Annotated in this window: 40 protein-coding genes and 1 tRNA gene; 29 read left to right on the plus strand and 12 right to left on the minus strand. The window is 66.9% G+C overall.

Going from position 1 to position 41,638, the window contains the following annotated elements; genetic code table 11:
• The 3 genes from accD to ACFE77_RS09560 all read left to right on the plus strand — a co-directional run.
• The coding region (gene accD / locus ACFE77_RS09550) for an acetyl-CoA carboxylase, carboxyltransferase subunit beta (protein ID WP_375421407.1) at positions 1-782 on the plus strand (782 nt) is incomplete at its 5' end.
• Between the two features lie 16 nt (positions 783-798).
• A complete protein-coding gene (locus ACFE77_RS09555) occupies positions 799-2,106 on the plus strand; it encodes a bifunctional folylpolyglutamate synthase/dihydrofolate synthase (RefSeq protein ID WP_375421408.1) in 1,308 nt (435 codons plus the stop codon).
• Positions 2,107-2,176: 70 nt separating this feature from the next.
• Positions 2,177-2,611, plus strand: a complete 435-nt coding sequence (locus tag ACFE77_RS09560) for a DUF6628 family protein (RefSeq protein WP_375421409.1) — start codon at positions 2,177-2,179, stop codon at positions 2,609-2,611.
• Here the strand turns inward: ACFE77_RS09560 and ACFE77_RS09565 are convergent.
• Positions 2,608-3,933, minus strand: a complete 1,326-nt coding sequence (locus ACFE77_RS09565; protein ID WP_375421410.1) for an MFS transporter — start codon at positions 3,931-3,933, stop codon at positions 2,608-2,610. The genes ACFE77_RS09560 and ACFE77_RS09565 overlap by 4 nt on opposite strands.
• 247 nt (positions 3,934-4,180) lie before the next feature.
• Positions 4,181-4,615: a response regulator gene (locus ACFE77_RS09570; protein WP_375421411.1), complete on the minus strand. Its 435-nt coding sequence runs from the start codon at positions 4,613-4,615 to the stop codon at positions 4,181-4,183.
• A 104-nt stretch (positions 4,616-4,719) separates the two neighbouring features.
• Between ACFE77_RS09570 and ACFE77_RS09575 the strand changes: the two genes are divergently transcribed.
• Both ACFE77_RS09575 and rsmD read left to right on the plus strand, forming a co-directional pair.
• Positions 4,720-6,141: a pseudouridine synthase gene (locus ACFE77_RS09575; RefSeq protein WP_375421412.1), complete on the plus strand. Its 1,422-nt coding sequence runs from the start codon at positions 4,720-4,722 to the stop codon at positions 6,139-6,141.
• A gap of 1 nt (position 6,142) precedes the next feature.
• On the plus strand, positions 6,143-6,694 hold the full coding sequence (rsmD, locus tag ACFE77_RS09580) for a 16S rRNA (guanine(966)-N(2))-methyltransferase RsmD (protein WP_375421413.1): 552 nt from the start codon (positions 6,143-6,145) through the stop codon (positions 6,692-6,694).
• Here rsmD and ACFE77_RS09585 read toward each other — a convergent pair.
• From ACFE77_RS09585 to ACFE77_RS09605, 5 genes are all read right to left on the minus strand, one after another.
• Positions 6,691-7,938, minus strand: a complete 1,248-nt coding sequence (locus tag ACFE77_RS09585) for an MFS transporter (RefSeq protein ID WP_375421414.1) — start codon at positions 7,936-7,938, stop codon at positions 6,691-6,693. The genes rsmD and ACFE77_RS09585 overlap by 4 nt on opposite strands.
• A 426-nt stretch (positions 7,939-8,364) precedes the next feature.
• Positions 8,365-9,009 carry an RcnB family protein gene (locus ACFE77_RS09590; protein ID WP_375421415.1) on the minus strand — a complete coding sequence of 215 codons (645 nt, stop codon included), beginning with the start codon at positions 9,007-9,009 and terminating at the stop codon, positions 8,365-8,367.
• A gap of 102 nt (positions 9,010-9,111) precedes the next feature.
• Complete coding sequence (locus ACFE77_RS09595) at positions 9,112-9,594, minus strand: GAF domain-containing protein (RefSeq protein ID WP_375421416.1); 483 nt, start codon at positions 9,592-9,594, stop codon at positions 9,112-9,114.
• Between the two features lie 4 nt (positions 9,595-9,598).
• Complete coding sequence (gene arfB, locus ACFE77_RS09600; protein ID WP_375421417.1) at positions 9,599-9,997, minus strand: alternative ribosome rescue aminoacyl-tRNA hydrolase ArfB; 399 nt, start codon at positions 9,995-9,997, stop codon at positions 9,599-9,601.
• Positions 9,994-10,635 carry an RluA family pseudouridine synthase gene (locus ACFE77_RS09605; protein WP_375421418.1) on the minus strand — a complete coding sequence of 214 codons (642 nt, stop codon included), beginning with the start codon at positions 10,633-10,635 and terminating at the stop codon, positions 9,994-9,996. Before ACFE77_RS09605 ends, arfB begins: the two co-directional genes overlap by 4 nt.
• A gap of 47 nt (positions 10,636-10,682) precedes the next feature.
• On the opposite strand from ACFE77_RS09605, the gene ACFE77_RS09610 reads away from it, so the two are divergent.
• Positions 10,683-11,441 carry a M15 family metallopeptidase gene (locus ACFE77_RS09610; RefSeq protein ID WP_375421419.1) on the plus strand — a complete coding sequence of 253 codons (759 nt, stop codon included), beginning with the start codon at positions 10,683-10,685 and terminating at the stop codon, positions 11,439-11,441.
• A gap of 177 nt (positions 11,442-11,618) precedes the next feature.
• On the opposite strand, the gene wrbA is transcribed toward ACFE77_RS09610, so the two are convergent.
• Both wrbA and ACFE77_RS09620 read right to left on the minus strand, forming a co-directional pair.
• Positions 11,619-12,215, minus strand: coding sequence for an NAD(P)H:quinone oxidoreductase (wrbA, locus tag ACFE77_RS09615; RefSeq protein ID WP_375421420.1), 597 nt, complete (start codon positions 12,213-12,215; stop codon positions 11,619-11,621).
• Positions 12,216-12,289: 74 nt separating this feature from the next.
• Complete coding sequence (locus tag ACFE77_RS09620; RefSeq protein ID WP_375421421.1) at positions 12,290-13,006, minus strand: pirin family protein; 717 nt, start codon at positions 13,004-13,006, stop codon at positions 12,290-12,292.
• Positions 13,007-13,124: 118 nt separating this feature from the next.
• Between ACFE77_RS09620 and ACFE77_RS09625 the strand changes: the two genes are divergently transcribed.
• Positions 13,125-14,039, plus strand: coding sequence for a LysR family transcriptional regulator (locus ACFE77_RS09625; RefSeq protein WP_375421422.1), 915 nt, complete (start codon positions 13,125-13,127; stop codon positions 14,037-14,039).
• Between the two features lie 3 nt (positions 14,040-14,042).
• On the opposite strand, the gene ACFE77_RS09630 is transcribed toward ACFE77_RS09625, so the two are convergent.
• Positions 14,043-14,633 carry a helix-turn-helix transcriptional regulator gene (locus ACFE77_RS09630; protein WP_375421423.1) on the minus strand — a complete coding sequence of 197 codons (591 nt, stop codon included), beginning with the start codon at positions 14,631-14,633 and terminating at the stop codon, positions 14,043-14,045.
• A 115-nt stretch (positions 14,634-14,748) separates the two neighbouring features.
• On the opposite strand from ACFE77_RS09630, the gene ACFE77_RS09635 reads away from it, so the two are divergent.
• The 14 genes from ACFE77_RS09635 (at position 14,749) to ACFE77_RS09700 (ending at position 29,814) form a co-directional block, all read left to right on the plus strand.
• Positions 14,749-14,925 carry a hypothetical protein gene (locus ACFE77_RS09635; RefSeq protein ID WP_375421424.1) on the plus strand — a complete coding sequence of 59 codons (177 nt, stop codon included), beginning with the start codon at positions 14,749-14,751 and terminating at the stop codon, positions 14,923-14,925.
• The gene (locus tag ACFE77_RS09640) at positions 14,922-15,233 is read left to right on the plus strand and encodes a hypothetical protein (protein WP_375421425.1); all 312 of its coding nucleotides are present in this window, start codon (positions 14,922-14,924) and stop codon (positions 15,231-15,233) included. Before ACFE77_RS09635 ends, ACFE77_RS09640 begins: the two co-directional genes overlap by 4 nt.
• Positions 15,234-15,294: 61 nt before the next feature.
• Positions 15,295-16,080 carry a tryptophan 2,3-dioxygenase gene (locus ACFE77_RS09645; RefSeq protein WP_375421426.1) on the plus strand — a complete coding sequence of 262 codons (786 nt, stop codon included), beginning with the start codon at positions 15,295-15,297 and terminating at the stop codon, positions 16,078-16,080.
• 150 nt (positions 16,081-16,230) lie between these two features.
• Positions 16,231-18,360: a TonB-dependent receptor gene (locus tag ACFE77_RS09650; RefSeq protein WP_375421427.1), complete on the plus strand. Its 2,130-nt coding sequence runs from the start codon at positions 16,231-16,233 to the stop codon at positions 18,358-18,360.
• A gap of 198 nt (positions 18,361-18,558) precedes the next feature.
• Positions 18,559-19,743 carry an acyl-CoA dehydrogenase gene (locus tag ACFE77_RS09655; RefSeq protein WP_375421428.1) on the plus strand — a complete coding sequence of 395 codons (1,185 nt, stop codon included), beginning with the start codon at positions 18,559-18,561 and terminating at the stop codon, positions 19,741-19,743.
• Between the two features lie 148 nt (positions 19,744-19,891).
• A complete protein-coding gene (locus ACFE77_RS09660; protein WP_375421429.1) occupies positions 19,892-21,022 on the plus strand; it encodes a CaiB/BaiF CoA transferase family protein in 1,131 nt (376 codons plus the stop codon).
• Between the two features lie 208 nt (positions 21,023-21,230).
• On the plus strand, positions 21,231-22,349 hold the full coding sequence (locus tag ACFE77_RS09665) for a CaiB/BaiF CoA transferase family protein (protein WP_375421430.1): 1,119 nt from the start codon (positions 21,231-21,233) through the stop codon (positions 22,347-22,349).
• Positions 22,350-22,389: 40 nt separating this feature from the next.
• On the plus strand, positions 22,390-22,929 hold the full coding sequence (locus ACFE77_RS09670) for a (2Fe-2S)-binding protein (RefSeq protein WP_375421431.1): 540 nt from the start codon (positions 22,390-22,392) through the stop codon (positions 22,927-22,929).
• A gap of 388 nt (positions 22,930-23,317) precedes the next feature.
• A complete protein-coding gene (locus ACFE77_RS09675) occupies positions 23,318-23,932 on the plus strand; it encodes a hypothetical protein (protein ID WP_375421432.1) in 615 nt (204 codons plus the stop codon).
• A gap of 112 nt (positions 23,933-24,044) precedes the next feature.
• A complete protein-coding gene (locus ACFE77_RS09680) occupies positions 24,045-24,998 on the plus strand; it encodes an RcnB family protein (protein WP_375421433.1) in 954 nt (317 codons plus the stop codon).
• A 74-nt stretch (positions 24,999-25,072) separates the two neighbouring features.
• Positions 25,073-25,756 (plus strand): prolyl hydroxylase family protein, encoded by a 684-nt coding sequence (locus tag ACFE77_RS09685; protein ID WP_375421434.1) that lies wholly within the window; start codon positions 25,073-25,075, stop codon positions 25,754-25,756.
• A 541-nt stretch (positions 25,757-26,297) separates the two neighbouring features.
• Entirely contained in the window at positions 26,298-28,052 is a 1,755-nt protein-coding gene (recJ, locus tag ACFE77_RS09690; protein WP_375421435.1) for a single-stranded-DNA-specific exonuclease RecJ, read from the plus strand.
• A gap of 49 nt (positions 28,053-28,101) precedes the next feature.
• Positions 28,102-28,176, plus strand: a tRNA-Glu gene (locus tag ACFE77_RS09695).
• A 288-nt stretch (positions 28,177-28,464) separates the two neighbouring features.
• Positions 28,465-29,814, plus strand: coding sequence for a hypothetical protein (locus tag ACFE77_RS09700; protein WP_375421436.1), 1,350 nt, complete (start codon positions 28,465-28,467; stop codon positions 29,812-29,814).
• Between the two features lie 163 nt (positions 29,815-29,977).
• Here the strand turns inward: ACFE77_RS09700 and ACFE77_RS09705 are convergent, their stop codons facing one another.
• Positions 29,978-31,081 carry an L-dopachrome tautomerase-related protein gene (locus ACFE77_RS09705; RefSeq protein WP_375421437.1) on the minus strand — a complete coding sequence of 368 codons (1,104 nt, stop codon included), beginning with the start codon at positions 31,079-31,081 and terminating at the stop codon, positions 29,978-29,980.
• Positions 31,082-31,543: 462 nt separating this feature from the next.
• Between ACFE77_RS09705 and ACFE77_RS09710 the strand changes: the two genes are divergently transcribed.
• From ACFE77_RS09710 to ACFE77_RS09740, 7 genes are all read left to right on the plus strand, one after another.
• Positions 31,544-32,533, plus strand: coding sequence for an SDR family oxidoreductase (locus tag ACFE77_RS09710; protein WP_375421438.1), 990 nt, complete (start codon positions 31,544-31,546; stop codon positions 32,531-32,533).
• A gap of 418 nt (positions 32,534-32,951) precedes the next feature.
• Entirely contained in the window at positions 32,952-33,926 is a 975-nt protein-coding gene (locus ACFE77_RS09715) for a c-type cytochrome (RefSeq protein ID WP_375421439.1), read from the plus strand.
• A 23-nt stretch (positions 33,927-33,949) separates the two neighbouring features.
• Positions 33,950-36,445, plus strand: a complete 2,496-nt coding sequence (locus tag ACFE77_RS09720) for a cbb3-type cytochrome c oxidase subunit I (protein ID WP_375421446.1) — start codon at positions 33,950-33,952, stop codon at positions 36,443-36,445.
• On the plus strand, positions 36,442-36,822 hold the full coding sequence (locus ACFE77_RS09725; protein ID WP_375421440.1) for a hypothetical protein: 381 nt from the start codon (positions 36,442-36,444) through the stop codon (positions 36,820-36,822). The genes ACFE77_RS09720 and ACFE77_RS09725 overlap by 4 nt, the downstream gene beginning before the upstream one ends.
• On the plus strand, positions 36,819-37,409 hold the full coding sequence (locus tag ACFE77_RS09730) for a cytochrome c oxidase assembly protein (RefSeq protein WP_375421441.1): 591 nt from the start codon (positions 36,819-36,821) through the stop codon (positions 37,407-37,409). The genes ACFE77_RS09725 and ACFE77_RS09730 overlap by 4 nt, the downstream gene beginning before the upstream one ends.
• Positions 37,406-38,506 (plus strand): c-type cytochrome, encoded by a 1,101-nt coding sequence (locus tag ACFE77_RS09735; protein WP_375421442.1) that lies wholly within the window; start codon positions 37,406-37,408, stop codon positions 38,504-38,506. The genes ACFE77_RS09730 and ACFE77_RS09735 overlap by 4 nt, the downstream gene beginning before the upstream one ends.
• Positions 38,503-39,111 carry a DedA family protein gene (locus tag ACFE77_RS09740; RefSeq protein WP_375421443.1) on the plus strand — a complete coding sequence of 203 codons (609 nt, stop codon included), beginning with the start codon at positions 38,503-38,505 and terminating at the stop codon, positions 39,109-39,111. The genes ACFE77_RS09735 and ACFE77_RS09740 overlap by 4 nt, the downstream gene beginning before the upstream one ends.
• A 141-nt stretch (positions 39,112-39,252) precedes the next feature.
• Here ACFE77_RS09740 and ACFE77_RS09745 read toward each other — a convergent pair whose 3' ends face one another.
• Positions 39,253-40,200 carry a serine hydrolase gene (locus ACFE77_RS09745; protein WP_375421444.1) on the minus strand — a complete coding sequence of 316 codons (948 nt, stop codon included), beginning with the start codon at positions 40,198-40,200 and terminating at the stop codon, positions 39,253-39,255.
• Positions 40,201-41,241: 1,041 nt separating this feature from the next.
• On the opposite strand from ACFE77_RS09745, the gene ACFE77_RS09750 reads away from it, so the two are divergent.
• A partial coding sequence (locus ACFE77_RS09750) for a manganese catalase family protein (protein ID WP_375421445.1) occupies positions 41,242-41,638 on the plus strand: 397 nt, incomplete at its 3' end.

Here is a 41,638-nt window from a genome sequence, read left to right on the forward strand (position 1 = left end):
ACAAGTGCAAGGGCTGCGGGCAGATGGTCTTCACCAAGGAACTGGAGGAGAACCTTCATGTCTGCCCGCGATGCGACCATCACGAGCGGATCGGCCCCAAGGAACGCTTCGCCCAGTTGTTCGACGACGGCCGCTACATTCAGCTCGCCGCGCCGCGCGTGCCCGAGGACCCGCTGAAGTTCCGCGACTCGAAGCGTTACGTCGACCGCATCCGGGCGGCTCGCATTGCCACCGACGAGAGCGACGCGCTGATCAACGCGCGCGGCACGCTCGCCGGCAATAAGGTCGTGATCGGGGTTCAGGACTTCGCCTTCATGGGCGGATCGATGGGGCTCGCCGTGGGTGAGGCGTTTGTCGCCGGGGTCCGCGCCGCGATCGAGGATCACGCGCCCTACATCATCTTCACCGCGGCCGGCGGCGCGCGCATGCAGGAGGGCATCCTCAGCCTGATGCAGATGCCGCGTGCGACGGTGGCGATCCAGATGCTCCACGATGCCGGCCTGCCCTATATCGTCGTGCTGACCGATCCGACGACGGGCGGCGTCACCGCGAGCTACGCCATGCTCGGCGACGTGCAGATCGCGGAGCCTAATGCCCTGATCGGGTTCGCCGGCCAGCGAGTGATCGAGAACACCATTCGGGAAAAGCTGCCCGATGGCTTCCAGCGCGCCGAATATCTGCTGGATCACGGCATGCTCGACATGGTCGTGCACCGCAAGAACCTGCGCGATACGCTGGCGTCGGTGTCGGCGTATCTGTGCGGCGAGCGCAAGGCAGCCTGATCGCAGGGCGCGGACCATGCCCGATCACGCCGTCTCCACCTCGCCTGCGGTACAGGCGCAGCTCGACCGGCTGACCACCACCTCGCCCGGCGCCGACATTCTCGGGCTCGACCGCATCACTCGCCTGCTGGCGCGGCTCGGCGACCCGCATCTGTCGTTGCCGCCGGTCTTCCATGTCGCCGGCACCAACGGCAAGGGGTCGACCTGCGCGTTTCTTCGTGCGGCGATCGAAGCGGCGGGACACAGCGTCCACGTCTATTCGAGCCCGCATCTCGTCCGTTTCAACGAACGCATCCGCGTTGCGGGTAGGCTGATCGACGACGACGCGCTGGCCACGCTGCTCGCCGAGGTGCTCGACGTCGCTGACGGGATCGGCGCGAGCTTCTTCGAGATCACCACCGCCGCCGCCTTCCTCGCCTTCGCGCGCACCCCGGCGGCTGCCTGTATCGTCGAGGTCGGACTGGGCGGACGGCTCGACGCCACCAACGTCCTGCCCGCTCCTGCGGTGTGCGGGATTGCGGCGCTAGGCATGGATCACGAGGCGTTCCTCGGCACCGAACTGCCGACCATCGCCGCGGAGAAGGCCGGCATCGCCAAGGCCGGCGTGCCGCTGGTCACGATGGATTACCCGCGCGCGTTGCACGACCGGATCGCCGCGGTAGCCGCTGCCGCGGGTGCGCCGGTTCTCGCGCGCGGATCGGCGTGGCACAGCGAGACCGCGCGGGCGACGCTGCGCTACCGTGACGCGGGGTTCGCGGTCGTCACTAACCGACCGAGGCTCGTCGGCGCGCACCAGTCGCGCAACCTCGGGCTCGCACTGGCAATGTTGCGCCACCAGGGCGCGCTGACGGTCCCGGAGGCGGCGATGCGCGCGGCGGCCGATTGGGCGACCTGGCCCGCGCGCATGCAGCGGCTCGGGACCGGCCCGCTCACCGATCGACTCCCGCCTGCGAGCGAGCTGTGGCTCGACGGCGCTCACAACCCGTCCGCCGCCAAACCCGTCGCGAAGGCTCTGCGTAGCCTGGCGAAGGGCCGTCCCGTCGCGCTCGTCACCGGCATGCTTGCGAACAAGGACGCTGCGGGCGTTCTGGCCGCGCTTTCGCCGTCCATCTCACGGGTCGTCGCGGTCCCGGTGCCTGGCCACGATCACCACGCCCCGGAGACGCTTTCGGCAATCGCACGTGACCTTGGGCTAGCCGCCGATATCGCGACCGACATCCCCCATGCGCTGGACCGCGCGAGTGCCTCCCCCTTGGTGCTGATCGCGGGCTCGCTCTACCTCGCAGGCGAAGCGCTCGCGCTCAACGACGAGCCGCCCACCTGATCTGTTATTGCTATTGACTTGCAATAACCAAGCAGCGATCCTCGCGACAGCTTCTGGAGATGTCGCGATCATGACCCTTGCTGCCCCCGCAATGACGATCCTGCCGCACGCGCTGCCGACCTGCACCAACGCGCGCATCGTCCTGTTCGCGATCCGCCGTATGGGCGCCCACGGCCTCCACGACGCGGGCGCCGCGAACCTGCTGATCAACGCCTTCGGCCAGGATTTCAGGCGACCGCTGCTGCTGATGCGCAACCTGATGGCCGATCTCGCCACGCACGCCAGCGGCACGATCGCGATCGCGCCCTGCTGCTGCGCGCGGATGACTCCGGCGGAAGGCGCGCTCCCCACCGTGCTTGCGCGGGTCGAAACCGCACCGGATACCGCGCGCTACCTGCTTTCGGACCTGCTCGGCGCTCGCCGCGTCGACGGCGTGCTGGCGAGCGCGGCGATCGTCGCCGCCGCGTTCGCCGACGCCGGTCGCCCGATCGGCGAGCGCGGTTAGACTGGCAGTCCTTCGCGCGCGTCGCCTTCGCCGGCGACGCCCGCGCTGCCGATCGACCGGTCGACCAGCCCGCTGCGGCTCATCCACCAGAACAGCAGCACGCCGGGCACCGCCGCAATCGTCGTCCCCCAATAGAAGTCGACGAACCCGAAGCGCTCGACCAGCCCGCCCGCGGTGGTCGCGGTCAGCAGCCGCCCGACCACGCTCGCCGCCGCCGAGATCAGCGCATATTGCGCGGCGGTGAAGCGCAGGTCGCACAAGGCCGAGAAATAGGCGGTCACCGCGACGCTGCCGATGCCGCTGGTGAAGTTCTCGAACCCGATCGTGCCCGCGAGCCCCAAATTGCTGTGCCCCGCCGCGGCAAGCAGTGCGAAGCTGGCGTTCGACACCGCCATCAGCACCAGGCTGATCATCACCGACCGCTTCAACCCAAGCCGCGCATAGATCGCGCCGCCGACGAACACGCCGATCAGGAATGCCCAGAAGCCGACCCCGACATCGTAGATCGCGATCTCGTCGTTGGTGAAGCCGAGGTCGTTGAGCATCAGCCGCAGCACGATGTTCGCCAGCGTATCGCCGATCTTGTGGATCAGGATGAAGACCAGGATGATCACCGCGCCCGCGCGCTGGAAGAATTCGACGAACGGCCCGACGATCGACGCGACGACCTCGGCAGCGCCGCGCCGCGCGGCCGGCTCGCGATGCCGCGGCGGCTCGCCGAGAAACAATCCGGTCAGGATCGCAGGCAGCACGAACAGCGCACAGGCAAGGTAGCCCGCCGCCCAGCCGACGCGCGCCGCCAACACCAACGCCAGCGACGCCGCCGCGACGTTGCCGATCCGATAGCCATATTGCGCCATCCCCGATCCGACGCCGAGCTGATAAGGCTTGAGCGTCTCGATCCGGTAGGCGTCGATGACGATGTCGAAGGTCGCGCCGGCGATGCCGACCAGCACCGCGGCGACGATCGTCGCGCCGAGATCGGCACGTGGATCGACGAACGCCAGATTGGCGACCGCGCCGACCACGAGCAGCCCTGCGAAGATCAGCCACGACACCCGCTGCCCGAGCCGCCCGAGCACCGGCAGGCGGACGCCATCGATCAGCCAAGCCCAAAGCGGCTTCAGATTGTAGACGAGAAACCCGAGCGTGAACGCGGTGATGGTCTTCTTGTCGAGCCCGTCCTGTGCCAGCCGACTGGTCAGCGTCGCGCCGATCATCGCGATCGGAAAACCCGACGAGATGCCGAGCGTGAAGGCCGCGATCGGCTCCTTCTCGACATAGGGTTTCAGCCCCGCCTTCCAGTCACCCGTCGCACTCATCCACGCGTCCCCACCCGATTTCGCGGGACCCTAGCGAGAGAAGCGCACGACTTGAAGGAGAACCACGCTACGCGCTTCTTCATTGCCCCTTCCCAACCGTCATCCCCGCGCAGGCGGGGATCCATTCCGGCTGGCTTCAGTGCTTCACCGGCAACGCTTGCCAGTCTGGATCCCCACCTGCGCGGGGATGACGAAGAGGATCGATGAATGGCGAAGCAGTTCCACGCGAACCAACCTTCGTCCGCCGTCACCCCGCCGAAGGTTCGAACAACCGCAACCCGCCTGGCAGTCGCTTGGTCGGCTTGCCCTCCAGCCGCGCCTCGATGGCACCGATCGCCGCAAGCAGATCGCGTTGCGCATAGGGCTTGTCCAGACAGCCCGCCGCGATCCCCGCGGCCTCGGGCGGGCAGTTGCCCGTAACGAACAGCACCGGAATGTCACGCGTCCGTGCGGCGCGCGCGACGTCCATGCCGCTGCCGCCCGCCAAATTGATGTCCGCCAGCACCAGGTCGATCGCCGCCGCGCTGCCGACCAGCGCGATCGCATGCGCGGCGCTGTCGACCGTGCCGACGATTTGAAAACCGGATTCTATCAGGAAATACTCGGTGTCGAACGCGACCAGCGGCTCGTCCTCGACGACGAGGAGCCGCACGATCTTTCGCTTCTTCCGGCCGAAGATCATCGAAACTCCCAGAGCGTTCGTTACGCTCGCGGACATAACGCGCACTGCCGGCAACGGTCGCAAATATTTTCACCTTGGCGGCAATCGCATGTATCAGCCGCGGCATGCCGACCGACAAACCAGACCAGCCGACTGCCGGCACCCCCGAACCACGCGGCGGCGACCGCATCGCCAAGCTGCTCGCGCGCGCCGGGATCGCTTCACGCCGCGAGATCGAGCGGATGATCGCGGAGGGGCGGATCGCGCTGGACGGCGTCGTGCTGGACACGCCCGCGACGATCATCCGCACGCTCGCCGGGGTGACCGTCGACGGCGAGCCGGTCGAGGCGCCGCAGGGCGCGCGGCTGTTCCTCCACCACAAGCCGACGGGGCTGCTCGTCACCGAACGCGATCCCGCGGGGCGGCCGACGATCTACGATCGCCTGCCCGACGATCTGCCGCGGCTGGTGCCGGTCGGGCGGCTCGATCTCAATACCGAGGGGCTGTTGCTCCTCACCACCGATGGCGGGCTGAAGCGCCAGCTCGAGCTTCCCGCCACCGGGGTCGAACGCGCCTATCGCGCCCGCACCTATGGCCCGATCACCCAAGCTCAACTCGAGGAACTGATCGAGGGCATCGAGATCGAGGGCATCCGCTACGGCCCTATCGACGCCAATCTCGAACGCCGCACCGGCGCCAACGCCTGGATCGAGCTGGTGCTGACCGAGGGCAAGAACCGCGAGGTCCGCCGCGTCCTCGAACATCTCGGGCTTCAGGTCAGTCGCCTGATCCGGACCCGCTACGGCCCGTTCCTGCTCGGCGATCTGGCGCCCGGCGAGATCGGCGAGGTCAAGCAGAACGACCTCGTCGCCTTCCGCAAGCTGCTCGACGGACCCAAGCGCGGCAAGGTCGCGGGCGAACAGGTCACCGTCGAGGTCGAGGCGCAGAAGCCCGCCCGCGCGACGCCGCCGCCCGCCGTGGCGCCCCGCGCGCGACTGCCGCGCGAGGGCAGCGATCGCCCCGCACCCCGTCCGGTACGACGCGACGATCGCGCGCCGGAACGCGCGCCACGCCGCGACGAGCGCGCCGCCGCGCCTGCGCCCGAACGGCCGGCGAAGCCGCGCACCGGCCCGCAGGGCTTCGGCGTCGGCCAGCGCCGCCGCCAGCAACAGGCTGCCGACGCCCAGGTCGCGCCACGCGCGCGCCGGCCTGACGACGATCGATCAGAAGCGCGCACGCTCACTTCCCGCGCACGCCCCGACAAGCCCGCTGACCGCGCCGCGCCGCGCGGCCCGGATCGCTCCGGCGAGTCGCCATGGGCGCGACCGGACGGCGGCAACCGCCCCGCGCCGGTGCGCGGCGCGACCGCGCGCACCCGCAGCAACGAGGGACAGGCGCGCGCTGCCCGCGCGACGACCAAGCCCCATGACCGCAGCGCCCCGCGCGGCGACGGTCCCTCACGCCCGGCGCGCCCGACCAAGGGACCGCCGAAGGGCCCCTCCGGCGGTCGCGGGCATCCGCCCCGCGCGCCCAAGGGCAAGCGCTGAGATGCGCGTGATCGCCGGCACCTGGCGCGGTCGCCCGCTCGTCGCGCCCAAGGGCGACGCCACCCGTCCCACCGCGGACCGCACCCGCGAGGCGCTGTTCTCGATGCTCGCGAGCCGCCTCGGCAGTTTCGAAGGACTGGCGGTCGCCGATCTGTTCGCCGGATCGGGCGCGCTCGGGATCGAGGCGCTGTCGCGCGGCGCGGCGTCGTGCCTGTTCGTCGAGCAGGATCGCGCCGCGGTCGACGCGCTGAAGGCGAACCTCGCCAAGCTCGAGGCGCGCGCACCGGACTATCGCATCGATGTCCGCGCCACCTCGGTGATGGCGCTCGGCCCCGCGCCTGCGCCGCTCGACCTGATCCTGATGGATCCGCCCTATGGATCGGGTGCGGGCAACGTGGCGCTCGACAAGCTCGCCCGGCTTGGCTGGACCGGTCCGGCGACGTGGATCAGCATCGAGACCGCGAAGGCGGAGGAGATCGACATCGCCGGCTTCACGATCGACGCGACCAGGGTCCACGGCAAGGCTAGGCTGACGCTGCTGCGCGCGGCCTAGCGCCGCAACAGCGCCAGGCCGGCGAGGCTCAACACCCCCGCAGCGACCAGATAGCCGCCGACCCACGCCAGCCCGCCGCGCTCGACCAGCGCCTGGGCGGCGATCGGCGCGACCGCACCGCCGATGATCCCGCCGAGGTTGAAGGTCATCGACACGCCGGTGTAGCGCACCCCCGCGGGGAACAGGCTCGGCAGCCATCCGCCGAGCGGGCCATAGGCGAAGCCCATCACGAACAACGCCAGCGCCAGCCACGCGAACACCCCGGCGAGCGACCCCGCACCCAGCATCGGTCCCATCAGCAGTCCCGCGGCGATGCAGCCGACGAACCCTATGACCAGCATACGTTCGGCGCTGCTCCGGTCCGCGACCATGCTCGCGATGATCACCCCGGCGGCAAGGAACAGGATCGCGCCCAATTCGATCGCGAGGAACGCCTCGCGGGTATAGCCGAGCGTCGTGGTGCCGTAGCCGAGCGCGAAGGCGGTCGCGAGGTAGAACAGCGCGAAGCACGCCACCACGCCGCACGTCCCCGCCAGCACCGCCCGGCCATGATCCGCCACCAGCGCCGCGATCGGCACGCGCGGCAACGCCTCGGCCTGTGCGGCTTCAAGGAAGGCGGGCGTCTCGGTCAGTTTCAGCCGCACCCACAGCCCGAGCCCGACCAGCACCGCGCTGACCAGGAACGGCAGCCGCCAGCCCCACGCACGGAACTGCGCGTCGTCGAGCCAGAGGCCGAGGATCAGGAACAGCCCGTTCGCCGCGATGAAACCGACCGGTGCACCGAGCGGCGGGAACATGCCCCAGGTGTTGCGCCGGTTCGGCGGCGCATTCTCCACCGCCAGCAACGCCGCCCCGCCCCATTCCCCGCCGAGGCCGAAACCCTGCCCGAACCGCAACACGCACAGCAGCGCCGGCGCCGCCCACCCGACCTGAGCATAGGTGGGCAGGAACGCGATTGCGACGGTCGACCCGCCCATCAGCAACAGGCTCGCGACCAGCGTAGACTTGCGCCCGACTCGATCACCGAAATGCCCGAAGGCGATCGCGCCGACGGGTCGAGCGACGAACGCCAGTCCAAAGCTCGCATAAGCCAGCAACAATTGCGCCGACGCGCTCTCCGCCGGGAAGAACAACGGCCCGAACACTAGCGCCGCCGCGGTGGCGTAGATGTAGAAATCGTAGAATTCGACCGCGGTGCCGACCAGGCTGGCGGTGAGGATCCGGCGGGTGGAGGCGGCGGTCATACTCGCGCCTTAGCGCAGGACGCGAGCGGGTGAACCCTCGGGTTGCATGCTGCCATCGCCCTTACCCCGGTCTCAACAAGGCCTGAGCATTAGGATGCCTCGCCCCTTGTGTCCCCGCGAAGGCGGGGACCCAGTACTGGGCTCCCGCCTTCGCGGGAGCACGAATGATCGAGAGAGAGCCCGCCACGAAGCGAAACGGCTGCACGCACCAAATGCGAACCGGAAACGATGCATTGCTACAAACGTGACATGCATCTGCAACAAACCTCCCCCATATCCGGGTCATCGCTGCTCTGCCCTCCCCCTTGCGAGCAGCGACTGGTCGGTCGTCTCCCCTGTCGACCGATCCTCCCCCGAACTACGGGGCGGCTCCTTTCAGGTGCCGCCCCATTTTTTTGCCCGGCGACGAATGCGAACGACCGGCTCCTAGTAGCTCTCGGTAGTCGTCGTCGTCGTCGTGGTGGCCGCGTTGCCGATCGTAATCGTCGTCACGCTGCCGCCCCAGGGCCGATCATCGCGACGACTGGTCACGACCGTTCGCCCATCGGGTGAGACCCACTCGTCGTCCGCATAGTCGACCGGCAGCGGCGGCATCCGCTCGGGCGCGACCGGCGGCTCGCCGTCCGCATCGTACATCGGTTCGGATTGTGGCACCATTCGGGGCCGCGCGTATGGCGCACCAAGAACCCGACGCTCGCCCGGACCGGCATAGACGCGATCGTCATTGGCGTAGAACGGATCGCCACCCGTCCCCGCGGCACCCGTCGCGACATCGAAGATCGAATAATTGCGATCCACCAGCACCGCGTCATCGTGATACCGCATCCAGCGATAGCCCGGCAGCGGCTCGCGCAAGCCGAGCGCACGCCAGTCCGCCACCGCGAAGCGCTGCGCCTGCCAATAGACCGGCAACGCCCACCCGCGTGTCGGCCGGCGATAGGTGTCGGGCAAAGCGGCGGTTCGACCGGCAGCGGCATGCGCGACGCGTTGCTGCTTGGCGCTGCGCTGCGCCACCGCGCCATCCGCCGTGACAAGCGCCAGCACGGCCGTCGCGATCATCACCGTGCGCATCGTCTTCTCCCTCGCCGGACAGTCGCCGGCAGTCGTCATGGTTGACGAAGGGTTATCAGCCGCGCCTGTCGCTCGCCAGCATGCGAACGGTCCCGTTTCGGATCAGCCCACACGGCTCGCGATCAGCGCCACAAGCGCTTCGCAGCCTGCGGCATCCTCGGCATCGAAGCGCGCCGGGATCGGACTGTCGAGATCGAGCACCCCGACCAGCGCATCCCCGCTGACGATCGGCACCACCAGTTCGGACCGGCTCGCCGCGTCGCAGGCGATATGCCCGGGGAAGGCGTGGACGTCTTCGATCAGCTGCGTTGCGCGCGACGCCGCCGCCGCCCCGCATACCCCCGCACCGACCGCGATGCGGATGCACGCCGCCTTGCCCTGGAACGGTCCGAGCACCAGTTCGCCGCCGATCATCCGGTAGAAGCCGGTCCAGTTCACGTCGGGCAGATATTCCCACAGCAACGCCGCGACGTTCGCCATGTTGGCGATCTGGTCAGGCTCGTCGGCGGTGAGCGCGTCCGCCGCCGCGATCAAGTCGCGGTACAGATCGGCCTTCGATCCCCGGCTGATGTCGAACTCGTACATATCTCTACTCCGCGCTGACTCGGCCGCGCCCGGCCTTCACCGCGCTGCGCCCCTTCTTCTCGTCGACCCGTCGCGCCTTCGCCGCGCGCGACGGCTTGGTCTTGACCCGACGCGCCTCGCGCTCCTCGGCGGTGGCGAGCAATGCCGCCAGCCGCTCGCGCGCGTCGGCGCGGTTCGCCTCCTGCGTCCGATAACGCCGCGCGGTGATCACCAACGCGCCCCCCGCGGTCATCCGGCTGCCCGCGGCGAGTTTCAGCCGGCGATACGTTTCCGGGTGCAGCCCCAGCTTCCACACGTCGCAGCGCAATTGACACGCGGTCGCGACCTTGTTGACGTTCTGCCCGCCCGGTCCCGAGGCGGCGAGGAAGCGTTCCTCGATCGCGTCCTCGGGCACCGCGATCACATCAGCCCCGCGAACCGTTCGGGCATCGGCGCTTCGGCGATCACCGGGTCCTTGCCCTCGCGCGGCACCACCAGCTTGTGCGCGTGGAGCATCATCCCCCGCGGATCGGCGCGGCCATAGACCGGATCCCCGATCACCGCGATGCCGAGACCGCTCGCGGCGTGCACCCGGATCTGGTGAGTCCGCCCGGTCTCCGGCTTGAACTCGACACAGGCGCGGCCGTCGGTCACGGACACCAACCGCCACGCCGTGCGCGCCGCCTTGCCCGTGGGATCGCCGACCATTCGCCAGCCATCCTCGCGCGTGCTGACCTTGGCGAGTGCCAGGTCGATGACGCCGCCCTCGCCCTCGGGTACACCATCGAGCACCGCCAGATAGGTCTTTCCTACCGCGCCACGTTCGAACGCCTGTTGCAGCCGGGCATGCGCCTTCGGATTACGCGACAGCAGCAAACACCCGCTGGTGTCGCGATCGAGCCGGTGCACCGGATGCGGCCAGCGCTTGAAGCCGAACTTAAGCGAATCGAGATGATTTTCGAGGCTAAGCGAGCCGTCGCGCGGCGGATCGACCGGCAGGCCAGCAGGCTTGTCGATCACTAGCGCTTCGCCGTCGAGGAATAGGACGTGGTCACCATGCATGCGCCGCCCTTGCCACTTGCGCGCCCGCCATGCCAGAGCCGCGTCGCATGAAGCGCCCCGTCTTCTCCCCCGCGGCCCTTCTCGTCGTCGCGCTGGTCGGGGTGCCCGCCGGCGCGCAGGCGCAGCTCTGCGAAGCGGCGCAGGCAAGCATGTCGAGCGCCGACCGCGTCTACGGTCATCTTTCCTATGGCGACGCGCCGCCGACCGATCTGGTCCCGGCGCCGGCCGGCTTCGCGCTCGGTGCGTGCCTAATCCGGCGCGACATCATGCCCGATCTCGAACGCCTGCTCGCCGCCGCGCCGGCAGGGAGCTTGCGCGGCCTGTCATGCCATCGGTCGATCATTCGCCAAGCCGACGTGTTCTGCCGCGAGCGCCCCGCGGGCGGCGCCGCTGACCGCTCGATCTCGGTTGCGCCGCCGGGGCATAGCGAACATTCGACAGGCTATGTGATCGACTTCGCGGTGCGGCCGCGGACCGACTGCCCCGATGCCGAAGCCTGCATGGCCGCGACCGCTACCGCTCGGTGGCTGGTCGCCAATGCGCCACGCTACGGATTCGAGATGTCCTTCCCGGGGGGCAACCGGCAGAACGTCAAATGGGAGCCCTGGCATTGGCGCTGGGTCGGCGCCACCGCCGCAACGCCCGGCGCTGCCCGGGCCCGCTTCGTGTTCGCCAAGGCGAGGCGCGACTTCCCCGCCAACCCGGCGGTCGTCGACACGTACGTGCTGAACGACGTGCCGGCGCCCCCGACCTTCGTCGCGGCGCCGACCTGGACAGGCAAGAAACAGCGCAAGCGCCGGCGTTAGGTCTGGCGCGATCTGCAGGTCACCCTCGGCAGCGCAACTAACATTATCCGCCCCGGCGAAGGCCGGGGCCCAGGTACGAGAGTCGCCGGTCAGGCACGCGCCCGGTTACGTCCATCTTCGTGAGTGGGCCTCGGCCTTCGCCGGGGTGGTTGCCTTCCCTGCCACCCCCGCCCCGGGTTACGCCAGCTTCGCCGCGACCTCGGCGATCCGCTTGCCCTGATACCGCGCGCCCGCAAGCTCGACCTCGCTCGGCTGGCGCGATCCGTCGCCTGCGATCGTCGACGCGCCATAAGGGGTGCCACCCTTCACTTCGTCGACGCCCTGCTGACCCTGAAAGCCGTAATCGAGCCCGACGATCGTCATCCCGTGGTGAAGCAGGTTAGTGATGATCGAGAACAAGGTCGTCTCCTGGCCGCCATGCTGGCTCGCGGTCGACGTGAACGCGCCACCGACCTTGCCGATCAGCTTGCCCTGGAACCACAGCCCGCCAGTGGTGTCCCAGAAGCTCGCCATCTGGCTCGGCATCCGCCCATAGCGGGTCGGCGCGCCCACGATGATCGCGTCGTAATCGACCAGCGCATCGGGGCTTTCGATCACCGGGTGCTTGGTGTCGGTCTTGAAGTGCGCGGCCTCGACAACAGCGGCAGGCGCGGTCTCGGCGACGCGGCGGATGTCCACCTCGGCACCGGCCTCGCGTGCGCCCTCGGCCACCGCGTCAGCCATCTGCTCGATATGCCCGTAGGACGAGTAGTAGAGTACGAGAACCTTGGTCATGTCGTTTTCCTCTGAAACTATGAGTAATTAGCAGACCGTGTTCCTGCGTTCGCAGGAGCATGGCGGTGATCGCGTCAGAGCGAGTCGACGAGGACGATCTCGGCGTCGTCGATCGCGGTGATGGTCACGGTCTGCGGCCCGGTCAGTGCGACGCCGTCGCGGGCGTCGATCCGCTCGCCGTCGATCTCGATCGCACCGGTCGCCGGCACCAGATAAACGTGGCGCCCGTCGCCGATCGAATGCTCTGCGGTCTCGCCCGCTCGGACGGTCGCCGCCATCACCCTCGCCTCGGCACGGATCGGCAGCGCATCGCCATCGTCCGCGAACCCGCTGGCGAGCGTCACGAACCGACCGCTGCGATCGTTCTTCGGGAATGGCTTGGCGCCCCAGCTCGGGCTGCCGCCGGTGCGGGTCGGCTCGATCCAAATCTGGAACAGCGTCGTCGTCTCGTTCTCGAGATTGTACTCGGCGTGGCGAACCCCGGACCCGGCGCTCATCACCTGGACGTCCCCCGCCTCGGTACGGCCGGTGTTGCCGAGCGAATCCTGGTGCGTGATCGCGCCGCTGCGGACATAGGTGATGATCTCCATGTCCTTGTGCGGGTGGGGCGGAAAGCCCGAGTTCGGCCCGATCGCATCGTCGTTCCAGACGCGGATCGCGCCCCAGCCCATCCGGGTCGGCTCGTAATAGTTGGCGAACGAGAAATGATGCCGCGCGTCGAGCCAGCCGTGATTGGCATGGCCGAGCGTCGAAAACGGGCGGCGGTCGATCTTGGTGTCGGTAGCGATCATGGACTGTCTCCAATCTGTTGCAGCCAAGATAGGCGAAAAGATCACGACTTAAATGGAAACGGTAGAAACCTATCGTTTCAGCTGATAGCAGCGAAGCGCCACCTTTGGAGACCCGCCGATGCGCCTACCCGATCTCGAAGCCTGGGCGATCTTCGCGGCGATCGTGGAGCACCGCTCGTTCAGCGGCGCCGCCGACGCGATCGGGCTGAGCAAGGCGACGGTGTCGAAGGCGATCACCCGTCTCGAGGCGCATCTCGGCCAATCGCTGTTCCATCGAACCTCCCGTCGTCTCGCGCTCACTGAGGCGGGCAAGCCGCTCGCCGAACACGCTGCACGGATACTTGCCGAGGCGCTCGCCGCGGAGGAAGCGGCGCGCGATGGCGCTTCCGGGCATAGCGGGCGCATCCGCCTCGCGGCGCCGATGAGCTTCGGCATCACTAACGTCGCGCCGCTGGTCGCGGACTTCCTCGTCGCGCATCCGGGGATCGAGATCGACCTGCATTGCTCTGATGCTCGGGTCGACATCGTCGCCGAGGGCTTCGACATCGCCCTACGCATCGCCGACCTGCCCGACAGCTCGCTGCGCGCGCGGCGGCTGTGCGGCATCTCGACGCACCTGATCGCGTCGCCCGCCTATCTCGAAAAGCACGGCACCCCGACCCACGCAGCGCAGCTCGGCGAACACAAGCTGCTCGGCTACGCCAACGTCACCGGCCCATGGCGCTTCCGCGGCCCCGGCGATGCGGAGGTGGCGGTGCGCGCCGAAGGACCGCTGGTCGCCAACAGCGGCGAGGCGCTAATCCCCGCGATCCTCGCCGGGCTGGGCATCGCGCGCCTTCCCGGCTTCATCATCGGCCCCCACATCGCCGACGGCAGCGTCGTGCAGATCCTTGCCGATTGGGCGCCGGGCCCGATCGGGCTCCACCTGCTCACCCCGCCGAGCCCGTTGCGACCGGCGCGAGTCGAGGCGCTGATCACGTTTCTCGCGGCGAACCTGCGCGATCCGTGCGCGGAGGCGATCAGGGCCGCCTGACCGTCATCGCGGCGCCCGCATCAGCCACACGACCCGCCCGATCACTTCGACGGGCGCAGCAGGCATCGGCGGTGCGTCGGGATTGTCGCTGGTCGCGACCAGCCCTGCCGACCCCCGCGCGACTCGCTTGACCATCGTCGTGCCGTCGATGCGAATCACGAACACCTCGCCCCGCGCGCCCGGTAGACGTCGGGCCAGATCGACCACGATCAGGTCGCCATCGACCAGCCCCGGCTCCATCGACGAACCGCGCACCCGGATGATGCCCGCGCGCCCCTCGCTCAGCCCGAGCCGCGACGCGAGCGCAGGGTCGATCGCATCGGCGCCCACCACGATCTCGCCATCGACGAACGCCCCCGCGCCCGCCGACGCGGCGACGTCGAGCCGCGGCACGATGAAGCCACGCCGCGCCGGCTCGCCGCCCAGCACCCCCTCGTCCACCCCGAAGAAGTCCGCCAGCCGTCGCCGATCCTCGCGGTCGAGTGCACGCGGCGACCCGCGCGTCACGAACTGCTGCAGATACGCCGCGTTCCGCCCGAGCATCGCAGACAACGCCGCCAGGCTGGTGCCGCGCCCGATTGCCAGCGTCTTCAACGACGACCTAGGATCCTGCGTTTCCACGGGCGAATACCTAGCGTAGGAAATTTTCCTAGACAAGTTGGAGAATGGAACAGAACTAGAACATCGTCCGAGACTCGGGAGAAAGACGATGACGCCCTTGGTCAAGATCGACCGCTATCTACGCCGTACCCAGATGCCCCCGACCAAGTTCGGACGGCTCGCCGTCAACGATCCACGACTCGTCGGCGACCTCAAGCGGGGCCGCATCCCAGGGCCGAAGATGCTGGCGCGGATCGATGCCTTCATCGGGAACGACGGCGCATGATGCCCGCCCCCGTCACCGATGCCGCGGTGCTGCTAGTCCGCGCGCTCAGGATCTCCGCACGGGCGGCGGGCGCGGCGGTGGTCGTGTGCGCCACCGACGAGCGATCCTGGGCGAGCGCGATCTTTGCCGGCGTCCGTCACCGCATCGATCTGCAGGTTGACCAGAACACGGCTACAGACGACTGGCTGGCGGCGCTGCTCGAGGCCGATTTGCCATTGCGCGGCCATCTGGTCGCCGATTTGACCCTCGATCGGCATCCCGGTCAGGTCCGTCTGGAGGTGCTGACGATCGAGAACGACGACGCCTGACCTGGGCGGACCGTATGCCGGCAGCTTTGTAAATCGGCGCATGCGCCGCTACCCCCCGGTTATGACCAAAGTCACCTATCGCAGCTACCTCCGCCTGCCCGAACTTCTAGCGGTCCAGACCCCGCGTAGCGGCGTGCACGACGAACTGCTCTTCGTCACGATCCACCAGGCGTCGGAACTGTGGATGAAGCTCTGCCTCCACGAACTCGGCGAGGCGCGCCGCCGGATCGCTGCGGACGACCTCCAGCCAGCGCTCAAGATGATGGCGCGCGTCAGCCGCATCCAGGCGCAGCTGATCCAGTCATGGGAGGTCCTCGCGACGATGACCCCGGCCGACTACGCGACGATGCGCGGCTCGCTCGGCACCAGCTCGGGCTTCCAGTCCGACCAGTATCGCCAGCTTGAATTCGTCATGGGCAATCGCAACGCCGCGATGATCGCGATCTTCGACGAGGCCGATGTCCGCGAGCGGCTCGAAGACGAGCTCCGCCGCCCCAGCCTCTACGACGAGGCACTTCGCCTCCTCGCCCGCCGCGGCCTGCCGATCCCCGCCGACCGACTCGACCGCGATGTCGCTATCAGCGCCGGATCGTCACCCGAGGTCGAGGCGTGCTGGGCCACCGTCTACGGTGATCCCCACCGTTATTGGGACCTGTACGAGCTTGCCGAAAAGCTCGTGGACCTGGAATACCACCTCCAGCTTTGGCGGTTCAGCCACCTGAAGACGGTCGAGCGCGTGATCGGCTTCAAGACCGGCACCGGCGGCACCCCCGGCGTGCCCTACCTCGCCAAGGTCGTGGAGCAACGCTTCTTCCCCGAACTGCTCGATGTTCGTACGAGACTTTAGCTGATGACGCTGGTGTCGAAACCGACCTCGTCCAGCTGAACGGCCGCGGCCTGCCGAATTAACTGTGCACTCGCAGCAAAATCATTTTGATATATCGTAACACGGCGGCTAGGGAGCCCGGCGACAGGTTGCCTTCCCCGGAGTTCCCTCATGATCAAGCTCGTCCTCGCCAGCGGTGCTGCCCTTCTTGCCGTGCCCGCCTTCGCGCAATCGACCGCGCCCGGGACTGCAGAGCCCGACTCCAGGCGCGACATCATCATCACCGGGGTGGTCGAGACCAGCGAGCGCGACGTGTTGCAGGGCACCTCGGTGATCTCGGGCGCGGAACTCACCCGCAATCTGCGCCCAACGATCGGTGAGACGCTCGCCCGCCAGCCCGGCGTGTCCGCGACCTCGTTCGGCCCCAGTGCCTCGCGCCCGATCCTGCGCGGCTTCCAGGGCGAGCGCATCCGTGTACTCACCGACGGCATCGGCTCGATCGACGTCAGCAACACCAGCGTCGACCACGCCGTCATCATCGATCCGCTGCTCGCCGAGCGCGTCGAGGTGTTGCGCGGCCCCTCGGCGCTGTTGTTCGGTTCGTCGGCAGTCGGCGGCGTCGTCAATGTCATCGACACGCGCATCCCACGTACCGTCCCAACCAACGGCTATCGCCTCAACGGCATCGCCAATTTCGGGTCGGCCGCGACCGAGCGGTCGGGCGGCGCTGCAGGCGATGTCGCGGTCGGCGAACATCTCGTCCTCCACGCCGATGGATCGTACCTCAAGAGCGACGATCTGCGCACCGGCAAGGGCTATCTCCTCTCCCCCGCCGCGCGTGCTGCCGCGCTAAGCCAGGTCGGCCTGCCGCAGCCGGATACCGACGAGCCGATCGACTTCGCCGCCTCCGCCGCGCTCCGCAACCGCTTGCCGAATTCCGCCGCCGAGACCTGGACCGCTGGCGCCGGCGCATCGATCATCACCGACACCGGCAATCTCGGCGTGTCGTACAGCCATTACGACAGCCTCTATGGCGTCCCGATCCGCTTCGCGACCGCGGTCGGGCAGGAGCAGGAGGCGCCGCGCCTGTCGGTCGTCCAGAACCGGTTCGACCTGCGCGGCGAGGTCAAGACCGGCGGCGGCTTCCTGGATCGCATCCGCATCCGCGCCGGCCAGGCGAGCTACCGCCATTTCGAGCTGGAGGAGGACGGCAGCGTCGGCACCGCCTTCTACAACAAGGGGCTTGAGGGCCGACTCGAGCTGGTCCAGGCCAATCGCGGCGGCTGGCAGGGCGCGTCGGGCGTGCAATTCTTCAATCGCATCTTCAACGTGGTCGGCGACGAAGCCTTCCTGCCCAAGAACGAAACCAATCAAACCGGCTTCTTCACGCTGCAACAATATAGCAGCGGGGCGTTCCGCGCGGAGGGAGGCCTGCGCTACGAGACCACCGATCTCGCCGCGCGCACCCTGCCCGATGACGCGCGCTTCTTCCGCGGCAGCCGCCAGTTCGAGGCGGTGTCGGGCTCGCTCGGCGCCAGCTACGGCGTCACCGACGCGGTTCGGCTCGGCGTGAACCTGTCGCACACCGAACGCGCGCCGTCGGGCGAGGAACTGTTCGCCAACGGCGCGCATGCCGGCACCCAGGCATACGAACTCGGCAACCCCGACTTCAAGCTGGAGAAGAGCTGGGGCATCGAGGCGACCGCGCACGTCCATGGCGACGGCTTCAGCCTCGACGCATCGGCCTATTACAACCGCTTCAGCAACTACACCTCGGAGAACCAGGTCGACGTTGCCGTGTGCCAGGCGGCTGCGGCGCCGTCCGGCCGCGAGGTCGACCTGCCCTGCTTCCAATACCAGCAGCAGGACGCGACCTATTACGGGTTCGAAGCCGATGCCTCGGCACGGCTGGCGCGGATCGGCGGCTATACGATCAACGCCGACGTGCTCGGCGACTATGTCCGCGCCACGATCGTCGACCAGGGCCCGATCCCGCGCATCCCGCCCGCACGCGTGCTCGGCGGCATCGAGGCGCAAGGCGACGCGGCCAACGCCCGTGTCGAAGTCGAGCACGTCTTCCCGCAGAACCGCATCGCCCCGTTCGAGACGCGCACCGACGACTACACGATGGTCAACGCCTCGATCGGGTTCTCGCCGTTCGGCCAGGACAGCAAGACCAGCTTGTTGCTGTCGGCGAACAACATCTTCGACGTGGTGGCGCGGCGCCACGCCAGCTTCCTGAAGGATTTCGCGCCGCTGGCGGGCCGGGACATCCGCGTTACCCTGCGCTTCGGTCTCTAACTCACTCCTCCCCGCCAGGGGGAGGTGGCACCGCGAAGCGGTGACGGAGGGGGCCATCCCCGAGCGATACACTCGTGGCAAGCCCCCTCCACCATACGGCTGTCGCCGAACGGTCCCCCTCCCCGTGCCGGGGAGGAATGCGCACCCCCTTGCCCCGCCCCCCATCCGTCCGTACCGCGTTCTCAAAAGGAGATCATGATGGCCGGCATGGGCGCATTCGACTGGGCGGACCCGTTCCTGCTCGACGATCAGCTGAGCGAAGACGAGCGGATGATCCGCGATAGTGCGCGGGCTTACGCGGACGACAAGCTCGCGCCGCGGATCGTCGACGCGTTCCAGCACGAACATACCGATCCTGCGATCTTCCGCGAGATGGGCGAGCTCGGCCTGCTCGGCCCGACCATCCCGGAAGAATATGGCGGCGTCGGCGCCTCGTACGTCAGCTACGGCCTGGTCGCGCGCGAGGTAGAGCGGATCGACAGCGGCTATCGATCGATGATGAGCGTCCAGTCGAGCCTCGTCATGTACCCGATCAACGCGTTCGGATCGGAAGAACAGAAGCGCAAATACCTGCCGAAGCTCGCCAGCGGCGAATGGATCGGCTGTTTCGGCCTGACCGAGCCCGATGCGGGCTCCGATCCCGGCGGCATGAAGACCCGCGCGATCAAGACCGACAACGGCTATCTGCTGTCGGGCTCCAAGACCTGGATTTCGAACTCGCCGATCGCCGACGTGTTCGTGGTGTGGGCGAAGTCCGACGCGCATGGCGGCGGCATCCGCGGGTTCCTCCTCAAAAAGGGGATGAAGGGCCTGTCCGCGCCGAAGATCGAGGGCAAGCTCAGCCTGCGCGCCTCGGTCACCGGCATGATCATGATGGACGAGATCGAGCTCGGCGAGGACGCGTTGCTCCCCGACGTGCAGGGGCTGAAGGGTCCGTTCTCGTGCCTCAACCGTGCCCGCTACGGGATCAGCTGGGGCGCGCTCGGCGCCGCCGAATTCTGCTTCCACGCGGCGCGCCAATACGGCCTCGACCGCCAGCAGTTCGGCACGCCCCTTGCTGGCCGGCAGCTGTTCCAGAAGAAGCTCGCCGACATGGAGACCGAAATCGCGCTCGGCCTGCAGGCCTCGCTTCGCGTAGGTCGACTGATGGACGAGGGCCGCTTCGCGCCGGAGATGGTCTCGATCGTCAAGCGAAACAATGTCGGCAAGGCGCTCGATATCGCGCGGATGGCGCGCGACATGCACGGCGGCAACGGCATCTCGGGGGAATATCACGTCATGCGCCACCTGATGAACCTCGAAACGGTCAACACCTATGAGGGCGCGCACGACGTCCACGCCCTGATCCTCGGCCGCGCGATCACGGGGCTGGCGGCGTTCTGATGGACGTCCCGCTTCGCATCCCCTTCTACCACCCCGGCGAAGGCCGGGGCCCAGTTGGGAGACGCGACTTGGCTGACGCTGCGCACAATTACCAAGGCCTTCCCGACTGGGCCCCGGCCTCCGCCGGGGTAGTAGGAAAAGTGGCAGGGTGAGCAAACAGACCCCCCTCGCTGGCCTCAAAGTCCTAGAACTCGCGCGCATCCTCGCCGGGCCGTGGGCTGGACAGGTACTCGCCGATCTCGGCGCCGAGGTCACCAAGGTTGAAAGCCCCGCCGGCGACGATACCCGGACTTGGGGCCCACCCTTCGTCGACAATGGCGACGGCACGCGGGACGCGGCCTATTTCCACGCCTGCAACCGCGGCAAGACCTCGCTGGTGATCGACTTCACCACACCCGCCGGCCAGCAGCAGGTCCGCGATCTCGCTGCCGAAGCCGACGTACTGATCGAGAACTTCAAGGTTGGCGGACTCGCCAAATACGGGCTCGACTATGCGTCGCTGGCCGCGCTCAACCCGCGGCTGGTCTATTGCTCGATCACCGGCTTCGGCCAGGACGGCCCCTATGCGCCACGTGCAGGCTATGACTTCATTATCCAAGGCATGAGCGGGATGATGGACCTGACCGGCGAGCCCGACGGCGCGCCGCAGAAGATCGGCGTAGCGATGGCCGACATCGGCACCGGGCTCTACGCCGTGATCGCGATCCAGGCCGCGCTGGCGATGCGCGAACGCACCGGGCGCGGGCAGCAGATCGACATGGCGCTGCTCGATACGATGACCGGCATGCTCGCCAATCAGGCTGCGAACTACTTCGCGAGCGGCGTCACCCCGCCGCGGGTCGGCAACGCGCACCTCAACGTCTCGCCCTACGCGGTGTTCGAAACCGCAGACGGCTGGTTCATCCTCGCGGTCGGCAACGATGCGCAGTTCCGCCGCTTCTGCGCGGTGGCGGGGCTGGAGGTCGAGGCCACCGACCCGCGCTTCGCCACCAACGCCGGGCGGCTCGACCACCGCGAGCCGCTGTTCGCCGCGATCACCGAAGCGACGAAGCGCTTCGCGCGCGACGACCTGCTCGCGCGGCTCGAGGCGGCGGGCGTTCCCGCCGGGCCGATCAACACCGTCGCACAGGCGCTCGAAGACCCACAGGTCCGCGCCCGCGGCATGGTCGTGCCGGGCGACGCGATCGCAGGGTTGCGCACCCCGATCCGCTTCTCGGATGCCGACCTGGCCACCGGCCGCCCGGCGCCGCGGCTAGGATCGGGCGCGAAGCAAGGCTGACAACACCCGACTACACCACCCCGGCGAAGGCCGGGGCCCAGTCGCGGAACGATGATGGCGACGCGCAGCGCTCCGTTACATCCACCTCCGCAACTGGGCCCCGGCCTTCGCCGGGGTGGCGACCAAGGGATGAAGACGGGTCGACCATAACTTTTGTTGTGGCTCACCCGCTCCTCCCCTACCATCCCCCGCAGAGGGAGAGCCCAGCATGACCACGCCGCCGCTCCACGGCATCCGCATCGTCGAGCTCGCCGGGATCGGCCCCGGCCCGTTCTGCGGCATGATGCTCACCGATCACGGCGCCGAGGTCATCCGGATCGACCGCCCCGGCACCAGCGGTATCGCCGCCGCAGCGCTCGATCCGCTGCTCCGTTCGCGCCGCTCGATCGCGCTCGACCTCAAGCGCCCGGAGGCGATCGCCGCGGTCCGCCGGCTCGCGGCAGGCGCGGACGGCCTGATCGAGGGCTTCCGCCCCGGCGTCATGGAGCGGCTCGGGCTCGGTCCCGACATCCTCCACGCCGACAATCCACGGCTCGTCTACGGCCGCATGACCGGCTGGGGTCAGACCGGCCCGATGGCCGATCAGCCCGGCCACGACATCAACTATCTCGCCATTTCGGGCGCGCTCAACGCCTTTGGCCGCGCCGGCGCGAAGCCGACCCCGCCGATCAACATGGTCGCGGATTTCGGCGGCGGCGGGATGATGCTCGCCTTCGGGATGCTCGCCGCGCTGCTCCACGCCCAGCGCACCGGCGAGGGCCAGGTCGTCGATGCGGCGATGACCGACGGATCGGCGCTGCTGATGAGCATGATCTGGGGCTTCCGCGCCGCCGGCCTGTGGCGCGGTGACCGTGGCACCAACCTGCTCGATACCGGCGCGCATTTCTACGACACCTACGAGACCGCCGACGGCAAGTTCGTCGCGATCGGCGCGATCGAACCACAATTCTACACCGCGCTGCGCCGGGTCATGGCGCTCGACGACGACCGCTGGTCCGCGCAGATGAACCCGAAGGCCTGGCCGGCGCTGAAGGCCGACCTCACGGCGCAGTTCAGGACCCGCACCCGCGACGCCTGGGTAGAGGCGTTCGCGGGGCACGAGGTCTGCTTCGCCCCCGTGCTCGACTTCGACGAAGCCGCCGCCGATCCGCACAACCAGGCGCGCGGCACGCTGGTCGAGGCCGGCGGCGTCGTCCAGCCCGCCCCCGCCCCGCGCTATTCCGCCAGCCCGACCGTCGCACCCATGATGCCCGCCGATCGCGACGACGCCGCGGTGCTGCGCGACTTCGGCTTCGACCCTGCCGAGATCGCCGCGCTCGGCCATTGACGCCTGTTCAACCGCCACGCGCCTCGGCTAGGACACCGCGATGACGCGCTTCACGGTCAACAATCAGCCGGTCGAATACCGGCTCGACCCGGCGACCCCGCTGCTCTGGGCGCTCCGCGACGCCTCGAACCTCACCGGCACTAAATATGGCTGCGGCACCGGCCATTGCGGCGCCTGCACCGTCGACATCGACGGCGCCGCGCGACGATCCTGCCGCATCGCGATCGGCAGCATCGAAGGCAGCTTCGTCACCACGATCGAAGGGCTGTCGCGCGAACGCAACCACCCCGTGCAGCTTGCCTTCATCGCCAACAACGTGTCCCAATGCGGCTTCTGCATCCCCGGCTTCATCATGGCCGCCGCAGCGCTGATCAAGAAGACCCCCGACCCCAGCGAGGACGCTATCCGGCAGGGTCTCACCAACATCTGCCGCTGCGGCATCTACCCGCGGGTCGTCGAGGCCGTGCAGCTCGCCGCCCGCGCCACCCGCGGCGAAGACATTATCCCCACCGGCGCCCGCCCCGGCATCGACCCCGCCGACGCCGCGCGCGCGGTGCCGGCGCTCGTGCCGGGAAAGTGAAGCGCGGCCAGTGATCCCGCTTGTCTGCCGCTCGTCCTGATTAAAGCCGCGAGCGATGCCGGGAGAATGATGCGCTGCCACCGATCGCGCTCCTCCACCGTTCGTCCTGAGTAGGGATCGAGTAGCCGCGAAGCGGCGTATCGAGGGCCCGTATCGAAGGGCAGGTTGGCGCGTGGAACCTGTGCTTCGATACGAGCCCTCGATACGCTCCTTGCAGGAGCTACTCGGTCCTTACTCAGCACGAACGGATAGATGTGAGGCGACGCTCACCAGGCCTTCCGCCGCGGCGTGCCGCCTCGCTGAAACATGCTCATCCAAGCGACAAAACGCATCCGAACGCCGCCCTCCCGCGTAGCTTCGAACGGGATCTTACCGGCGGAACAACGACTTGAGACCTGAAGCACAACAACGAGAGCGCCCCCTGCTCGACAGCGACCCGGCCTATAACGACCTGGCCGCGGTCTTTGCGCCCGCGCGCAACGCCAAGACCCACACCCGTGATCTCGCGGCGATGCCGGTAAAGGGCCGCACCACCCGCGGCGCCGTCGTCAGCGCCTTCGCTCTGGTCGCTATGCTCGCTGGCCTCGCCGGTCTGGCGGCCTCGCACTACGCGGTCACCTCCGTGCCCGTGCCGCGGCCGGCGCCAGCGTCTCCCATAGCCACACCGATCGCCGCCAAGCCACAAGCGACCCCCGCCCCGAGGCCCACGCCCGCGGTCCAGGCAGCCTTACCCGCACTCATCAAGCTGGCGCTCTCCCGCCCCCCTAGCCTCCCGCCGGTCGGACCACGCCCGGGGCCGCGCACGCTCTCCCCGCCCCCGCTCGCCTTCGTCGAGCCCCCCGCCTTGGTCGAGCCTTCCCGCTCGCAACCGACCCCGCACCTCACCGGCCTCGCACTGAAGCGCGCGCTCGCGCAGGACGTGATCGACACCCGCAAGCTCAACATGGGCGTGATCCGCGACTTGCCCGTCTCTCCCCCCGCCGCCGCTACCCGCCAACGCTGAACCGCCAGCTTTCGCAATGCTGACGAAGGGGTTCAGACATGCGACACTGCCGGGGGCGCACAATCAGGCATCATCGGGGCCGGCTCGTGCGCCGGCGGGAGTGAGAACGACCATGAAGACCTTGATCAAGGCACTGCTCGGCGCATCCATGCTGATGCCCATCGCGGCACAAGCCCAGCAGGAGGACCGCCGCGAACGCCGCATGGAGATGCGCGCCGAGCGCGCCGAGCGTGGCGATCGCGGCGGCGGGTTCGAACCGCGCGCTCCCCGCCAGGTTCAAGCGCAGGCGCAAGTCGAGGCACCGGCCCCCGTCAGGGCGGCACCGCAACTCCGCAACCGCGACGGCGGCGATCGCCTCCAGTATCGCGCTGGCGCGCAGGCCCAGACCGGCACCCAGTGGCAGCAGCGCCGCGACGCCGGCGGCGACCTGCGCGAACAGCGTCGCTCCGCAATCCGCCAGAACCTGGGGCAGCAATTCGGCGGCAACGGTTCCCGCGACGACCGGGGCGACGCTCGCCGCGAGTACCGCCCCGACAACGGCGCCGGCTTCCGCGGCGATCGCGCCGATCGCAGGGTCGATCGTCGGGACGACCGTCGTGATTATCGCGGCAACGGCCGGAACGATCGTCAGGACGTCGCGCGCGATCGCCAGCGCGGCCAATGGGATCGCAACCGCAGCTATGCCGGCCGCAACGGTTACGGGAACAGCTTCGGCGGCAATGGCTTCGGCGGCAATAGCTTCGACCAGCGTCAGGGGTGGAACCGCGGCTGGCGCAACGACGACCGCTACGACTGGAACCGCTATCGCAGCGGCAATTCCAGCCTGTACCGCCTGCCGCGATATTATGCGCCGAACGGCTGGGGCAACGGCTATCGCCGCTTCTCGGTCGGGATCACGCTGTCGTCGGTCCTGTGGGACCAGAACTACTGGATCGACGATCCCTGGTCCTATCGTCTGCCTGAGGCATATGGTCCGTATCGCTGGGTCCGCTACTATGACGACGCGCTGCTTGTCGATATCGGCAGCGGCCAGGTCGTCGATACGGTCTACGACATCTTCTACTGATCGACCTTGCAGCAGGGCCCGGCATCGCCGCCGGGCCCTTGCCTTTGCACGGCACGCTTGCCACGTCGCTGACGATGTTCGCCCGCAAAGCCCCCGCCGCCAACGCGCCTGACAAGCACCGTGCCCGCATCGGCGCAGAGGTCGCCCGGCGCCTCGAGGCCGATCCGCGCATCCGCCGCGCGGACACCGATTTCGCCCAGGTCTATCTGTACGACGCCTTCCTCGACGTCGCGCAATGCAAGCGCATGATCGCGCTGATCGACGCTGGCCGCCGCCCGTCCACCCTGCTGTCCGACCGCGCCGGCACCGGCTTCCGCACCAGCGAGAGCTGCGACCTGGAACGCTGGTCGCCGGAGGTCCGGCCGGTCGACGAATCGATCGCCCTCCTGCTTGGCATTGACCCGGACCACGGCGAGACCATCCAGGGCCAACGCTACGCGCCCGGCCAGCAATTCCGCACCCATCACGACTATTTCCACGAGGGCGAGAGCTACTGGGAGACGATGAAGAAGTCGGGCGGCCAGCGAACCTGGACCGCGATGATCTACCTCAACGACGTCGAGGAGGGCGGCGCGACCTGGTTCCCCCAGGCCGGCCTGCGCATCGCCCCCAAGCGCGGCCAACTGCTCGCCTGGAACAACATGAAGCCCGACGGCAGCCCCAACGAGCGCACCATCCACGAAGGCACCGCGGTGGTCGCGGGCACGAAATACATCGTGACGAAGTGGTTCCGCGAGCAATCCTGGATCAAGCGGTAGGGTTCGCCTCCGCTTCGCGGGCAAGAAGATCGCAAAAGAACTACCGTCCCCTTCCATCCTCCGTCACCCCGGACTCGATCGGGGTCCCGCTAGTCCGCCCGAGCTAAAGCATTCTTCGGCAGGAGGGAGCCGGATGAAGTCGGTGCTTACACCGTTGCGACAGGTACAGCCTTGTGTCCCCGCGAAGGCGGGGACCCAGTACTGGGCTCCCGCCTTCGCGGGGACACAAACAGGGCGCGTCAAAATCGCGACTTTTCGCCTTCGCCTCCGAACGAGGTGATCGACGATCGGGTCCGGGGTGACGAGGTCCACTGCGCAGAGATCGCGCATCAGCGGCAGAGGAGGACGGCGTCGGCTCCCGCGACCCGGCACCGATCACTACCCTGTCCTACAAGCCCGCACCCTGCCACATCCGCCACATGCCCGCCGATGACCGCCGCTACCCGCCACGCCTGCATTCTGCTCCCACCGGCCCACCTCCCGCGCACGCGTATAGGTGTGACTTTTGTGACTTTTCCCGCCCAGCCTCTATGAGCGCCCGATGACTTCCGTCCTCGGCATCACCCGCTCGATCCTCGGCCAACCCTGGCGGTGGCGCGCACTCGCCGCCGATGCGCGCGATGGGTTCGGCGGAGACGACCTCGTCACCCAGCTTCTCCTCTCCCGCGGCGCATTGCGCGAGACGCTCGATCAGCACCGCACTCCGTCGATCCGTGGGTTCATGCCCGATCCGTCGATCTTCCGCGACATGGACCGTGCCGCCGATCGCCTTGCCGACGCGGTACAGGCGGGCGAGAGCGTCGCGGTGTTCGGCGATTACGACGTCGACGGCGCCACCTCCGCCGCGCTGATGATCCTCGTCCTGCGCGATCTCGGGATCGAGGCCCGCCCCTACATCCCCGATCGCCTGCTCGAAGGCTATGGCCCCTCGGGCGAAGCGCTGGTCCGCCTCGCCACCGAAGGCGCCTCGTTGATCGTCACCGTCGATTGCGGCGCGCAGGCATTCGAGGCGCTCGCGATGGCGCACGCCGCGCCGGTCGACGTCATCGTCGTCGATCATCATAAATGCGCCGCCGCGCTGCCGGTCGCGCATTCGCTGGTCAATCCCAACCGCCTCGACGAGACCGACGGCGCTGCTCACGGCCATCTTGCCGCGGTCGGCGTCTGCTTCCTGCTCGCCGCCGCGCTGGTCCGTACCTTGCGCGCCCGCGGCTATTTTGCCGGTCGCGCCGAGCCGCGTCTGATCGACCTGCTCGACATCGTCGCGCTCGGCACCGTCGCCGACGTGGCGCAGCTCCGCGGCCTCAATCGCGCCTTCGTCTCGCAAGGACTGAAGGTCATGGCGCAACGCCGCAACATCGGGCTCGCGGCGCTGATCGAGGCGTCCCGGCTCACCCGCGCGCCGACCGCGACAGATCTCGGCTTCGCGCTCGGACCGCGGATCAACGCCGGCGGTCGCGTCGGCCGCGCCGATCTCGGCGTCCGGCTGCTCACCACGCGCGATCCAATTGAGGCCGGCGTCATCGCCGCCGAGCTCGACCGCCTCAACGACGAACGCCGCCAGATCGAGGGCAACGTCCAGGAAGCCGCCGAGGCGCTCGCCGAGGGCGATCGCCGGATCGCGGTCGTCGCCGGGTTCGGCTGGCACCCCGGGGTGATCGGCATCGTCGCCGGGCGGCTGAAGGAGAAGCTCGGCCGCCCCGCGATCGTCATCGCGGTCGATGAACACGGCGTTGGCAAGGGATCGGGTCGATCGATCCCGGGCATTGACCTCGGCGGTGCGGTGCTCGCCGCCAAAGATCACGGACTGCTGGTCGCCGGCGGCGGCCACGCGATGGCCGCCGGGCTAACCATCGCCGCCGACGAGATCCCCGCCTTCGCCGACTTCCTCGAAACCCGCCTCGCGGAAGCGGTCGATGTCGCCCGCGGCGACCGTGCGCTGCTGCTCGACGCGGTCCTCGCGCCGGGCGGGGTCAACCCAGCCCTCGTCGAATCGCTCGAGGTCGGCGGCCCCTACGGCATGGGCTGGCCCTCCCCCCGCATCGCCGCGGGCCCGGTGCGCGTCGTGAAGGCGGACATCGTCGGCAACGGCCATGTCCGCGCGATCGTCGCGGGCGACGACGGCCGCAGTCTGAAGGCGATGGCGTTCCGCTCCGCCGAGACCGCGCTCGGCCAGGCGCTGCTCGGCGCCGCCCCGCATCGCCGCCTATGGCTCGCCGGCCGCGCCAAGATCGACGACTGGGCCAGCCGCCCCGCCGCCGAACTCCACCTCGACGACGCCGCCTGGGCCGAATGATCGACTTGACCCCCCGCCCGACCTCGCCTAACCGGCATCCACCGGCGCAGGCCCCTTCGTCTAGCGGTTAGGACGCGGCCCTTTCACGGCTGAAGCACGGGTTCGATTCCCGTAGGGGTCACCAGTCGCAGAACGACTTAGGTGTGTTCGGTCTGCCTCCGCTGATTATTTGTTGAATATCCGCATGCGGACTACCTCAATTCTCCGCGGATTTCAGCCCCCGACCGTCGCGTGTGCGACAACAGCACTTAGGCGCGCGCCAGAAAAATCATCTATCTTGCAGTTGATGATCGATTTGCATGTCGTTCGAGGGTTCGCAAAAGAGCGGCACTGCAAGCGAGGGACGGGCCGGTAGCAGATTGCCTCAAGTCGGTGCGGCCGATAGGCTGGAAGAAATAGGGGAAGGTTGCAGATGAATAAGCGCCAAGTATTGGCCGCGGCTCTGGCTGTCATGCCGATCACTTCGGCACAAGCTCAAACGGCGCCCGGGTCAGCTGCGGTTGACATGAAAGCGATGGGCGGCGACGCGGCAGATCGGTGGCTCGATCTTCAGAGAAATTATAAGAGGTTGGACGACCAGATTGAAGGCCCTGCGCGCCTGGCGCGTTCCAAACCCGCTAAACCGAAAGACGTCTCGCAAGGACGAGAAGTCCGTGACGCGGCAGGTCTGGTCGTGGGTACGATCACCAAGGTCGATAACGGCTTTGCAGTAGTATCGGGCCTACTCGGTAGCGTGGAGGTAGACGTGAAATCGTTCGCCAAGAACAGGCATGGCCTACTGATTAACTTGGCTAAGTCCAAGATCGACACGATGATGGTGAGGAAAATGCCTGTCTTATCGGCGGGCAAGCCGGATGCCATGCGCAAAACAGCGAAGCTTATCCCGCTGGCGACGGTTCAAGACCAGAACGAGGTTATAGTTAAGGGTGATGGGATCATCCGCGTTGGCATCAATGGCAAACTGGCCGCACTTAGGATTGATCCCGCAGCTCCGGGCATTCCACTCATCAGACGGCAGCTGGCAGCAAAGGCCGGTTCGAAAATGAAGCGCGGGTCTCCCGACGATATTAGCTATCTTGTCGGCCGGACGCTGGTGCCGGTTCGCAGCCAATCCGTAAAAGTGGATTTTGGCCGCGGTGTCGCCAAAACCCGTGTTGGTTGGAGTGAAGTGCCTTTTCTGGACGGCGCTGACGGGAGTGTCGGACCCGGCGGCTTCTTAGAAGAAATCGTCCGCTTCGTGTTGCGCGATGCGATGCCTGGCGAGAAAACAATTGCCCTTCCGATGGAAAGGGATGCCCTATCGTCTGGGGCTGCGGGCCAGCTGAGCGCCATCTTTGGACTAATCGCAGTCGAGGGTAAGCCGATGCGGGTGTGCTTCGATCCGCATCACGCACGCTCGCTCGTGACAGCAGGCGCTGGTCGACGACTTGCTCGGCAGAACGGGGGCGTAATCTCAGGAGACGCTGTGCCGACAGAGATTTTCTTCGGCGTCCGCCGGCCCGTGCGAACGCTTACTTTGCAACAGCCACTTCAACTCGGAACGCTCGCGATCGGCAGCTTAGGTATTCGGACGAGTGACCGATCATCCGTGGCCAGCGTACCAGGAGAGAGCGGCGATCCGGAGGACATCGTCGTTACCGCAAAGGGCAACAAGCGCGACCCCCGTAGCGACACGCTTTCGCTGGGCAGCGATTACCTTTCACGCTGCTCCTCGATCGTTTTCGACCGAAAAAAGCGAGTAATTGAGTTGACCTGTGCGTGAACGACCGAGCCTCCAACTAGCGCCGAGATTGATCGATCAAGCAGCGATGGTCGCGGTGGCGAGGAACTCCTAGGAAAGCTCTATACCGATTTTGTTCATGCCACCGGTGACGGCGAACGGGCGGCTGCTGGTGGCGGTCATATCTGCTCCTAGTGCCTGGTGATCAGCGGACCGGCGCAAACGAGAAAAGCTGCGTGCGGATCGAGGCGGACGCGCCTGGCTTGAACCAGTTGGTGTCCTGGATGTGGCTGGCGGTGACATACATTAGGCCGTCCGGACCTTCGGAGAAGGTGTCCGGCCACCGCAGCCGCCGGTCGGTCAGCACGGTCTCCACAGTCGTGCCACTTAGCCGCTTGATCGAATAGTCGGTCGGCGAGGTCAGGTAGAGCACGCCCGCCTTGCTCATCCACAAGCCATCCGCGACATGGGTCGTGGCGACGCGCCGGACCCCGGTGGCGCGCTGCGCGTCGGGGACATCCTGACGCAGCAGATCGGTGTCGATTGAATAGAGGGTGTGGCCGGTGAGGGCCTGAAAGAACAGCGTCTTACCGTCGTTCGAGATCGCGATGCCGTCGGCGGCGAACATCGGCTGGCGGCCGTCAGGGCGGCGCAGCGGCTTGCCGTCGAGTGCCACCATCACCGATTTGTCGACCTGAGTGGAAGGATGTCCGTCGAGCGCGCGCCAGCTCGTGCCGCTTTCCAGATCGACGACGATGATCGCACCGCGCGCACCGCTATCGGTGATGTAGCCGATGCGGCCGTCGGGCGAGAACCGGATGTCGTTGAGGTAGGTACCCTGCAGCGCGACGTCCTCGGGAACTGGGATCACCTTCGCCACCATGTTCGATCGAAGGTCGACCTTCACCAGCTTGGGTGCGCCCGGCATGATCTTCTCGTTCCCCGGCGCGCCCGGATCGAGCACCCAAAGATTGCCATGGCCGTCCGGGACGATCGACTGCACGCACACGAAATGATCGGCAACGCCCAGTTCGTTGGCCCGGGCGTTCCGCCATCCGTTCCACTTGGCATCGGGATAGGGCCTGAGCGACCCGTCGTTCATCACCTCCGCGACAGAGATCGGCGCGTCATCGGTCCAGCGCGGAAAGTTGACGAAACGGCGTCCGTCGGTGGTGACGGCAACGCCTGTCACCTGATGATCGAAGCTCGCTACCTGGGTCAGCGGAGCAGCGGCGCGTTGCGCGATCGCCGCAGTCCCGGCGAGCAAGGTGAGAATGCCCACACCTGCAAGAACATGTAATCGCTTCATCGATTGTCCTTAACTTTGCTCGCTGCGGAGCAGCATCTCCCGTCGTCAAGCGTGCTGACGTCTCATCTCGCAAACTGCCTTGCGCCAATTTCGTGCCTATTGTTTCGGACTCGGCTCATCATTTTGTACGGAAGAACGAACGTTCGCTTGTTCAACAATGGCAATTTTCGGCGAGGCGAGGTGGGAGCAGCGGGTGATGGAGGCCAACTTCCGCTACGAGGACGATGCAGAGCCTATCCGATGTCCCTCACGGGGAGTTAGCCGCGTCGATCGGGCTGAAGGGCAACATTCTCGACGATCCGAGACGGCTGATGTGGGCTTGCTGCCACGTCGCTGACTGAACGTTCGTCGCGCTGGACATGACTAGCAACGGCGAACGCTCGCTTTCCAGCGACATCAGCGATTCGGAACAGAAGCAGGCACTTATCTCTTTAAGTGATGATCTTCTTGGGAGCTATGAGCATGACCGACACCACGCGCCGCACATTCGTGGCCGGGGCAGCAATGACCGCCAGTGCTCTTGCCGCGACGACCGCCAAGGCCGCGACACAGACCGGCGGCGGTACTGCCGCGACGACGCCTGTTGCCGCCGCCTATCCCAAGCCCCCTTACCCTGTACAGCGGCAGCCTTGGCCAGGTCTTGCCTCCAAGATGACGCCGCGGCCGGATCATGGAGAAACGAGCTACAAGGGTTCGGGCAAGCTTGCGGGCAAGAAAGCCCTGATTACCGGTGGGGACAGCGGCATCGGCCGCGCTGCAGCCATCGCTTATGCGCGCGAAGGCGCAGACGTCGCGATAAACTACCTTCCGGCCGAAGAACCTGACGCCCGCGAGGTCATTGCGTTGATCCGCGCAGAAGGTCGCAAGGCGGTCGCTCTCCCGGGAGATCTGCGGAGCGAGCGGTTTTGCCGTCAACTGGTGCAACAAGCGAGCGAGCAGCTCGGCGGGCTCGATATCCTGATCAACAATGCGGCTCGTCAGCAAACCCGTCCGAATATAGCGGCGATTTCAAGCCAGGATTTCGACGATACACTGAAGACCAATGTCTACGCGCCTTTCTGGCTGACCAAGGCAGCACTCGAACGCATGAGTGCGGGCGCGGTCATCGTAAACACCTCGTCTGAACAGGCCGGCGATCCATCGCCTGACATCGTCGATTACGCCCTCACCCGCGCCGCGGTGCTGAATTTTACCAAGAGCATGGCCAAGCAGCTCGCCAGCCGCGGTATCCGCGTCAACGCGGTTGCGCCGGGTCCGTTCTGGACACCGCTTCAAGTCAGCGGTGGGGCGACGCCCGAGAAGTTACGAAACTTCGGCGGCGACTCGCCGATGGCGCGGGCAGGTCAGCCTGCCGAGATCGCAGCACTCTACGTTGCCGCAGCCGACCCCGCGTTGAGCTATTCGACCGGACAAATCTTCGGCTCGACCGGCGGGAACGGTCAGCCAGCCTGACCGAGCGTGCCGCAAGCCGAGGTGGGTCAGCGCAGTCAGAGGTGGCTTAATCCAGTTTGGAACAACAAAGTCAGCGTCACGGAATCGAAAAGCGCGATGATGATCGATCTAGCAAGCTCAGCCGAGCAGACAGATGACCGCTTTGCGTTTTTCGATTGCAAGTTGATGCTTCATTTTCGAAAGTTCCGATCGACAGGCATGATCGTACATCTGCCGGCGACTATCACCACGCGAGCGCGGGCAATTTAAGGTTGCAGGATCCTGCTAAGATTCGTCGCGTCGAGGCCGCAGACCTATTTCGGACCGCGCTACACGCTGCTCTAGCGCTTAGGCGTTGTACGTCGGCAGGTTCCCCGACCGAAGGCGCCGAAACGTTCGCGCTAGACGGGTACAATCTCTCCCGTCTAGCCTAGCCGCAATGACGAGGTTTCTGCGCACACCGCCAATAGCCGTCGCGGCAGCCGCGCTCGTCGCCGGATGCAACAGACACCAATCTGCGCTGGCCCCCTTCGGTGCGGAGGCGGAGGGCATTAGATCGATCACGATCGCCCTGGTCGTTGGCGCGGTGGTCATCGCCGCTTCGGTCGCTGCGCTCGCGCGGCATGCGACGCGCGCTCCCCAAGGACAGTTGACGACCGACGGCGGGATGCGGCTGATTCTTTGGCTCGGCGGCATCGTACCAGCGGCCGTACTGGCGGCGCTGTTGATCTACTCCCTTCCCACCATGAGGCCGCGCACGGTGAACGCGGCCGACCTCCGGATCCAGGCGGTGGGCGAACAGTTCTGGTTTCGCGTGCGGTACCGCGCGCCGGGCGCGGCCGTCGTGGCGGCCGCTAACGAGGTTCGCGTCCCGGTCGGGCGCACGGTGCTGTTCGAGCTCAGCGGCGGCGACGTGATCCACAGCTTCTGGATCCCTGGCTTGGCGGGAAAGATGGACATGATCCCCGGCCGGGTGAACCGCTTGCCGGTATTAGCGACAAAGGCCGGACGCTATCGCGGCGTTTGTACCGAATTCTGCGGGCTTTCTCATGCGCTGATGGCGTTCGAGGTCGTCGCGATGCCGCCCGCTGATTTCGATCGTTGGCTGGCCGCGCAGCGGCGTCCCGCGCTCGCATCTTCCTCACGCGGTCGGGCGCTCTTCGACAGCTATGGCTGTGGCGGCTGTCATGCGATCCGGGGCCATGGCCCAGCGAGCACGATCGGACCCGACCTCACCCATTTCGGTGACCGCCGAACCGTCGGCGCAGGCATCCTGCCGCAAACGGAGGCCGCGGTAGCGAGCTTCATCCGCCATCCGGAAGACGTCAAGCCCGGTGTCCGCATGCCCGCCTTCGCGCACATGCCAGCCCGCGACGCGACGCTTATCGCCCGCTATCTGAAGGAGCTCAGGTGACCGCGCCCGACCAGAACGATCCCATGGTCCGCGCGGGCCAGGAGGAGCGGTTGCGTGCGGTCTGGGCGGCGCCGACCGGCTGGCTGCGACGCTGGAGCGACACCAACAACAATGTCGTCGGCGTCTGGTACGTGCTGACCGCCTTCTCGTTCATGCTCTTCGCCGGCGTGCTGGCGCTGATCATGCGCACTCAGCTCGCGGCGCCGATGAACGAGCTCGTCACCGCCAACACGTACAACCAGCTGTTCACGCTGCATGGCTCGATGATGATGTTCCTGTTCGCCGTCCCGATGTTCGAGGCGGTGTCGATCATCCTCCTGCCGCAGCTGCTTGGCGCACGCGACCTGCCCTTCCCGCGCCTCTCGGCTTTCGGCTATTGGAGCTTCCTGATCGGCGGCGTGTTCGTATCCGGGTCGATCTTCTTCGACGCCGCGCCGGACGGCGGCTGGTTCATGTACCCACCGCTGACGACCCGCACCGACCTGTCTGGGCTTGGCGCCGACATCTGGATGCTGGGGCTGTCTTTCATCGAGGTCTCGTCTGTCGCGGCGGCGGTGGAACTGATCGTGGGCGTGCTCAAATGCCGTCCGCCGGGCATGCGTCTCAACCTGATGCCGCTCTACGCCTGGTATATCCTGGTCGTCGCGGTGATGATCCTGTTCGCGTTCCCGCCGCTGATCGCGGGAGACATCCTGTTCGAGATGGAGCGTTTGCTCGGCTGGCCGTTCTTCGACGCGGCCAAGGGCGGGGATCCTTTGCTGTGGCAGCACCTGTTCTGGATCTTCGGGCACCCCGAGGTTTACATCGTGTTCCTGCCGTCGATCGCCCTGTTCGCGATGCTGATTCCGACGTTCGCGCGCATCCACCTGCTCGGCTATCCCTGGATCGTGCTGGCGGCGGTCGGGACCGCGTTTCTGAGTTTCGGCTTGTGGGTGCACCACATGTTCGCGACCGGGCTGCCGAAGATCAGCCTCGCGTTCTTTTCCGCAGCATCCGAAGCGGTGGTGATCCCGACGGGCGTGCAGATCTTCGCTTTCATCGCGACATTGTGGGCGGGGCGTGTCGTCTGGTCGACGCCGCTGCTCTATGCGACCGGCAGCCTCGCCATCTTTGTCATCGGCGGGCTTACCGGGGTGATGGTCGCGGTGGCGCCGTTCGACTGGCAGGCACACGACACGTATTTCGTCGTCGCGCACCTTCACTATGTGCTGATCGGTGGCACGGTGATGCCGCTGTTCGCCGGACTCTACTATTACTGGCCGCTGGTCACGGGGAAGAAGCTGTCCGACCGGCTCGGCCGCACCGCCTTCTGGATGCTGTTCGCGGGTGCGAACCTGACCTTCTTCCCGATGCATTTCTCGGGGCTGGAGGGCATGCCGCGCCGGGTTTTCACCTATCCGGCGGAGCTAAACATCGGCTGGCTCAATCTCGCTTCGACCTTGGGCGCGTATTTGTTCGCGGCTGGCGTCGCGGTGGTCGTCCTCGACCTCGCGCTTTCCCCCCGCCGCGCCAAGGGAAAGCGCAATCCGTGGGACGCTGGGACGCTCGAATGGCTGGCGCTGCCCGAGGACGAGAACTGGGGCATCCGATCGGTGCCGTTGATCGAGACGCGCTATCCGATCTGGGACCAGCCCGATTTCGTGCGCAAGGTCGATGAAGGCCGCTTCTTCCTTCCCGACGCGGAGGAAGGACGGCGCGAAACGATGGTCACCTCGGTGCTGGACGCCCGACCTAAACTGGTCATCCGTCTCGGCACGCCGAGCTTCCTGCCGATGCTGACGGCGATGGCCCTCGGCGGCGTTTTCATCCTGACGACGTATCATTTCTACTGGACCGCCCTGCTGAGCGGCGTGGCAACGATCGGGTTGGTCCTGCGCTGGTTGTGGACCACTGCCGAGATCCCCGAAAAGCCGATGAAGGCGATCGGGCATGGCCTCGAGGTGCCGCTCTACGTCTCCGGCCCGGTCGCGCCGGGCTGGTGGGCGATGTTCATCACGATGATGGCGGACGCTACGGCTTTTTCGGGGCTGGTGTTCGGCTATTATTTCTACTGGACTGCCCGCCCCGACTTCCCACCCGCAGGGCCGGGGCTGAACGGCCCGGGCGCATTCTGGCCGATGATGGCTTTGGCATTCGCGCTAGCGGGCTGGGCCGCGACGCTGGCCGCCCGCGAGATCAACAAGCGGGGCGGGGTAGCGGCCGCACGCCTGCTCCTCGCGGCTGGAATCGTTCTTTCCCTTGGAGGCGCGGCGGCGGGGCTCGCTGGCCCGTGGGCGAGCGGTCTCGATCCGGCTCTCCACGCCTATCCGGCAATCGTTTGGACGCTAGCCGGTTGGGCCGCCGCGCATTCGGTGACGGGAGCGATCATGCAAGGCTACACGCTGGCACGCAGCCTGGCGGGGCGAATGACCCCGACCCACGATGCTGATCTGCGAAACATCACGGTGTTCCAACACTTCATGGCGCTCACTGCTTTGGTCGCGTTCCCGACGATCGGTCTGTTCCCGGGGGTGGCGTGAAGCCCGGCCTACCCGAACGCGTCCGCGGGCTTAAGGCCACGCTGTGGACGCTGATCGTGCCGCCGACTGTTTGGGCGGCGCACTTTCTCTTCGCCTATCTGTGGGTATCTGTGCAGTGCGCCAAAACCGGCGGGTTCTCGCGCTTCCCATTAGTCTTCTGGGGTGGCACCGCGCTCGCGCTCGTCGTGATCCTGGCTTCGGGGATCATTGCCCTCGTCCAGTCGTGCACGCCGGGAACGGCACCGCCGCACGAGCATGGTACAGACAGCGACCGGCTTCGCTTCATCGCCTATTCCACGATGCTGCTGTCAGGGCTCAGCTTCGTCGCAGTCGTGTTCACCGCCCTGCCCGTTCTGTTCATCGGCGACTGCCGGTGAGGCGCGCGAGCCTCATCGCGGGCACGGTCCTATTGCCTTTCGGCTGGGCGTCCGCCGGCGGTGGAGGCATGACCGGGCACATGGTCGGCCATATGCTGGCTGTCGCGGTCGCAGCGCCGCTGCTCGCCTGGGGGCTGGGCGGGACGCTGCTCGACCCGGCGATGCGTTGGCCGCGGCTGGTGACGCCGCTCGCCATGTCGCTGGCCGAGTTGGTCGTGGTCTGGGGTTGGCACCTGCCACCCGCGCGCGCGCTGGCGCAGTCGTCCTTCGCAGGGCTCGTCGCGGAGCAGGCGATGTTCCTCGCCGCTGGACTGCTGCTCTGGGCCGCGGTGCTTGGAACAGGAGCCGAACGCCGCGCGGCCGGAGTCGCCGCATTGTTACTGACGACCATGCACATGACCTTGCTGGGCGCGCTGATCGCGCTGGCACCCCGCCCGCTCTACGCGAGCATGGCGCATGGGCCGAATGCGCTAGACGACCAGCAACTGGGCGGAGTCGTCATGCTGCTGGTCGGCGCAGGCAGCTATCTGGTCGGCGCGTTGGCGATGCTCGGCACCATCCTGTCCGGTCGGGAGGAACGGTCGTGACCGTTCGCGTGACGTGGGTCCGTGTCGTCATGACGCTTCTCGGATTGATCGCGGCAGGGATGCTGGTCGCCTGGTCCGGGTTCGTACCGATCGCCGCGTCCTCCGGGCATTGGAAGATCACCGACTGGTTCCTGCACTGGACGATGCGCAACGCCGTCAAGACCCAGTCGGCCCTCACCACCCCCAAGGACGTGATCGCCAGCCAGGAGCTGGTCAGCGCCGCCGGCCATTTCGCCCAGAGCTGCGCGTCGTGTCACGGCGCGCCGGGGGTCCGGCCGCTTCCGGTCATGCAGGCGGCGACACCGCCCGCGCCGAACCTCCAGATCAACGCCAAGCAATGGACCGATCGCCACCTCTACTGGATCCTCGAACATGGGGTTAAGTTCAGCGGCATGCCGGCTTGGGCGGCGAAGGATCGCCCCGACGAGATCCGGCGCATGGTTGCTTTCGTCCGCGCGCTGCCGGGGATGACACCAGCGACCTATCGCTCGCTCGTTAGCGGCGTCGACGCGCACGTTCCGCAGGCAGCTCTCGGCCTCGCGGCCAGATGCACCGGCTGTCATGGCACCGATGGGCGTGGACGCGGTCAGCCCGACATACCCGTGCTTGGGCAGCAGAAGCCGGGATATCTATATGCCGCCCTGAAGAGCTACGCCGCTGGTACGCGTTCCAGCGCGATCATGCGTCAAGCCGCGGCGACGCTGACCGAGGGCGAGATGCGCGAACTGGCTACGCACTTCGCCGCTCAACCCGGTTTAGGCGTGCGCGTAGCCAACGGCAGTATCGGTGCGCAGGCACGCCGGATTGCCCTTGAAGGCCTGCCGGAGCGCCAACTCCCCGCATGTCTCGGCTGTCACTCACCCGCTAGGGCGAACCCGTACCCGGTCATCCACGGTCAGCGCGTGATGTACCTCGCCGATCGCCTGGAGCGATGGCGTGGCGACGAGACGATTGTGGATGCGCGCAAGCCCCATGCAGTCATGCCGACGATAGCGCGTCGGGTTCCCGCGGACATGATCATGCCACTGGCACGGTATTTCGCCGCTGCGCCGGCAGACCGGCCAAAGACCCAGGCACTCACCGGAGATCGACGATGACGGAGTGGATCACTCGCCTGATCGAGCAAATGGGCTATGTCGGTATCGCCCTGCTGATGTTCCTCGAAAATCTCTTCCCGCCCCTCCCCTCCGAAGTCATCATGCCCATGGCCGGGTTCACTGCCGCGGATGGCGAGCTCAGCATCGTCGGGGTGCTGATCGCCGGAACACTGGGGACAACGGCAGGCGCGCTCTTCTGGTACGGTGTGGCAAGGCGGCTCGGCGAAGAGCGATTGAAGCGATGGGCAAACCGCCATGGCCGCTGGATCACGCTGTCCCGCCAAGATATCGATCGCCTGGATAGGTGGTTCGAAGCGCATAGCCGCTGGGCGGTGCCGCTCGGCCACCTCGTGCCCGGGATTCGCACGCTGATATCCATTCCCGCAGGCTTGTTTCACATGTCGCTGCCGCGCTTCGTCGCGCTCACCTTGGGTGGTGCCGGGGCTTGGACTTCGGCCCTGGGTCTCGCCGGCTATGCACTCGGCAGCCGCTACGAGCAGGTCGAGCGTTACCTGGGCCCGGCCAGCACCGCGATCATGGCAGCTATCTTCCTGTGGTATCTATACCGTGTCGTTCGCTTCCGAGCGAACGATAAGCCGCTCTGAACTGGTAAAGAACTCGGTGTTCCGGCTAAGACAAAGCCAACACCGCTCCATCCGCCGATTACCAGAACAGGCGTGCCCAGGAACGCCACGCTATGACTACGTGGCAGCTAACTGCCGGATACACACACGCAGTCCGGTCGGCTACTCGATCGCGACCGGGACGGGTGAAGCCGCCTGTCGAGAGAGGTCCGTTGCTGTCGACGAATGGATCGGCGCTGCGATCCCGAGCGGCCGTGCACCTTGCGGCTTCGAATAGGCGGACGCCTGCTGGCTCCCGGCCTGGAACGCGTCGTAGATCGCCCGCGCAGCGGTCGCGATGATGGCGGGCCGGTTCGAGCCGCCGCGTGCGAACAGCACCACCGCAATGCGCCGCCCCGCGGGCGTGGTGAGGTAGCCGACATCGCCCGTATAGCCCGACAGCGTGCCCGTCTTGTGCTCCACGGTGGCACCCGGCGGCAAGATTCCGCGGATGCGGTTCGAGCCGGTGGCGCAGCGCGCCATCAGCCCCAGCAAAAGACGCCGGCTCTCCGGCTTCAGGGCATCATTGGTGTCGATCAGGCGCAGGAGACCAAGCATGGCGACCGGCGTACTGGAATCCCGGACATCGCGCAGGTCTCTTCGGTCGCTCAAGAGCTGCGCGATGGTGCGATCGACGCGCATCCCGGCAAGGCTACGCGCCCGCAGCCAGGCGTCGATGCTTTGCGGGCCGCCGAGCGTTCCCATCAGGAGGTCGGTCGCGCGGTTGTCGCTGCGCGTTATCATCGCGTCCATCAAGGTGGATGCAGGCACGCCGGACACAGCCTCGTCCAGCGTGCGCCGTCCCGCATCGACCTCCGACAGGTACGCCGCGGCGACCGCGATCTTCATGGTGCTAGCCATCGGAAACGCCTGATGGCCGTTGAAGCTGACCGTCTCCCCGGTCGCGAGATCCAGCGCGGCGATGCCGTACTCGCCCGGGTTCTCCCGAGCCATCGACGCAAGCCGCTCTTCCAGCGAACGCAAGCTCGGAGGAGCCTCGGCCAAAGCCGGTTGCACGGCGATGGCGACAAGCCAGGCAAGCAAGGGCGCAAACCGCATGGCGTTCCTCATCTGTGAACCTCCGAGCGCGCGATCCGCCGCGACGCACCGATCATTTACCGGGCATGTTGTACCATTAAGGCGATTTGGTGGCGATCGCGACCGACTGCTAACGGGGTACTGTCAATCGACACGAGCCGGTCTCCACAGGTTGCATGTCGCTGGCGGCTTGTGAAGGTAGGTTCGAACGAGAACCGGTCGTGTATGCTACGTTCACGGAAGCGTGCTTCTGTAAGCTGCTCATGCGCCAACCCGCATCCGGCTCACCTTTGTCCTCGGGCTTGCCTCGACCTCAAACCCTGATCCGTGGGTGCGTCCGAGGGCTCCAGTACACGATGTTAGCTCAATCGTGCGGCACGCCTGATCCTTAATCGTCGAACTGCGTTGCACTTCGCATGACGAGATCAGCAACCGAGACCGTGCACGACATCATCAACGCCGCCGTCGTCGACGCAATCATTGCGCTAAGAGCATCGTCAAAGGGCCTGCCGAACGCCTTGCTGCGAGATGTGAACGCCATTCACGCGAATACGGCCTTCGAAGACCTGCCCGACGCAGTGAGGTCGGCAGTATCATCCAGCGTCCGAGATGCCTTCGCTAAGCTGCAGAAGGACGGCTACGTAGTCGCTGAAGCCAAGAGCGTTCAGGTCAAACCCGCTCGGCAGGACTCTCGCGCCCCGGGAAGTGTGCCCGCTGGTGGACAACGCCGCTCTGACACGCGCCCTCCGAAAGGCCGTCCACGCCCCAGCCGCGGGTGAGATCGCGATCATCGTAACAGCATCGAACTAGAACAAAGAAGCGGTCGATGAGACATGCTTTAAGAGCGTGTTGGAGATCCAAACCGTCGGGCTTCTCCGCCCCGATTTCACGGTTGTATGTCAGCTCGACGACCCTCCTTCTTCAGTAATTAAGCGATCTCAGAGTCGAACTCCCGGAGCCCGAACCGGTGCAACGCTCTGACCAGTAGCCACTTTTATCCGACGGGATGGTAAATAAACACGCGGCCGTTCTCGTTGGCGAGCCGTTGACCCTTCTCACAGCCGGAGAAGCCCCATGTTCATGCGCGTCGATAAGTTGCAGGCGAACCTGCCTGATCCTACAAAGCAAGATCCCAATGCCGCCGCCGCGCTGCGCGAGTTGCTCGGCGGTAAATATGGCGAGATGTCGACGCTCGGGAACTACATGTTCCAGAGCTTCAACTTCAAGTCCAAGTCGAAGCTCCGCCCCTTCTACAGCCTGGTCGCCTCGATCACCGCCGAGGAACTGGGCCATGTCGAGCTCGTCTGCGCGGGCGTCAACATGCTCGCCAACGGCCCTGACGGTGACGACACTGGAAATGGCGGCGACATCTCGATGACCCCGTTCGAGAGCATGACCGAGATCCGCGACGCGGCAAGCTTCCTGTCGAACGGCGGCGGCGCGACGCCGACCGACTCGAATGGGCGGTCGT

This window comes from uncultured Sphingomonas sp. (assembly GCF_964243315.1).
In the GTDB taxonomy this organism is placed as follows: Bacteria; Pseudomonadota; Alphaproteobacteria; order Sphingomonadales; family Sphingomonadaceae; genus Sphingomonas.

Excerpts from the sequence above, each read along its gene's own strand:
- wrbA (WP_375421420.1), bottom strand. The coding sequence starts at position 12,215 with ATGACCAAGGTTCTCGTACTCTACTACTCGTCCTACGGGCATATCGAG.
- ACFE77_RS09720 (WP_375421446.1), top strand. The coding sequence starts at position 33,950 with ATGGTCCGCGCGGGCCAGGAGGAGCGGTTGCGTGCGGTCTGGGCGGCG.
- ACFE77_RS09645 (WP_375421426.1), top strand. The coding sequence starts at position 15,295 with ATGACCAAAGTCACCTATCGCAGCTACCTCCGCCTGCCCGAACTTCTA.
- ACFE77_RS09555 (WP_375421408.1), top strand. The coding sequence starts at position 799 with ATGCCCGATCACGCCGTCTCCACCTCGCCTGCGGTACAGGCGCAGCTC.
- rsmD (WP_375421413.1), top strand. The coding sequence starts at position 6,143 with ATGCGCGTGATCGCCGGCACCTGGCGCGGTCGCCCGCTCGTCGCGCCC.
- ACFE77_RS09640 (WP_375421425.1), top strand. The coding sequence starts at position 14,922 with ATGATGCCCGCCCCCGTCACCGATGCCGCGGTGCTGCTAGTCCGCGCG.
- ACFE77_RS09570 (WP_375421411.1), bottom strand. The coding sequence starts at position 4,615 with ATGATCTTCGGCCGGAAGAAGCGAAAGATCGTGCGGCTCCTCGTCGTC.
- ACFE77_RS09655 (WP_375421428.1), top strand. The coding sequence starts at position 18,559 with ATGGCCGGCATGGGCGCATTCGACTGGGCGGACCCGTTCCTGCTCGAC.
- ACFE77_RS09650 (WP_375421427.1), top strand. The coding sequence starts at position 16,231 with ATGATCAAGCTCGTCCTCGCCAGCGGTGCTGCCCTTCTTGCCGTGCCC.
- ACFE77_RS09625 (WP_375421422.1), top strand. The coding sequence starts at position 13,125 with ATGCGCCTACCCGATCTCGAAGCCTGGGCGATCTTCGCGGCGATCGTG.
- ACFE77_RS09705 (WP_375421437.1), bottom strand. The coding sequence starts at position 31,081 with ATGAAGCGATTACATGTTCTTGCAGGTGTGGGCATTCTCACCTTGCTC.
- ACFE77_RS09670 (WP_375421431.1), top strand. The coding sequence starts at position 22,390 with ATGACGCGCTTCACGGTCAACAATCAGCCGGTCGAATACCGGCTCGAC.
- ACFE77_RS09610 (WP_375421419.1), top strand. The coding sequence starts at position 10,683 with ATGAAGCGCCCCGTCTTCTCCCCCGCGGCCCTTCTCGTCGTCGCGCTG.
- ACFE77_RS09620 (WP_375421421.1), bottom strand. The coding sequence starts at position 13,006 with ATGATCGCTACCGACACCAAGATCGACCGCCGCCCGTTTTCGACGCTC.
- ACFE77_RS09560 (WP_375421409.1), top strand. The coding sequence starts at position 2,177 with ATGACCCTTGCTGCCCCCGCAATGACGATCCTGCCGCACGCGCTGCCG.
- recJ (WP_375421435.1), top strand. The coding sequence starts at position 26,298 with ATGACTTCCGTCCTCGGCATCACCCGCTCGATCCTCGGCCAACCCTGG.
- ACFE77_RS09745 (WP_375421444.1), bottom strand. The coding sequence starts at position 40,200 with ATGAGGAACGCCATGCGGTTTGCGCCCTTGCTTGCCTGGCTTGTCGCC.
- ACFE77_RS09565 (WP_375421410.1), bottom strand. The coding sequence starts at position 3,933 with ATGAGTGCGACGGGTGACTGGAAGGCGGGGCTGAAACCCTATGTCGAG.
- ACFE77_RS09635 (WP_375421424.1), top strand. The coding sequence starts at position 14,749 with ATGACGCCCTTGGTCAAGATCGACCGCTATCTACGCCGTACCCAGATG.
- ACFE77_RS09590 (WP_375421415.1), bottom strand. The coding sequence starts at position 9,009 with ATGCGCACGGTGATGATCGCGACGGCCGTGCTGGCGCTTGTCACGGCG.
- ACFE77_RS09685 (WP_375421434.1), top strand. The coding sequence starts at position 25,073 with ATGTTCGCCCGCAAAGCCCCCGCCGCCAACGCGCCTGACAAGCACCGT.
- ACFE77_RS09585 (WP_375421414.1), bottom strand. The coding sequence starts at position 7,938 with ATGACCGCCGCCTCCACCCGCCGGATCCTCACCGCCAGCCTGGTCGGC.
- ACFE77_RS09595 (WP_375421416.1), bottom strand. The coding sequence starts at position 9,594 with ATGTACGAGTTCGACATCAGCCGGGGATCGAAGGCCGATCTGTACCGC.
- ACFE77_RS09700 (WP_375421436.1), top strand. The coding sequence starts at position 28,465 with ATGAATAAGCGCCAAGTATTGGCCGCGGCTCTGGCTGTCATGCCGATC.
- ACFE77_RS09740 (WP_375421443.1), top strand. The coding sequence starts at position 38,503 with ATGACGGAGTGGATCACTCGCCTGATCGAGCAAATGGGCTATGTCGGT.
- ACFE77_RS09710 (WP_375421438.1), top strand. The coding sequence starts at position 31,544 with ATGACCGACACCACGCGCCGCACATTCGTGGCCGGGGCAGCAATGACC.
- ACFE77_RS09715 (WP_375421439.1), top strand. The coding sequence starts at position 32,952 with ATGACGAGGTTTCTGCGCACACCGCCAATAGCCGTCGCGGCAGCCGCG.
- ACFE77_RS09665 (WP_375421430.1), top strand. The coding sequence starts at position 21,231 with ATGACCACGCCGCCGCTCCACGGCATCCGCATCGTCGAGCTCGCCGGG.
- ACFE77_RS09575 (WP_375421412.1), top strand. The coding sequence starts at position 4,720 with ATGCCGACCGACAAACCAGACCAGCCGACTGCCGGCACCCCCGAACCA.
- ACFE77_RS09605 (WP_375421418.1), bottom strand. The coding sequence starts at position 10,635 with ATGCATGGTGACCACGTCCTATTCCTCGACGGCGAAGCGCTAGTGATC.
- ACFE77_RS09680 (WP_375421433.1), top strand. The coding sequence starts at position 24,045 with ATGAAGACCTTGATCAAGGCACTGCTCGGCGCATCCATGCTGATGCCC.